This is a genomic window from Flavobacterium melibiosi (assembly GCF_048158545.1).
Taxonomy (GTDB): domain Bacteria; phylum Bacteroidota; class Bacteroidia; order Flavobacteriales; family Flavobacteriaceae; genus Flavobacterium; species Flavobacterium melibiosi.
The window spans coordinates 1-57,671 of record NZ_JBLNKU010000018.1 but is presented as its reverse complement, the minus strand read 5'-3'; the positions used below and the strand labels follow the sequence as shown (position 1 = coordinate 57,671).

Sequence of the window (57,671 nt, the reverse complement as noted above, 5' to 3'; positions counted from 1 at the left end):
AGTCGTTGGGCAAATGCCCCTAATGCTTTCAAATTATCTGCATTTTCACAATTCGATTTAGGGATGGGTTATGATTTAAGCAAAAAATTATCATTAAGCTTAAATGTTAATAATTTAGCAAATACATTTGGAGTAATGAATTGGGGAGCACCAGGTGGATTTCCAGCTGCTTTCAACTTGTCAGAGTTTTCAGAAGCCAAAAAAATTGCTCAAAAGGATGCACTGTTTCCCGTGGGAGGAACGCAACCACGTTCTTATTTCTTAACTGCAACGTATAAGTTTTAATTTTTCAATAGTAAAAAGGAAGGACTCAGATGAGTTTTTCCTTTTTGCTGTTCTTTTCCTGTTTAACCAAATTATTTATAAAAATGAAAAACAATTTAAACGTTCGAAAAGCTGGCTCATGGCAAGGATGGGTTGTGATTTTAATTAATCAAATGCCTATGTTGGCTATCGTGGCGTTGATGCCTGTTTTACCTACTTTAATAGAACATTTTAAAGGGGTTCCTAATGGAGATTTGCTGGTACCTATGATACTAACGGCTCCTGGCTTATGTATTGCTCTTATTGCTCCTTTTGCAGGGCATCTCGTTGATAAATATGGTCGTAGGAAACTTTTGGTTGTATTTTTGTTTTTATATGGCTTTGGCGGAATTTTACCATTTTTTATAGATGGTTTTAATACGGTTATCACTGGTCGTTTACTTTTAGGTATTGGAGAAGCTTTTGTTTTGGTGTTAGGAAATTCGTTATTAGGAGATTATTTTGACCAGAAAGAGAGAACCAAATGGATTACTATTCAGGGGGTCTTTGGTTCAATAGCTGTAGTTGGGCTGTTGGCATTAAGTGGCCATTTGGCGACCATAGGATGGAATTATCCTTTTTTAGTTTATGGAATTGCTATAATTTTAGCTTTATTATCGTGGGTTTTTATATATGAACCCTCTTTGAAAAATACAGTTGTTCAAGAATCTATAGTCGAAAAAGCTATGGCATATCCTGTAAAGACAATGCTTACTATCTTTTTAATCACCTTTACTTTTGCTGTTTTGTACTTTGTTTATACTATCCATTTTTCTTTGGCATTGGACCAAATGGGGATTAAAGACAAAATAAAATTAGGGAATATGAGTGCTATTGCCAGTACTGCCGTTCCACTAGGTGCTATAATTTTTAGATATGTTGCAAAACGACCTTTTTGGCAACAAATGGCACTCATTTTCTTCTTTTTTACTATTGGTTTAACCGGTATCGGCTTAGCAAAGGATGAAACGACGGTTCTGATTATGGGATGGATTCAACAATTAGGTTGTGGTATGACAATCCCCGTTTTAACTTCTTGGGCACTTACTATTTTGCCACCACAATACCGAGGGAGAGGTATGGGAATATGGACAAGTGGTTTTTTCTTAGGTCAATTTCTTAATCCTGTCTTTGTTTCCTTGATTCGAAATGTTTCCGGAGGAGTACTTCAAACCTTTGCTTTGGTAGGGGGAATCTGTTTCGTTGTAATGGTGTCGCTTTTGGTTTATAATTTACTGTTGAAAAATAAAACCGGTAAACTGGCTTTTTAAGAAAATTAGAGTTTGTATAAAAAAAAAATATTGAATAGTTTTTCTTTTTAGATAAGTTCAAAGCGAAAAATGATGAAAAATAATGATTATGAGAATTGTTAATATAAAAAGATTTTTTGCAACCGGAATAATGGTATTGTTTTTACAATCGACAATGTATGGTCAAGTGGCATATCAAAATCCTGTTCTTCCTGGATTTTATCCTGATCCCAGTATCTGTAGAGTGAATAATGACTATTATATGGTGAACAGCACTTTTGGATATTTCCCTGGTGTTCCAATATTTCACAGTACGAATTTGGTAAACTGGGAACAAATTGGCTATGTCTTGGACAGAAAAGAACAATTGCCATTGGCAACAGCCAATATTACCGGTGGAGTTTTTGCTCCCACTATCCGATATCATGAGGGGGTGTTTTATATGATAACAACCAATTTTTCTGCTAAAGGGAATTTTTATGTAACAGCCAAAAATCCTGCCGGCCCTTGGTCAAATCCTATATGGATAGAGACTCCGGGAATTGACCCTAGTTTGTTTTTTGATGACAATGGTAAAGCTTATGTAATCTCTACTCAAAATTGGGGCGCCATAAAAAATGGTATTGTGATGTCTGAAATTGATATAGCAACAGGAATACTGTTGACACCTCCAACTACTGTATGGAAAGGGACAGGCGGAAGGTATCCTGAAGGCCCTCATACGTATAAAAAAGACGGTTTTTATTATTTATTAATCGCCGAGGGCGGAACAGAGTATGGGCATAAAGTTACGATTGCCAGAAGCAAAAATATTTGGGGACCTTATGAATCGAATCCTGCCAATCCTATTTTAACTCATATTAATTCGAATGCAGAATCAAATCCGATTCAAGGTGTGGGTCATGCTGATGTCGTTCAGACTACTGATGGATCATGGTTTATGGTCTCATTAGGATTTAGACCTTTAGACAGTCATCAGTTTTTGGGGCGTGAAACTTTTTTAGCTCCGATGGTTTGGAACCAAAACGAATGGCCTACTGTAAATGGTGACGGGACTCTTTATTTGGATATGAAAGCCGATAAACTTCCTGGAGAAGTTAAGGTTACCAACTATAATCAGAATGAAGATTTTTCTGTTGACAAATTGGGATTTGAATGGAATTACATCAACAATCCGATAGCTCAAAACTACTCCCTTTCGGAACGCAAGGGCTATTTAAGATTGTATGGAAGTGAAAAGGTATTGAGTGAAAATCCGGGAGTAACCTTTGTTGGAAGAAGGTTGCAGCATTTCAATTTTTCAGCATCAACAGTGATTGATTTTAATCCAACTGCCGAAAATGAAGAAGCAGGGATTGCCATGTATCGGGACGCTTTACATCATTACAAATTATACATTCAAACTGTTGGGAAGCAACGCGAATTGGTTTTATCCTATACTATTGGAAAAATCAAGGCTACCGCAAAGCGAATTCCTCTCAAAGAAGGAGCTGTAAAGTTGAATGTTTCCGGAACACAGGAATTTTTTGAATTCGGCTTTTCACAAGGAAATGAGCCGCTTACCACTTTTGAAAAAGTCAATACCCGCTATTTAAGTTTTGAAACGGCAGGAGGGATGACAGGAGTTTACATCGGATTGTTTGCTTCTGGAAATGGAACCAAAGCTACAGTACCTGCAGATTTTGAGAATTTTAGCTATAAAGTTGTCAAATAATTTGAGGTTTTCTGACTGATGTACACTTGTAGTATCTTATTAAATCGGGCAAAAAAATAATTTAGGAAGGTATAGTTAGTCAATTTGAATAATTTTACACCTAATGGATTGATTATGTCAGTCAAAAGCGGAATATTGATACTATTTCAGGCTATTTTGTGTCTTATTTTTGTTTTTTTTTAATAACAAAAAATTAAGTAAGGTAACCTCTTGGGGGTAGTTAATAAGAAGAGATTATAGAATTAATTTTCATTAACAAATTAAAGAAATAAAACCACATAGATGACATATTTTTTATAAATAGTCTACAGAAAACATATTGTCTTATAAATAGTTAATGGTCTTTTCTAAAAAGTATAACGACTCTGTTTTCTTGAAAAATAAAATATGTTTCTATGTGGTAAAAATAAATTTTTAATAACGTCCTACGTGTTAAAAAAAAATCAAAATATCATGAACAGAAGACAAGCTATTTATCGAACATTAATGCTGGGTGCAGCTTTGGCAACACCATCATGGGCAATGAATCTTTTGGCAACCAATCATTATGCTGCAACAGCACCATTTTTTCTTTCTTCTTCCGAAAATGAGCTTATGACAGCATTAGTTGATACCATTCTTCCTAAAACAGCTACTCCAAGTGCAAGTGAAGCGAGAGTACCTGAATTTATTCAAATGATGTTGAAAGATTGTTACAAACAAACAGAACAGGATCTTTTTAAGAAAGGATTGAGTGAAATTGATCCAGGATTTGTTGCGATGGATAAAGAAGGGAGAAATAAAGTTTTGGCCAAAATGGAAGGAGATTCTATAGCTGCATTGAAAGCAAATCCAAGAAGTGTCACTTTTTGGAAACTCTTGAAAGAGCTCACTTTGTTAGGGTATTTCACTTCAGAAATTGGGATGACGCAAGCAATGGAATACGCACCGGTACCTGGAAAATTGGAACTGATTAAGTTGGACAAACAACAAAAAACGTATTCGGAGTATTTGGCAAGATAAATTTTTGATAAACTTCAAAAAAGAGAACAATGGTAAACTTAAATATAAATGCCGTAAAAAGCCACACTTTTGATGCGATTGTTGTAGGTTCAGGTATTACTGGAGGTTGGGCTGCAAAAGAACTTACAGAAAAAGGATTAAATGTTTTAATGCTCGAAAGAGGCCGCGATGTAAAACACATTGAAGATTATAAAACAGCCATGACTGATATTTGGGATTTTCAGCATCGCAACAAACTTTCACGGGAAACCTTAGAAAAATATACTACAGCAGCTAGAGGAAATGCTTATGCAGTGCAAGAACCCAGCAGTTATCTGTTTGAAAGTGATACTGACCAACCGTATATCGAGAAAAAACCTTTTGATTGGGTTAGAGGTTACCAAACTGGCGGAAAATCGTTGATGTGGGGACGACACAGTTACAGATGGAATAAAGAAGATTTTGAAGCAAATGCTAAGGATGGTCATGGTGTTGACTGGCCCATCCGATATGAAGATTTGGATTCTTGGTATACCTATGTCGAGAAATTTGTTGGGATTAGTGGTCTCAAAGAAGGTTATGATGCTTTGCCTGATGGAGATTTTTTAAAACCCATGCCTTTTCTACAGCCCGAACAGTATTTTAGGGAACAAGTCAAATCGAAATTTGGCCGACTTGTAACTATTGGTAGAACCGCAAATCTTACGGAAGCAAAAGAGTGTCATACAGCCGTTGGTCGTACCGCTTGTCAATACCGAAGTTTATGTATTCGCGGTTGTCCTTTTGGGGGCTATTTTAGTACCCAGTCGGCAACATTGCCTGCGGCAATGCAAACCAAACGGTTGACTTTGGTTAACGATGCTATTGTGACCGAAATCATTTATGATGAGAAATTCAATAAGGCAAAGGGCGTACGAGTAATGAATCAGCATACGAATGAAGTCACAGAATATTTTGCCAAGATCATTTTTATGAACGCAGGAACTATTCCTACGGCTTCTATATTGTTAAATTCCAAATCTAATCGATTTCAAAATGGATTTGGGAATGATAGCGACCAGGTAGGACGCAATCTGATGGATCACAATGGGGGTGCGGGAGCCATGGCAACAATTGAAGGATTTGAAGATGATTATTATTATGGTCGTCGCCCAACAGGTTTGTATGTTCCTCGATTTAGAAATTGGGGTAATGATAAACAAGAATACCTGAGAGGTTTTGGTTATCAAGGAGGGGCAAGTCGTGGAAACTGGAACCGTGGTATAAATAAAGATGGATTTGGAGCAGATTTTAAAGATAGTTTGGGAACTCCAGGAGATTGGGGAATGATGCTGATTGGGATAGGGGAAATGCTACCCAATGAGAAAAACCGAATGTATCATGATAATGATAAAAAAGACAAATGGGGCATGCCATTGGTAACCTTTGATGTAGAGAGAGGTGAAAATGAGCAGCTGATGCGGAAAGCGATGTCGCAAGATATGGCCGAAATGTATGAAGCGGTAGGTTTTAAAAATATTCGTCCTTTTGATTTCCCTTCTAATCCGGGAATGGGAATACATGAAATGGGAACCGCCCGTATGGGTAAAGACCCTAAAACATCGGTGTTGAATAAAAACAATCAAGTGCATGACTGTAAAAATGTCTTTATCACGGATGGTTCAGCAATGGCTTCGTCATCCTGTGTAAATCCTTCGCTTACATACATGGCACTGACGGCCAGAGCAGCTGATTTTGCAGTTAATGAATTAAAAAAGAAAAATTTGTAATGCAAAACAATATCAGACAACAGTTAAAACGATTTAATAGTAAAAACATAAAAAATAATTTATAATGGGTCCTTTAGACAATTTTATATTATCGGAAGATGCGCTTAAAGCAACCCAATCGGGTTTTGAGTTGCAATTTCGTTCCCATTGGTACCGCTCTTTACCAATGTCTTGTATGAATATCAAGGCAAAAATAAATGGAAAAGCGATACTTGAAAATGAGATTACCGTAGAAGTAAATGGAAATAAATTTCCGTTTTCAGAGGTGCCCAATTTGGAGAAAGAATGGCTTTTTATAACTGACGCAGCTACATTACATGTAAAGAACGGTGAAACTTTAATTAAAGGAAAAACGTATGAAGTTGAATTTGATTTGGGGATTTTTATACCCTATGTTTTAGTAGGAGCAGAAGGGAATCCGTTGTTGGCTTCCAGTACAGTAACAAAAACACTTATTTGCCAATAAATATGAACACTTCACCTATAAAATTATCCACTTCTTTATTTTCATTGGCTCTCGAATGGCAATCCAGAAACTATACTTTGGAACAACTGTTAGCTAAACTTAAAGAACTTCATTTGGGACCTGGACTTGAAATAGTTGGTTTTCAGAGTTTGAAAAACTTTCCTTTTTTAGCCGATGATCAGATTACCGATTTGAAAAGAATAATAGAAAAGTATGAATTTGAACCTTCTTGTTTAGATGCCAATGTAGATATTGGTATCCGCAGGGGCAGTAAACTTTCTATAGACGAAACAGTAGAATATCTGATTCCCCAGATATGGGCTGCTAGTACCTTAGGTTTTCCAGTGGTACGTATCCAAATGATGGCAAAACCGGAAGTAATGCAAAGATTAGTACCCATAGCTGAAAAAGCCAATGTAAAACTAGGAATGGAATTGCATACACCTTATGCCATTAATCATCCCGCAGTGATGGAATTGAGAGAATTATACACTAAGATAGATTCTCCTTATTTGGGTTTTATTCCTGATTTTGGAACCTCCATGAGAGCAATTCCTGAAGCCTTATTATATAGTTTTAGATCGGTTGGTGTTACCGATGAACTGATAGCTGTTACCAAAGAAATTTGGGCTAAAGATGTTCCAATGCCTCAAAAATTCGGAGAGTTACAAGAACGTGCCTCAGCATTAGGGGCAACTCCAGCCCAAATAGGAAGATTGAACATGGCCTTTAGTATGAATGGCCGTCAGCCTGTTGAGATGTGGAAAGAAATTGTTCCGCAAACCGTTCATATTCATGGTAAATTCTATGGTTTTGACGAAAATGGAGACGAACCTTCAATAGATTATGCTTCTCTCTTAAAAGTATTTCATGACGGAGGTTACCAAGGGTATATTTCCAGTGAGTATGAGGGAACCGCATTTACCGATGAATTTTCTGGTTTTGAAATGGTCGAGAAACATCAGGCACTTTGTAAAAGAATATTAAATACGTTGTAATTTTATATGGGAGTTGTATTATAAAATCAAAAAAATGAAAACAACAGTAGCTGATGTATTAATAGTAGGAAGTGGACCAATTGGTGCCACTTTCGCTCGTTTACTTTCAGACCAAGTTCCGGAAGCCAAAATCATAATGGTCGATTTAGGACCAAGGTTATCTAATAAATCTGGGCAGCATTTCAAAAATATGCCAAATGATTCAGCTCGAGAAGAAGCACAAATTAAATCACAAGGTCCTCATCAGGAAGCCTATCCATTAATCACTGTGGCAGAAAGAGCCAATGCAGCACAAAAAGGGCATTTGAGTTTAGAAATGTTGGCTCGTCCGGGAACACATTTGGTAACGGACAATCTGGAGGATTTAGCAACAAACCAAATGCCTGCCGCATCGCTTTCAAGTAATTTGGGCGGTATGGGAGCACATTGGACCTGTGCTTGTCCGCGTCCGGGAAATGCCGAACGTATTGCGTTTATTCCTGAAGAAGAATATGATAGAGCCTTTGCTAAAGCAGAGGAGTTGCTTTGTGTTTCGCAAAGTACTTTTGTAGATTCACCTGAAGGATTGGCGATCATGAAAATTCTAGGAGGTGTTTTTAACGAAAAATTAGCTGCTGACCGTCAAGTGCAGCGTATGCCATTGGCTTGCAAGACTGATAAAAATGGAGGGCAATATTGGGTAGGGTCGGATGTGATTTTGGGGGAATTGGCAGAACCTCATCAGCAAAGTAATTTTGAAATTCGTTCGGAAACACTTTGTCGTAAACTGATTCATGAAAAAAGTACCGTTTCGGGAGCTATTCTGGAACATTTGCCAACAGGGGAACAGGAAGAAATTAAGGCTAAAATTGTGATTGTGGCCGCAGATGCCATACGCACTCCTCAGCTTTTGTGGGCATCAGGCATTCGCCCGAGAGCCTTAGGGCATTATCTGAATGAACATCCTTTCATTTTTACTTTTGTGGAACTAAAAGAGGATTTAGTAGATAAATCCCTGGCCAAATCATACAATAAAAACAAACGTACTGAACCCACAATTGGAGTATTCTGGGTTCCTTTTGACGCGCCGAATCACCCTTTTCACGGTCAGATTATGCACATGGATGTTTCTCCTTTGAAAATTGAAACCCATGGTAACCCAAAGCATATCGTAGGATTAGGTTGGGGATGTTTGAAAGAAGTGCGTTACGAAGATCAGATTGTTTTTTCAGAAGATAAAAATGATTATCTTGGGATGCCTAAAATGAATTTCAAGTTTACTTTGACATCTAAAGATAAAGAATCAATTGCTCAAGCCATGGAAATTCAATCCCAGGCAGCAGCAGCTTTTGGAAAAGTAATCAAAGAAGGAGAGCAAACGTTAATGCCTCCGGGAACCTCCTTACATTATGAAGGAACCACCCGTATGGGGGAAAAGAATGACGGTACTTCGGTTTGTGATCCTTTTTCACAAGTCTGGGAATTTGATAATTTATTTGTTGGGGGCAATGGGGTGATTCCTATGGCAACCACTTCCAATCCTACTTTAACCAGCGTAGCAATGGCAGTAAGAGCCTGTGAAAAAATTGTAAACAAGTTGAAAAATTAATACTTTTTAAAAACTCACTGTCCTATGGAGAAAGATAAAGTTATACCTACATTTAATCCTTATGAATTGGAGTCTGATTTATATGAGTCAGCTGTGCCTATGTCTTCTTTTACGACTACAGCTCATCATATTTTCCATATTAATCGCATTGAGGATTATCTAAAAATAATTCAGTTCCCTCTGAAATCGGATTTACAGCCACGCCGGATTACGGTATTTAATTTTTTCTTTTTAACCAAAGGGACGAGTACCAGGAGTAAAGGCTTAGATACGTTCACCTTTGGAGAGAATACATTCTTTTTTGTACCCGCGCACCAGATTACTACACACGAATTCATAAGTGAAGATGTAGAAGGCTTTTATTGTCATTTTAATTTAGAATTGTTGACTTCAGATTACCGATTGAAAGAATTATTGAATGATTTTCCTTTTTTAGATTTTAATAGCTATCCTTTATTAGTAATAAATGATGAGATCAAGTCATATGTTTTACCTTTGCTTGAGAGGTTACTTAAAGAATATCAATCAGACACGAAATGTCGTAACAGTATCTTGAGAACCTATCTTATTGCATTGTTTACAGAGCTAAAACCATTTGTAGAACAGTCAAAAACAGTTTCATCAAATGCCGCTACAGCAATAACAGAGCAATATAAAAAAGCGCTTTCGGAACATATTTATCAAAAACAAAAAATTACGGATTATGCCGAATTATTGTCAATTTCTCCGAATCATTTGAATAAATGCGTAAAGAAAGCCATGGGAAAATCAGCTCATGATGTCTTGAACGACATGTTATTACTGGAAGCCAAAGTTTTATTAAAACAAACCAATTTGACGGTTTCTGAAATTGCATATAAAATAGGCAAAAATGAAATCAGCGATTTTGCCCGTTTTTTTAAATCCCTGACTAATATGAAACCAAGTGAGTATAGAAATATGGGGTGATGATTATCATTTTTTAAAGATAAATTTCGGATACTACTTTTTGAGAACCCGTTGGTTGTAATTTATACCAACGGGTTTTAATTATAAACTAATACCATTTAGGCCTTAAATTTACTGTGATAAATCAATTTAACAGTGCGTCAGTTCGATTTTTATTAAAAAATGTGATAGCTTTTTTAAATAAATTGTATCGAGAACCCTAACATTGTAAGCTTCTCGATACAATTTTAAATAGTAAAGCTGTCGCATTCCTATTTAAAATCACTCAAAGAGACGTAGTATTTTTTTATTCCAGTAAAAATAAAAAGTAAAATGGTATTAAAAGCGAGTTGCGTTATCTGTTTTGAGACCAATAAAGAAAACCCTTTTACTTGAATTTCAGTAAAAGGGTTTTTTAAATAAACTAAACGCAACTAAACTACTTTATTTCTAAGGGTTCCAATTCCTTCAATTTCCAGTTCAACCACATCTCCAGGGATTAGCGGACGGTGAACTGAAAAGTTATTTTCTATCAAACTTCCCCAACCAACGGTTCCCGAACCTAAAATATCTCCGGGCATCAGCGTTACATTGTTTTCTGACGCTCGTTCCATCATTTGGGGAAAAGTCCAATGAACGGTTTTATAATTCCCTTCGCAGATGGTTTCTCCATTGATTCTTGATGTCATTTTGATATCGAAACGATCGCCTGTGCTTTCCGGCATGGCCAAATGTTCCGGATGTGATTCTCTTGAAATACTACAACGGTATTTTTCAAATTCATCTTTGGTAACGATACAAGGTCCAATGGCATTAGCAAAATCCTTTCCTTTGTGAGGGCCAAGCGGTACTGTCATTTCGTGTTTTTGAATGGCACGGGCTGTCCAATCATTAAAAACGGTATAGCCAAAAATATAATCATCGGCATTTCCGGCTTTAATGTCTTTTCCTTTCTTGCCAATTATGACAGCTATTTCCAGTTCGATATCTAATTTTTCTTCTCCTGCAGGACGTATAATATCGTCATCTGGCCCAAAGACACCTTGATGGTTTGTAAAATAAAAAATAGGTATTTCATACCAAGCAGCTCCAACGGTATGACCGAATGATTTGGAAGCATTCAACATATGTTGTTCAAAACCAATATAGTCCCTAAAACTGCGTGGATTTGGCAAAGGAGCCAAAAGTTTTACTTCCTCTAAAGAATAGTGTGGTTTTACAACACCAAGCTCATCGATAATCTTAAAATTAGCTTCGTGATTATCTATAAAAGTAAGCATGTCTAAAGGCAATCTTGAATCGGCTAGATTCATGTCTACCACGGCGTTCTCTTGCAACCAACCTGTACGGCTTTCTCCTGCTTTATTTTCGAATGTGATTAATTTCATAACTTATTTTATATTAAATAGGTTGGGTGAGTGCCATTAGCGTTTTTCCCATAACGGCACCAGCGTTGGCTTCTTCTGGTAAAGGTTTACCTTCATATTCTAATAATTCCCATTCTCCGAGTTTTTCTGAAGCTTCTACAACCATTTTACATCTTTCTAACCTTCGATTCATGAAGCGTGTAAATATGGCTTCATTGCCGTCTTGTTTTGCAATTTCTTCAGCAAGTACTACAGCATCTTCAATAGCCAAAGCAGCTCCTGAACCTAGATGAGGGATGGTAGCATGTGCACCATCTCCAATGATTAAAACACTGCCTTTGTGCCATGGTTCCGGTAAATGTAAGGTTTCTAAAGGTCTGTAATTGACTAATTTTGGTTCCGTAATTTGATCAATTAAATCATGTACCATTGGAACAGGATATTCTTCCAAATAGGATTTCAGTTTCGGAATCATTTCGTCTTCAGGAATGAATGGATTATCAGCTCCTTCTGCAGAAACAACAAACATATACATGGTTTCTTTTGTCATTGGAATGAGTCCAACTTTACTGTGTTTTCCAAAATACATATAGCCTGTTTCTAAATCTTTGGGTCTGTCAAAAGCATAACGCCAAACGGATAATCCTACATATTTTGGGAAGTAATCCCCGAAAATTAATTTCCTTACTTTTGAGTTGACTCCATCGGCGCCAATTAACAAATCATAACTTCCTGTGGTTCCGTCAGAAAAAACAACATCTACGCCGTTTTCTTTATTAGTAATCTGATCCACCGTAAGCCCCATTCGAAATTGTACTCCTACCGTTTCACATCTTTCATGCAATACTTCATGAAGAATTCTTCTGGAAATACCATTATGCGAAGGAAAACGACCCATAGGAGGGGTGCCGGTTTCGTTAAATTGATATCCAGTTGGGGTACACATTTTAACTTTTGCGTATGGACAACCTCTTTTTAGAGCTTCGTCTGCTACACCTAATGCATCTAAGGCTCTTAAAGCATTGGCTTGTTGAATTATACCAACGCCGTATACATCATACTGAGGTAGAATTTCAACAATTTCTACATCTATTCCTATTTGTTTTAAAGCAATAGCTGCAGATTGCCCGCCTATACCACCACCTACTATGAGTACTTTTTTCATACCTCTATTTTTTTATTTTGAATTGATTCTAAAAAACGAATGCTATTTTTTCATTTCTCTAGCCACCCAATCAAACATATTATATGTTTTTGTAAAATTATCTATCTGACAATGTGCTGAACCACTACTTTCTTTAGGAATAATTTCAACTGTTTTTTCACAAGTTAATGCATCTTTTAATTTATATGCATTTTCTACAAAATTTTGTCTGTCATCTTCTCCATGCAAAATATAAGTTGGCATAGAAATTTTATCAGCCACACCATCTAAAGTAAATTCCTTTAGTAATTCTAATGTGTCAGGCATGTTATCAGCTCCAACAATATGCATTACAATTTCTGACAAAGGGTGATTCGTAGGACGGTTTTTCCAAATGTCATAATACGACCAAACCGCACCCCAAATACAACAAATTTTAAAGCGAGATTCGAATGCTGCTGAACGTGCCGCCATATAACCTCCCATAGAAACTGCCATGATACCAATACGTGACGTATCAACATCCTCTTTTAGATTTTCTAAAACCCAATCAAAAGCTACTGTTGCAGGTACATTATAATCATGACGCGTATGTACGTGATTTACTCTTAAAGTTGCCCCTTGTCCAGGTCCGTCTAAAACTAATAACGCAATACCTCTTTCATTTAATATTTGGCTTGGGCCAAAATATAATTCTTCAGCCAAACTATCTAAACCGCCAAACATAATCATTACTGGTGCATCTTTTACTCCGGCAGGTGTAAATAAATACCCTGGCATAAAAGAACCTTCAAATGGAATTTCAACTTGTTTTGGTTTGTGATCAAACAAAGCAATTGCTTTATGAAAAGCTTCAATAGCCTTTAAATAGGCAGGTAATTTTCTTTCGTCTTTTGGTTTTAAGAAAAACTCACAAGTTCTCAAGTAATTAAAAGCTCTTAAATACGCTCTTCTTGCCGTAGCAGGGTTGTTGTTTTTTGATGCGTTTTCACCCTCTTCAAAAATGGTATTTCCAATTTTTGCCCACGCATTGTGAAAGCTTTCATTGTCACCGGGTGTAATTTCGCTTGCTGCTTCTAAAATTTCAGCAAATTCTCCCCCACCGTAATGTGCTTGAGTTAACGCACGATTCACTTGGTAAGAAGGCATGTATTGATTTGGAAAATAGTGCCACATAAGTTTTTATTTTATAATTTAAATTGTTTTATGAATATAATACTGTTGAATTTTCGAACGAACGATTATATGTCAACAGGTTTTGTTTCTAATCCTCCTATTTTTCCTTTGGCCATTTCTTCAAATGGGTTGGTATTTCCCCAAGCATCATTTGGATTGTCTCTTAAATAATGTATGTCTGGCCCATGATCTGGTGCAAATATTAATCGAGCACAAGCGTATACTTCTAATAAAATACCAGTATGTGGCTCCATTATGTAAAAGAAAAAACCTTCGTCTGCTTTGTGGCGAGTGGGAGCTCCCCAAACACTTTTATATCCTTTTTCGGTAAAATAATCTAAAGCCAAAAGCACTTCCTCACGGCTGTCTAAATTATAACAAATGTGATTTGCAATTCCTTGTCCGGGCTCTAGGTTAGGATCTGAAAATATAGCAATATCATGCGATAAATTTGCTGTAGTCCAAAGCCCACCAATAGGAGGGATGTGGTCTTCTAATCGTACTTCATCAGGATTTTTAAGCCCTAATGCTGTCCAGAATTCTTTTTCTTTAGCATATTGATGTTTAGCAACCAGATACGTAAAGTGGTCTATACGACGTACATTTGCACCTATTCTTCTATTACTCGAATACCTGTCGACATAGATACTTGCTTTTTCTCCGGTTTCTCTTAACCAGTTTACGTCCCAGAATACTTCGTGTTTATGCCCGTCTGGAGATTGAAATTTAAACGCTTTTCCACGACCTAAATCGGCATCTATCCATCCTTTACCTGCTCCAATTTCTTCTAGGTAGTTAACACATTCATCAAGAGCTTCTTTACTATCGGCTCTCCAGCCAACTGCTCCTAATCCTTTCGTATCGGATTGTGTGATTTTTAAAGTGTGAAAAAAATAATCACCCCAAGCTCTTAGATAAACCGAATTATCATCTTTACCGGTTTGATCCATTCCTACGATATCGGTATAAAACCGTACTGTTTCGTCGAGATTTGTACTCAATAATTCAACATATGCTAATTGTGAAAAATAGTGTGGATTTTTTGCCATTTGTATTTTTATTTTTTTTTACATTATATCTTGAAACAAAAGTAAAACGATTCATATTTATAAGTGAATCAATTATATTCTATTGCTATTCAAAATCAATTCTTTTTAATTTTTTACGCGCTTATTGTGCTATTTTTGTATTCTTTTTATGCAAATGCACCACCATCCACTGCCATGGCGTGGCCTGTAATAAAAGTCGATTGATCAGAACACATCCATAAAGCCACATCTGCTACTTCCTGGGGTTGTCCCATACGTTTCATTCGTTGTAAGTTTATCGCCATTTGCAATGCTTCCGGATTATGTGCCAATTTTCTTCGGCCTTCCATAATCATTGGCGTTTCAATGGCTGTTGGACAAATAGCATTGATACGAATGTTTTTGGTAGCGTTTTCTATAGCAGCACTTTTTACAATTCCAATAACACCATGCTTAGATGCTGAATACGGGACATTATCGGGTTGCCCCACTAATCCGGCTGCCGATGCAATACATACAATATTTCCACCCCCTTGTTTTAGCATTTCAATCAACTGGTATTTTACACAATACCAAGTTCCAGTTAAGTTAATATTGATTTGCTGCAACCAAGCCTCTTCAGGATATTCATGGGTTGGTAAAGAAAGCGTTCCTGCAATTCCCGCTGAATTTACCGCACAATCCAATCGTCCAAATCTAGCAACGGTTTGCTGTATCAGGTTTTCTACTTCTTCTCTTTTAGAAATATCACATTTTACAAATAGTGCTTCATGTCCTAAATCAGTAATTTCTTGTACTACCAGTAATCCCGCTTGTTCATTTACATCCGAAACAACTACTTTGGCTCCTTCTTTGGCGAAAGAAATAGCGGTTGCTTTGCCTATTCCTGATGAAGCACCAATTACCAGACATACTTTGTTTTCAAATCTTTTCATATTCTTATGTTCTAAAATGTTTTTTTAAATTAATTACCATCACTAATAGTTGTTCCACCATCAATGATAATATTTTGACCGCTGATAAATCCACCTGCTTTAGATGCCAATAAAAGAGCCATTCCGGCTACTTCTTCTACTTTTCCAATTCTTCGTAACGGAGTCAGCAAAATTCTTTTTTCCATGACTTCGGGATTTTGTGTCAAAGGCTTCGCAAATTCCGTGTCAATAACGCCAGGCGAAATAGCATTTACCCGAATATTATCAGGTCCAAACTCTACTGCAAGATTGCGTGCTAATTGTGCCAATCCCGCTTTTGAAATACCATACAATCCCAAATTCTTATTGCCTCTTACACTGGATAAACTCGCGAGATAAATAATGACACCGTCTTTTTGAACTTGCATGTTTGGGATTACTTTTTGGGTTAAGTAAATGGCATTTTCTAAATTAATTTGCATTGTTTTTTCAAAATTTTCAGAGTCGATATCCAAAAATGAACCCGGAATCGCTATTCCAACACAATTAATTAAAATGGCTATGGTACCTGCTTTTTCTTCACCTTGAAAAACTAGCGCATCTATTTCCTCTTTTTTAGAAACATCACAAGGAATGGCAAATGCTTTGATTCCTTTATTTTGAAACGCTGTTTGAGTTGCAATACATTCTTTTTCATCATTACTGGAAATGATAACTGTAGCGCCGTGTAGGCCTATTATTTCAGCAATTGCTTTTCCCATACCACTTGAAGCACCCGTTATTAAAGCTACTTTTCCTGTTAAATCGAATAAGTTTTTCATATTGTTTTTTGTTTTAAAACGTATTGCATCATAAAACTAATACCACTTAATACTATCATCGTTATGACCATAGGAATTGCGCTGCCATTTTGAAAATAGCTTAGTATAGCTGTGACTAATGCGCTCAATGCCATTTGTGTCACACCCATAATTGCATTGGCACTACCTATATTTTCTGTAAAAGGACGAATGGTAATCGCCATAGTATTGGGCGAAATCAACGATAAAAACAACATAAAAAAACACATTCCTACCAGAAGATGTACAACCGTCAAGGAGTAAATGGCGGTATATAATAAGTAGCAACAAACTAATAGTTGTATTCCTACTGCCCAAAAGGCAATGTCATAACTACTAAATCTCCGCAGCAATATCCTATTGAACTGACTGCCTATTATCATACAAGATGCGGTACTGGCAAATATCCATCCAAATTGTTGCTTGCTGATTCCTAAAATCCCAATAAATAATAAAGAAGAACTTGAAATCCAACTAAACAATACCGCTGATGCCAAAGCAGTAATGATAGCGTATCCCATATATCCTTTGGTCAGGATTACTTTTTTATAATTTCCTAGTATTGCTTTTGGTTTTAAAGAATAGTTAGCGTCAGCTTCTTTGACATGAGGAAGAAAAAAATGCAGTGCAACTAATAATAGTAGCGCCATTACTGCCAAAAAGATAAAAATACCCCTCCAATCAGAAAATAACAGAATAAAACCGCCCAAAGTTGGCGCGATAATAGGGGCAATTCCCATAATTAGGGAAAGTGTAGAAAACATGGAAGCTATTTTTTCGACAGGAAATACATCTCGCACCATCGCTCTACTTCCTACTGAACATACGCTGATACTAATGGCTTGAAAAAAACGAAAAACACATAAAAGAATTATATTTCCGGCTACAGCACATCCTAAAGAAGTCAAGAAAAAAAACGCTAATGCAATTAACATTGGGTTTTTACGTCCAAAACGATCTAAAAGCGGTCCATTAAAAAACTGTCCCACGCAAGCTCCCGCAAAAAAAGTACTCATCGAAAGGGTAATCATTCCCACATTTGTACCTAAATTTTGCGCCATTGCTGGAAATGCTGGCAAATATAAATCGGTTGAAAAAGGCATTAACCCATTCAAACAACCTAATACAATAATTAGGGTTCTTATATTAATTTCTTTCGTTTTTGTCATTTGAATTTGTTTCCAATGAATCATTTTTGTTTCGTTTCAGTACACAAAAAGTACTTGGATTGACGATTTAATAATTACACACAGCGGCTTATAGTAATGAATTTTAATGTTGCATATATTCAGGAAGTGGCAGACCGTTAATCTCGTATGGTTTTGCCTCAATGAGTACAAAAACAATTCTGCAAACTTCAGTTTCACTTGGATTTTTCCATTTGTGTAAAGTACCGCGTTGAATTATAATTTCTCCGGCACCAATTCTCTTCGAAACTTTATTTTCTAATTCAAGTTCGATTTCACCGCTAATTATAATTCCATAATCGATGCTGTCCGTTCGGTGAAGTGGGGAAGAAGCTCCTGGTAACATATCTACAATACGAATCACCGACCCTCCTTTCAGCGTTGTACCAGCATCTCTTTTGGCACCATCAGTTTCGTCATTGCAATCTGCAGGAACGGTAGCTGTTGTCCACAATGTAGACATCGCCGCATCGCCAGTTGGGATGATAACGGTTTCAAATTCTTTGTCGGAAGTAAATACTGCAGTACCTTCGGGAGTATGACCGGTTACAATTCTTCTAATTGGTACATTCATTTTGCTTTTAATTTTAATTTTTTTTGTCTTCGATTTGAGTTGGAGTTGACTTTAGCTTTTTCATAAATTCACTAAAAGCGGGTCTAAACTCAGAAAAAAGTTCGTTTTCTCTGTTTTTTAACATCACTTCACTAAACATTTTCAATCCAATAGCAAATTCAGTTGCTTGGTCTTGAGTTTTAAAAATGTTCCTGTTTTTCATTCTTTCGATTATCGTAAAAATGTTATCGTGATTATCAAATTCTAATTCAATAGGAGTATAGATGGTATCATCAACTTTAGCAGTTGCTAACAGTTCCAGTTTTAATTTGTATTTGTTTGTTCTTTTTTCCATTTTTTCTAATAAAAATTATTTTTTATTTGTGTTCATTAGGATATCCTTTTTTAGACTGAACTCTTTTGTTTGTTTTATATCCAATGATGAGGCTCCTATTCGGATTGTATATTTTCCCGCTTCGGCTATCCAAGAAGAAAGAGCTGGATCATAAGAAGCCAATTCGCTTAGAGTAAGGGTAAAGCTGATGGTTTGTGATTCGTTTGGCTGTAATAGTTTTGTTTTTGCAAATCCTTTCAGCTCTTGGGATGGTTTTTTTAATTTTTCAGAAGGGGCACTAAGGTATAATTGCACGATTTCTTTTCCCGCTACTTTTCCTGTGTTTTTGATGGTAATCGTTGCCGTAATTTTATCTTTAAAATCAGCTGAACTGAGTTTAATATCACCATAATAAAATTGGGTATAGCTTAAACCAAAACCAAATTCATAAGCTGTTTTTACCTTTTTAGTATTGAAATAGCGATACCCCACATAGATATCATCATCGTATGTTATCTCAGCAGGATAAGTAGGCATTACAGGATCGAGTGTTTCTCCTTCCTTAAGCGGAAGTTGTTTTCCTGGAAAATTTTGTGATGAGGGTACGTCGGTATAGGAAATAGGAAATGTAGCCGTTAATTTTCCTGATGGGTTTACTTTACCTGATACTATATCGGCGATGGCATTACCACCTTCCATACCCGGTTGCCAAGCCATCAAAATAGCATCTACCCAAGGACTCCAACTCGCCATTTCAATAACACCACCAGCGTTGATAACCACAATGACTTTTTTGTTTTTAGCATGGAAAGATTCAGAAAGTGTTTTAAGTGTTTGCTTTTCAGCATCGGTTAAATTGAAATCATTTTCTACTTTGCGGTCTTTAGATTCGCCGGAGATTCTGCCAATTGTGATGATAGCAACATCAGAATTAGCTGCTGATTCTATGATCATCTCGTTTTTAACCTCCATTTCTTTAATAGAAAAAGGGTTAAAAACGTCCATAAATGAAGGAGCTGGCTTTTTTTCATTTTCTGATTTTATGTAATCTTCATAAATAGATTTGCTGTTTTGTTGCAGTTTGAATCCAGAATTTACTAAGCCCTCGTCAAGAGAAATCGTATATTTCTTTACCACATCTCCACTGCCAGTTCCTCCAGCAATAATGTCATAAGAAGCATTGCCAAATAAGGCAATCGTACTGGATTTTGGCAATGGTAAAGCATTATTGTTTTTCAACAAAACCATTCCTTCAGCTGCTACCATTCTAGAAATAGCTGCGTTTGCAGTTAAATCAGGGTTGTTTGAATAGTTGTATTTATTGAAAGTAATGGTTTTTACAACAAGATTTAAAACGCGTTCTACACCCAAATCTAAATCACTCATAGCTAGCAACCCGTCCTTAACAGCGTTAATGATTGTATGTGCTTGATCTGGCCTTCCCGGCATTTGCAAGTCATTTCCAGCTCCTAATGAGACAGCTGCATTTTGTCCTGAAAACCAATCACTCACCACTAGTCCTTTAAACCCCCATTCTTTACGTAAAATTTTGCTTATCAAATCTTTGCTTTCGGAGGTGTAGGTGCCATTGATAAGATTGTACGAAGTCATCAACGTCCAAGGATTTGATTTTTTGACTGCTATTTCAAAACCTTTCAGGTAGATTTCCCTTAAGGCACGCTCGCTAACAATCGTGTTCAATTTCATTCTGTTGGTTTCGGTATTATTAGCTGCAAAATGTTTTACAGAAACACCAATACCATTTTTTTGAATACCATTGGTAACCGCTGCAGCAATAGTCCCTGAAAGGAAAGGATCTTCAGAATAGTACTCGAAATTTCTACCACCCAAAGGATTTCTTTGGATATTAAAAGCAGGAGTCAGCATAATATCGATTCCATAATCCTTGGCTTCACGACCTAATATTTCGCCTATTTTTTTTGTCATTATGGTATCCCAGGTACTGGCTAATAAAGTACCTATCGGAATTGCTGTGGCGTATTTGGGTTTGGCATTGGTTAAATCCATAAAATGAATTCCAGCAGGTCCATCCGAAAGGGTAATACTAGGGATTCCTAAACGGTTTATAGCGTGTGTTCTACCTGATGTACCTGGGACTTTTGGTGCTATTTTATCATCTTCGGGATCATTAGGAGGTAATAAACCTGCTGGAGCTCCCGGAATATACATACCCATACCCACAACTAACTTGACTTTTTCTTCAAGAGTCAAAGCTTTGATAACTTGTTTTATGTTGTTCTTGTTTAATTGGGGTAATTGTTTTTTTTGTGCCGAAACCATCAAGTTGAGGCAAGTAATACAAATTAGAAGAAGGATTTTTTTCATGATGTGTTTTTTAATTTTTTAAAATAAAATATACTTGTTCGTAATGTGATACTGTTTAGAAATTAAAACAGTCCAACTTAAATGACCTTATTTGCCTTATATGGTTAAAACCATCAAAATAGTTAAGCTAATTATTAGGTATAAATGCTATTACTAGCGGCTAAAAAATAGGCACACAGATTATACCGATTTAACGGATTGGCACAGATTTTATACTTTTGAATCTGCGTAAATCTGAAAAATATGCGTGAAAATATTGGCACGCAGATCTTCTAGATTTGGTAGATTTTTTAAATAAACTAATTTTTGTAAATTAGAATAGAACCCTTCTGCTTATACTTTAAGTATTTTGTTTAGATAATTATAACTTGAAGTAATACTTTCTAGTGAGTCCTTAGGTAAATCATGTTCTACAAAAAAATGTTTATTGCCTGCAATTTTTGCGGCATCAAATATTCTTTTAAAATCAATAGTTCCACTACCAACAGCTAAGACTGCTTCATGGTTTTTATCGATATCTTTAACGTGCCATAATGGGAAACGACCAGGGTTTTGTTTGAATAATTCCACTGGGTCTATTCCTCCTTTAACTGCCCAAGCGAGGTCAAGTTCCATTTTAACAGTATTGGCATTAGTTCCTTTCAAAATCAAATCATAAGGGATTTGCCCTTCAACTGGCCTGAATTCAGCATCATGATTATGATAGGCAAATGTAATTCCTACTGCTTTACAGGTTTCTCCCGTTTTATTCAATACTTCAATAGAAGCTTTTATTTCATCTAAAGTTGTTAATGGTGTATTGGCACAAACAAGGTATTTTACACCTGCTTCGCCAGCTTCATCAATCAACTGCTGACCATTGTCTCGTAAGTTATTCATAGGTGGAAGACTAAAAGGTTTTCCGTTTTCATCTAATGGAGGTTTTGTTCCTGGTGCTAGTTTATATGGAGCTCCTATAACTTGGTGCGAAATCCATGATAATCCCATGTCTTTAATTAATGCGGCAAATTCTTTAGGCTTCATTCCGTAAAAATCACCTTTCCTGCTAAATGATGATTCTATTTCTTTATAGCCAACATTAGCTATTTTTTGCAAAGTTCCTGTAACATCATTATCAATGGAATTGATAAAAGTAAACAACTGAACTCCTATAGGATGAATAGCAGGAGCGTTAAAGCAATTTGCTAATGCAGTATTCGAAATTAATATTCCGCCTAAAGCTGCAGTCCCAGTTTGTTTTAGAAAATCTCTTCTATTAAGCATAAATTTATATTAAAGTAAATATTGATTTTTTCTTTCTCCCAAAGGCATTTTCATAACGGTTGAGTGAAATGTTAGCTATTACAACTTGATATTCTCTTGAATTATTTTTTGATATTCAAAATAACTTTGTTTAGGGATTCGTTCTTGTGTGTCAAAATCCACATATATCAAACCGAAACGTTTGGTATATCCAAATACCCATTCAAAATTATCCCAACCACTCCAAACCGTATATCCAATCAAGTTGGCACCTTCTTTTTTTGCTTGCAAGGCGGCAGATATGTGACGCTTAATATAATCAGCCCTCAAAGGGTCACTTACTTTATTGCCAATTCTACGATCTTCTGTTTTATAGCCTGTTCCATTTTCAGTGATTAAGGTTATAGGATTACCATATTCGTTTTTCAAACGCATCAATGTTTTATAGAGGTATTCTGGGCGTACTGGACCTGTATTTGCTTTTATAGTATCAGGATTATTTTCTACCCATTTAGTTGTCATTTGACTGTCTTCATGTTTTACTATAGCAGGCTGATAGTAGTTTATCCCTAAAAAGTCAGGTTTTTGAGAGGCAATCAATGCCATGTCTTTAGCAGATGGTTTGAAGGTAGGGTCATATTTATGTAAAGAATCAATCGCTTCTTTTGGATATTTTCCTTTAAACAATGGATCTAAAAAAAGCCTGTTCAATAATAAGTCTTGGAATTTAGCTGCTTTTACGTCTTTAGGATTATTGGCATTCCATGGAACGCCAGGAGCTAAATTTAGTGTGATTCCAATAAGTCCACCCAATTTTAATTTGTGATATAATTTAGTCACAGTTGCATTCGCTACTAATTGATTATGGGCTTTGTGCATTTGTTGTGCATATCGTACACTTTCGGAAGCTTTACTTTGATCAAAATTCAGTAAGGTTTCAACCAGAAAAAATTCAATATAGGGTTCATTAAATGTAATGAACTTTTTAACTTTTTTTCCATAACGGTTTAGTACTATGGAAGCATATTTAGTATACCATTTTATCATATCTGGATTTCCCCACCCTCCTTTTTGCATGAGTACAAATGGATAATCAAAATGATATAAAGTTACAATTGGTTCTAGTCCAGCCGCTTTCACATCATCAATCAGTTGGTCATAATGCGCTAAAGCTTTTTCATTTACCGCTCCAGTTCCATCAGGTATAATTCGACTCCAGTCCAATGAAAAACGATAAGAGTTTACCCCTAATTTTTTCATCAGTTCAATATCTTTTAGGTATTGTGTCCTATCATACATATTGATAGCTACATTGGCTGTTTGTTTCTCACCTATTAGAAATTGGGTTACCCCGACTTTATTAGTCAAGTAATCCCATTTTGATTCTCCTTTCCCATCAGTTTGATAGCCTCCTTCCACTTGATATGCGGCCGTAGCTACGCCCCATAAAAATGGTTTTTTATTTTGTGCTTTTACAGCAATTCCCGAAAGAATGATTAGGCTTAAGGTTACAATGATTTTTTTCATGATAGTTGTTATAATAGTTCAATAATTTCAATTAAATTTCCTGTGTCATCTCTGATGAATCCCATCAAGGCATCTTTGGGAGGGCTCAATAAGGGGCCCATGACAATATCAACTCCCGTGTTTTTAAAGCGTTCGAATAATTCTGTTAAACCCGATTCTACTTCATAACAAATATGTTTCGTTCCTTGTTGACGCATATCTGTCAGCGGATGTTTTCGTGCTTCCGGCATAGCCTCAGTCTCATAATGCTCAAATAATTCGAGTTTAAAATCACCATGTTGCAGAAATGCAATTTTGGTTTTTATCTCTGGAAAATCCTTCTCCCAACAAAACTCAAAATCTAAATTTTGTTGGTACCAAGCAATCGCTTCTTGCATGTTTGCAATGCTGATTCCTACATGGTGTGCTTTTAAATAGATTGTACTCATTTTATTCGAACTCATTTTTGTTTACTGCCAAATAAGAATGGAATAATCCTTTTGGATCTCTTTCAGCTCTTAGTATATTAGTTTGTAATTGTATTGATTTTTACTTTTGTTTCAATCAACATAAAAGAGGCAATTCCTGCTACTAAAGCGGCAAAACCAGCGATATAAAAAGGAATAGAAATGCCATATTTATCGGCTAATATTCCTGCAACTAATGGCGCAATCATTCCACCAACAATTTCCCCTGCTCCACCTAACATTCCTATGGCTTTACCAGTGGAATGCATCGGAATTATTTCGGAAGGGATAGCAGACAAAACAATTGGAAAAGTACCAAAGAAGAAATAAGCAATAAACATACTTGGAATTTGGAGACCGGAATTTTGCATAAAAAGGATTGCCATTGGATAAAAAACGCCAATAAAAGCAAACATCATTACAAAGGGTTTACGACCATATTTATCAGATAACGTTGGAACAACAATTCCAGAGATAAGCGAAGACAATCCCATGAGTCCCATAATAGCTCCAATTTGCCCTTCGGTAAGGTGTTGTATTTCAGTAAAAAATTTTGGTAAAAAGGCAATACTGCAATTAAGCCAAGTCATCATACAACAGCTTATCAGGACACCTACTCGAATGTTTTTATAGCCCCATAATTCTTTAAAGCTTAAACTTTTATCTTCTGATTTTTGTTCGTTTTCAACGGTATTTTTTCGTAAAAATTTCCAATTGACAAAGGCTATAATCAAACCCGGAATCCCAGCAATTAAAAAGGTAGAACGCCAACCAAATTTTTCGGCTAATAGCACTAATACGACAGGGGCAATCATAAAACCAAATAATGTTGAACCAAAACTTTGTAGAAAACCCATGTTAAATCCCAAACGATTTTTAGAAGATTCTTTGGCAATAAAGGATTGAATTAAAGGCAAAGTTGGCCCTTCTGAAAGTCCCATAAGTAAACGAGTCACGAGCAATACCGTAAAAGTAGTTGCCAGCGCAGAACTAATGGAGGAAAGTGAAAATAAAATAACAGCTCCAACAAAAACAACTTTTTTCTTATTGTGTTTTTCTGCCCATGAAGTTGACAAGTATCCCGAAATCGCCCAAGTAAGTGATAACCCAGAAACCAACATTCCGAGTTGCGCATTGTTTAATCCCAAGTCTTTTATTAGAAATGGCGAAAGATAGGTCAATGCCATTCTATCAACGAACACCAATCCAAAGGTGATGCTCATTAATACTAAAAGTTTATTTTCGTAGGTAAAAAGTTTGTTTTTCATAAGTCTGAATGAGTCTTCAACAAGAAACAAGGGTTAGTTAATTATATTTTTAGTTTAAATATTCATTTTTTAATGGAGAGTAATTTTAAAATTCAGTTTTTTATTACGTATTTGTATTTGCTGAAATTATGAACTACCTATTATATTTGTATTTTTTTTACAGGATATTCTTTTTTATTTTCAATAAAATAAATATAATATAAATTCCAAAGTACAAATATGGTTATGAATTAAGCTTATTTGTGAATCAAAAAACAACTACTGCTATTCAAAATCAATACTTTTTGAAGAATTTAATATTATTTGTTGAAATTTAAGTTTAGATTTTTGATATAATAGATTGTGGTTTTTAAATAAAAAAAGCCTTCCTAACGGAAGGCTTTTAATAACTAAATTCAAAATGTTTTAAAATTTATAACTCAACGTCAAAAAATAAGCTCTTGGCATAATTGGTAATGTAGCATAAACTGCTTGTGGATTTGCATCTAGCATGGCTTTTGTAAAACCTTGGGTGTCCAAAGATGCAGGAAAACCACCTGGTGCCGCCCAACCCATGACTCCGTAAGTGTTCAAAATATTATTTATTGAAAGATTCACTTGAATTTTCTCTGATATTTTATAGGAAGTATTTAAATCAAATGAATGAAATGATGGCAGTCGGAAGGCATTGCCTACGTTTGCCCAACGCTTACCCATATATTGCCAGTTGATAGATGCCGAAAATTTGTCAGTGTTATAAGTTGGCGTTATTGTAAACATATTGCCGATATTATCATTATTATTGCCATCAAAAGATATTTTTTCGTCATCGGCAGGACCATTTGTTTTTGCCAAATAAACACTAAATTCTTTGGCTATTGACGACTGTATTGTAGCCACAGCACGAAGGCTGAAATTTTTATTAAAAGCATAGTTTCCTTCTAATTCTAAACCTTTTGTTTCAAATTTTTGATACACTCGAGGCGGTGCGTAGTAAGTCCCGTCGGCATTTTGGAAAATCTGGAAGTTCGGAATATTGCTTGCTAAAGTATAGAATGGCGTTGCGAATAAACTTAGGTTTTCAGTACGGTATTTTAATCCAAATTCGGCCATTTTAATATCTTGTGCTTCGATAGAAACATTTGAGGTAAGCTGCTGATTGGCAATATCCATGAAATAACTCAAATCGGGTGATTTACGTCCTTGTGAGTAACGACCGTACATAGCAAAACTATTACTGACCTTATAATTTGCTCCAAATGAATAAGAAACTATATCGCTAAACGAAAGACTCTTATCAAAACTCTGTGTAGGGTTTCTTGTAAAAATACGACCGTCATAAAGCGTTGCTGTGTTTCCATCAACACCAGTTGGACTGTCAGGCATAACTCTTTTTGGTGTTGAAAAATTAGATTTGATATTGAAGTTTTCCATACGGATACCCCAATCAAAGTTTAATTTATCGGTAATGTCCCAAGTATGACCAAAAAACAAGGCAGTTTGCTTGATTGTACCATCATTGTCATACAAACCACCACCACCTAAGCTAGTAATTCCGTTAGGATTTGTCAAGTCAAATGTTGAACCAGACAAATTTGTATAACGGATGCCTACGATCTGAGGTTTGTCTTCGATAGTTGCAAAACTTTGTGCCGCAGGTGTAATAGCCAAACGTGTAGCTTTAGTTTGAGAAAAATAAAGCCCGCCTGTGAAGGTCATGTTTTTTAGCTTTTTTGTGATGGTCGCTTGGTCTATCACATCATTCATACTAATCTTAGTATACGGATTTGGATTATAAAAAACGGCATTTGGTAATACATCGCCACCCGGCAGACTAAATGTGCCACCTACAATTCTTGGAGGACCAGGCGTCAAAGGAGGCAATTGCTGGGCTGTTCCGTAAATTGCACCAGTAGTAGGATTATAAAACTCATAAGTTCCCATACGCCCAAAATTGCCACTAACTGCATAAAAAGTTAGTTGGTCAACACGAAATGGAAAAACAACGGCAGTGGTTTGAGAAACATTGTCTTTGTTAGATATTCTCAAATTATTATTAAAAGTCCAACCTTCACCTATATTTTGTTTCCAGTTCAAACCAGCAGCTATCTCATTGTATGATGCTACTTTTTTAGTATCATAATTGATATCTTCGGAATAGCCTGTTATTGATTTAGGAATAGTAAATTGTAGCGACTGAATTAAAGTAGAACTCGTATTATTGAAACTTCCAGCAGGTTTTGGATTAGTGAAATTAACCGTTGGTGTAAATTCAAATGGTGCGGTATTGTCGTCCAAAACCTTGGCATAAACCTTAATTGAGCCTGATTTGTAATTTTTTACGATATTTACCTTTACCTGTCCGCCTTTACTAAGGGTGTAGCCTGGGTATTTTGGTCCATCGGCATTACGATAAAACCCTCCCATATTATATGTCAGCGTTTTGTCTTTTGAAAGTGGCCCACCTACATTAAAATCTGCACGATAGTAAGGGTTTTTACCATTACCTTCTAAACCAAATCTGGCTCTTACTTCTCCTTTAAAAGATTTACCGCCTTCTTTCGATACATAATTGAATATACCTCCGGGAGCATTTGCACCCAATATTGATGCCGTACCACCTCGCACTGCCTCAATACGTTGAAGTGTAGCATCAGCTCTGAGATAAGCATCTGGTTGAACCAATCCTGAAATTCCCATCACCGGTAAGCCATCTTCTTGCATCGAAACATAGAAAAAGCCACCATTATAGTTCAATCCTCTTGTGTAAATAGAGTTACCAACCTCTCCTTTTGAAGTATTTACATATATCCCCGGTAGGTTTTTGAGCAAATCAGCCGCACTATTCGGCACAAGAGCTTCGATTTGTTTGGCATTTAATGTCGAAATTGCAACCGAGGCGTTCATCTTTGTACGCTTATCAAAAACACCCGTTACTACCACTTCGTCCAAAGCGGCTTGATCATCTTGTAATGCAATGCTTAATTTGCTTGTTTGTGGGACTTTTACAGTCACTTTACGAGTTGCAAATCCAATATAAGAAACAACGATTTGATAGCTTCCGTTTGCTACATTGTCTATAGTAAAACCCCCGTTGGCATCTGTGCTGCTGCTTTTGTTATTTTCCACTATAACGATTGAGGAACCTGCTAAAACTAAGCCTTTAGAATCGGTCACAGTTCCCTGAATTTTCCCTTCCTGGGCTAACGAAGTAGCAGAGAAACTAAATCCGACAACAAGGATTAAAATCCTAATAAATTGCGTTGTTTTCATAATTTTGATCTTTTTTAAATTAGATTGATTTTTTTTGGTTTGATAAAATGAATATTTGATAAATATTATTTTACAAATTTGGCGTTCAAAAATCAATTATGTGAATCAAAAAAAGGCTACTACTATTCAAAATCAACACATTTGTAGATATTCCATTGGTGTTTGACCTGTTTGTTTTTTGAAAAAACGGGCGAAGTTGCTCGGATTTTGATCGCAGAGTTTTATAGCGATTTCGGAGATATGGAGATCGGAATATTTAAGGAGGGTTTTTGCTTCTAGGATTAACATTTCTTTTAGCAAATCTTGGGCAGTTTTATCGGTACATGTTTTTACACATTTATTCAGATAATTAGGAGTAATGTTCAGTATTTTAGCGTAATCTGAAATGTTTTGGTATTTATAAATATGTTGTCCTAAAGCATGTTTGTACCGTTCGGTAATTTCAAAAAAGGAGTTTTTTGTTTTCTTAGTTTGAAAAGGAATTTCCTTTTTTATCTCTTCAAAAATCACTAATAAATTATAGGCTATTAGGTTTTTATTCTCATTATTTTCGCCTTTATACAATTCTAGTAACCTATTCAATATACATTCTATATTGTTTAAGGTGCTTTCGGACATTTGAATTACAGGATTGGATTGAAACTGAAAGAACGAAAATTGTTCGCTAAGGTAATTTTTTGGAAGAAATTCGAATATTTTCTCATCAAAATGGAAATAAAAACCTTCGGCATCCGAGCTCATCATTTCATGTTGGGTAATTTGATACGCCGGTAAAAAAAACATAGAAGAAGGACCAAACTCATATTTGCTTAGTCCTTTACTTCTTTTAGAAATTCCTTTTTTTAAAAATATAAAATCATGAACCGTTTTGCGGTGTGGCAATACTTGAAAACTCGATTTATTAGAGATTTCTTCTAATCTATTAATGTGGTATTCCTGATGACTAGGGTTAGATATAACTGGAGTCCAACTGGTAGTATGGGAATGGAACCCATGTATTTCAGAGGGAACAAGCGTTGGGATATATTCTTTATTAGACATCTTGATTTGTTTATTATATTTTTATAAAGTTACAAAAAATTGTTACTCTATTATAGCGACTGCTCTAGTCCATCCTGCACTTGCTCCTTTTATTTTTGCAGGAAAACAAGCTACTTTAAAACCAAATGGTGGTAAAGCTTCTAAATTGGCCAATTTTTCAATTTGGCAATATTCTTTTTCAATTCCAACATAGTGGGCTTGCCAGATAATTCCCGGACGTGGATTGTTTCTGAAATCTTCTGCTTGAATATGCAATGGAATATCCCAACCCCAACCGTCAGTTCCCATTACTTTAATCCCTTGGTCAATCAACCAGTGCGTCGCTTTTGCGGAAGCGCCCACATGAATGCGTACAAAATCAGCATCATGAATGCGTTTGTCAGCATCACAACGAATCAAGACAATATCAAATGGTTTCAAGGTATAGTTTATAGCGGCTAATTTCTCTATCAAATCTTCCGGCTCGAACATGTAGCCGTCTGGCTTATCGGTAAAATCCAAAACCACTCCATCATGAAAAAACCAGTCCAATGGCATTTCGTCAATGGTACGAGAAGGTTTTCCTTCGCAAGTTGGGTAATAATGATACGGTGCGTCAACATGGGTTCCACAGTGACTCGTTACCGAAAGAAATTCTCCTGCAGGACCATTGCCTTCGATGAAGACATCAGTTAATCCTTCAAAAAGTTTTCCCCCCATTTTTTTTGCTCCTTCTTTGTGGTCTTCATATACTATTTTGGTTGGTAGCGGCTCCTTAATTTCTTCAGAAATCGTAACGGAAAGATCTATTATTTTCATGTTGTATGTGTTTTTAAAATTTTAAAATAAATTGAGTAATAATCGCAATTTTTATTCTTTGTGTTTTAACCGATAATTAAAAAACCACCGTTGTGAAAAAGTTATACCATATAAGACATGTAAGGTCATTTGAGCTAGGAACTAAAATGAGTAAAACTTATTTTTGATATGTCTTATATAGTTAAAATTTAAATGATTTTTATTTCAAAAGTCTTCCGCCGTCTACGGTTATGATATTTCCTGTAGAAAACGTCAATTGGGTGGCTACCGAAAAGACAGCATTGGCAACATCTTCGCCCAAGGCAAATCTTCCCAAAGGTGTATTGTCTTTTTGAATTTTCAAAAAAGCAGGATCCATTGTAGTGGTGTATTCTCCTTCAACGAATCCAGGAGATACGGATACGACTCTTATTTTTGGTGCCAAAGCTCTTGCTAAAGAACGCGTCATAGAATCCAAAGCCGCTTTCGAAGCGCAATACGCAACATTGCTTCCTGTGCCAAAAATCCCTGCGATAGAGGAGATGTTTACGATTAGTCCGGTGGCTTCTGTTGATTTTTGTAACAAATCTTTAAACGCTCTTGCCATGGCAAAAGAACCTCTAAAATTAGTTTGCATAATTCGGTCAATCCATTCGTCTGTTAATCCGTCAAGATCATCGTGTGGAACTGGAATGGTAATACCTGCATTATTCACAAGAACATCTAGTTTACCATATTTATCCTCAACGAATACTTTAAAGTTTTTTAGTTTTTCCGAATCTGTTGTTGGAGCATGAAAAAAAGCATGATTCCCTTCCGGTAGGGTTGCTATGAATGCTTCGGCTCTTTGTGAATTAGAGTTGTAACTAATGATGACATCAAATCCGTTTTCGGCAAATTTTCGGCAAATTGCTGAACCTATTTCACCAGAACCACCTGTAACTAGAACCGTTTTTCGCATTCTGTTTTATTTAATTGTTTGTAACTACTCAAGTTTGTTGTACTGCTAAAAAATAAAATTGCCACAAAGGCACAAAGGCACAAAGAAAAAGTGAGCAGAAAAGACTCAAAGTAATAATTTCAGTAAATTTGTGGCTTAATAAATACACTGTAATTATTACTTTGTGCCTTTGTGTTTTTGCGGCAGAAATCAATACGCTGTTTATGAACCTGTTTTATTCACTGTTTTTGTATCGTCTTACTCGAATATCAGCTTGTTCTTTGTGTCCCCAGAAATTTTCTATGGCACACAAACGAGAACAATATTCACCAATCATGGCACTTGCTTCGGGCGTTCTAATTTCTTGATACGAACAAGTTTTCATGAATTTCCCAACCCATAATCCGCCTGTGTATTTTGCTCCGTGTTTCGTTGGTAAAGTATGATTGGTTCCAATTACTTTATCACCATAAGCTACATTAGTATATTTCCCTAAAAATAAGGCACCAAAATTAGTCATGTGTTTCAAGAAGTATCTTGGGTCAGCGGTCATTACCTGAACGTGTTCACTTGCAATTCTGTCCGCTTCGGCTACCATTTCATCAATAGTGTCAACTAAGATAATTTGGCCATAATCTCTCCAAGAAATGCTGGCTACATCTGCAGTCGGTAACGTTTGTAGTTGTCTTTCTACTTCTGCCAAAGTTTCATACGCTAATTTCTCTGAATTCGTCAATAATATAGAAGGGGATGTTGGTCCATGTTCAGCTTGTCCCAATAAATCTACAGCACAAATCTCTGCATCAGAAGTTTCGTCTGCTATAACCAAAGTTTCCGTTGGACCTGCCAGTAAATCGATTCCTATTTTTCCAAATAATTGTCTTTTGGCTTCTGCAACATAAGAGTTTCCGGGACCTACAATCATATCTACGGATTCAATGGTTTCGGTTCCTATTCCCATGGCAGCAATGGCTTGAATGCCTCCCAATAAATAGATTTCATCGGCGCCAGCCATATACATTGCGGCAACCGTAGCGGCAGGAATCTGTCCATTGATAGGTGGTGTGCAAGCAATAACGCGTTTTACTCCGGCTACTTTTGCAGTAAGCACACTCATGTGAGCTGAAGCTACCATTGGGTAACGACCACCGGGAATGTAACAACCTACACTATTTACAGGAACATTTCTATGTCCTAGAAAAACACCGGGAAGTGTTTCTACTTCAATATCATGCATAGAATTTTTTTGATGTTGCGCAAAATTTCTAACCTGTGTTTGCGCAAATCGAATGTCTTCTAAAACTTGTTCCGGAACACCACTGATAATTTCTTCAATTGTTTCTTTTGAAAGCAGAAAACTTTCCGGTGACCATTTGTCAAATTTTTCAGATAAAGATCGAACAGCGGCATCACCACCATTTTTAACTTCTTCTAATACGTTTTCAACGATTTCTCTAACTTTTTTGTCGTTAGATTCTGCTTCAAATAATGCGATTCCTTCTTTAATTATTCGTTTCATTGGTGGATTATATTTTATTGATGGTTTGAAAATGTTCTGCAATAGGTGGATTTTGAAAATGGGGAGACAAAATAGCTCTCCATTGGGTAAATAAAGGAGATTCCCGGAAACCAATGGTGTGGTCTTCCAGTGTTTCCCATTGTATTAATACCACAAATTTGGTAGGTATTTCGATGCAATGTTGGAATTCTAATCCAAGGAAACCTTTGGATTTTGACACTACTAATTTAGCTTCCTGAAAGGCGGCTGTAAAAGCAGTTTGTGATTGCTCTTTTATGTCAAAAGTTGCTATTTCTAAAATCATATCGCTAGTAATGGAGTTAAAATAAATCTATTAGTTAATTTAAACACTTGATTTTTTATACAATCAATATTTAATCAAAGTAATTTTTACAAAATTCTTAAAAATTACTATAGAAAGAGAATCATTTAAACGCTAGAAATAATCAAAATCAATCATTTTTGTCGATTTGTTTTAATTTTAAATCGATTGAGTATTCAATTTTAATAAATTGAGGTAAGAAATAGGCTAATTACGATTCTTTTTGGCTGTTGTTGCTTCTAAAAGCATTGGGGGAAAGACCCGTTTGTTTTTTGAACAATCGAGAGAAATAAGCAGGATCTTTAAAGTGTAATTTATAGGAGATTTCAGAGATGGAGTAGGAGGTGTACAGCAAGTGTTTTTTTGCTTCCGTAATGCAGTATTCATGAACGACCTGTAAAGCAGTTTTTTGTACCAAAGTCTGGCAAACACGGTTTAAATGAACGGGAGTGATTCGCAGTTCACTGGCATACTCTTTTATGAGTTTCGATTCGGGTAATGTTTTTTTAATCAGTTTTTGAAAGGCATGAAAATAACCTAGTGTTCTGTTGTTAGAAGACTCTTTTTGATCTTCAAATGCAGTGTTTAAATGATGAAGTCCTATGAAGAATAATTGGAATAGTGATTGAAGACTAATTTTTTTATACCGATTGTCTTCAGAAATGGCTCGGATTATCTTATTTTTGAGATAGATAAAATCATTTAAATCCGGACTGTCTGCATTAAAACTATACTGTTTTACTTTATTTAATTCTAATAAAATAAGGGGAATGTTTTTGAAAATACTTTCGATGAATTGTTCCGAAATGGTGAATACTTCTCCAGATATATTTGACTGAAATTCAAAGCCATGAAAGGTATTTGTCGGGATTATAAGAATGCAGGGCGCTTCCAGTTTTATCCTTGTATTATCTTGAATTAATACTCCTTCACCTGTATCAATAATAAAAATTTGAAACAGATCCGTGTGTAAGTGAACGTTGATTTCCCAATCGTATAATTTGCTTCGGGTTGCCAATAATTCATGATGCACAAAATCTTCAAAATCACGTTGATTGTTGTCACCGTAGAGTCCTTTATAGTTGAGCAGATTTTTTTTCATGATTCTTTTTTGGATTACAATACTAATATTTTTTTTCGAATTAAAAACACAAAATGTTTCTTTTGTACAAGAATATAAATAGATAATCCAAATCATAAGTGCTTACTTCACATAAATTTGTCCTTCTAGTTTTTCTTGAATTATTAAAAAATAACTTTATGAGTGATTTTGAAGACAGCTCCTTTGATTTAGAAGTTCAACCTTCTCGTTTGTATCCTGAGTATACCTCTACCGTTTTACGTGCGCCCAGTAAGTCTTTAATTGTTTTAAAGAAATCCTTGACCGAAAGGACAGGGCCGATTTTTAAGGATTTTAATTTGGGTACTTTCGACCATGATTTGACTAAAAATGCCATTAAAAATGGAGAACCGTTGGGGGAACGTATTGTGGTTCATGGTAAAGTATTGAACGAAAAAGGGCAGCCGATGCCTCACACACTTATTGAAATTTGGCAAGCCAATGCCGCGGGTCGTTATGTGCATAAAGTAGACCAGCATGATGCGCCTTTGGATCCTAATTTTTTAGGAACGGGACGTTGTATGACCGATTCGGAAGGAAATTATAGATTTTATACCATCAAACCGGGAGCCTATCCTTGGGGAAATCATCTTAATGCGTGGCGTCCGAATCATATTCATTTTTCGTTGTTCGGGAATCAAATTTCCAGCCGATTAATTACGCAAATGTATTTTCCGGGCGACCCTTTATTAGAATATGATCCCATTTATCAGGCGGTGAAAGCTAAAGGACGTGAACTGTTGATATCTAAATTTGATTTAGATATCACCGAGCCCAACTTCGCCTTAGGCTATCGTTTTGATATTGTGTTGAGAGGCCATCAGGCAACCCCATTTGAAAACAGATAAGAATATTATGGAAATAAAGAACACCAATAGAATACAAACACCATCACAAACCGTTGGCCCTTATTTTGCCTACGGACTGACTCCGGGGCAATACGGCTACGATTTTAAAAGTTTGGTTGGAAATAAAATAGAGGATGCAGCTCCATTAGCAGAGCGAATAACCATTAAGGGGAAAGTTTTTGACGGAGAAGGCAATTTGATTCCCGATGCCATGATAGAACTGTGGCAAAATGACGGAGTGAATCAATTTTTTGGTAGATTTGGTACAGGAACTGAAAAAGAAAACCAGTTTGTGTTCGAAACGATAAAACCAAAATCGGTTGAAGGTAAGGCACCTTATGTTACCTTGATTCTATTTATGCGCGGACAATTAATTCATTCGTATACGCGGGTTTATTTTTCGGATGAAGTAGCCTTAAACACTATTGACGCCATATTAAATAGCGTTCCAGCCGAAAGAAGAAATACCGTTATTGCGCAAAAAAAGGAAAATTTTTATGAGTTTAACATTTATATGCAAGGCGAGAATGAAACGGTTTTCTTTGAGGTTTAAAAATCCTATGCACTACTAATTATAATACTATTTTTATGAGCTTATACATTCAATTATTTTATTCAGATGAAGTAAACGCACTATTCTCGGATTCGAGTGCGGTAGCGCAAATGCTACGTGTAGAAGCTGCATTGGCACAGGCTCAAGCCAATAAAGGATTGTTTCCGGCAGCTATTGCCGAAACCATAAAAGCCAATTGTACCGTTGCTGACATTGATATAGAAAAACTAAAGTCGGATATATCGCTTGGCGGAAACGCAGCCATTCCTTTGGTAAAACAATTGACTCAAATCGTAAAAAATAAAGATGCCGAAGCGGCCAAATATATTCATTTAGGAGCCACGAGTCAGGATATTGTCGATACGGCAACGGTGTTGCAAATTCAGGAATATATCGTCTGGCTGGATCAAAAAATCAAGGTTTTAGAAAAACAGTTAGTGACACTAACCCAAAAGCATCGTCAAACCATTATGATAGGACGCACGCTTTTGCAACAGGCTAAACCTACGACTTTCGGATTCAAAACCGTGGGATGGTTAGAAGCAGTATCAAGAAGCAAACAACGTTTGGAACAAGCCAAACAACGGGTTTTAGTCTTACAATTGGGCGGAGCAGTTGGGAATGGAAATACCAATATTTCGATAGAAATTCAAGAGGAATGTGCCCGTTTGTTAGATTTAAAATCTTCTTTTACATGGCATTCACACCGAGATAATGTAGCCGAAATAGCAAGTGTTTTTGGGGTTTTAGGAGGCAGTTTAGGAAAAATAGCCAAAGACATTTCGCTATTGATGCAAACCGAAGTTGGAGAAGTTTTTGAAGGTGCAGCTGATGGAAAAGGCGGTTCAAGCACGATGCCTCACAAACGTAATCCAGTGACCTGTGCAGCGATATTGGCGAATACGAATCGGTTGCCACATTTGGTTGCCACGATGCTTTCGACAATACCACAGGAACACGAACGTTCGGCTGGTTTATGGCATTCCGAATGGGAAGTCTTGACGGAAATTATGCAATTGACGGCTGGTGCTGTAGCAAAAAGCATCGCCTTAATCGAAGGATTGGAAGTGGATGAAATTAGAATGTTAGCCAATCTTGAATTGACCAACGGTTTAATTTATGCTGAAAATTTAGCTTTGGCATTAGCCCAAAAAATAGGCAAGTCCGCTGCGCATGAATGGATAGAAAATGCTTGTAAAAAAGCGATTCAGGAAAGGAAACATTTAAAAGAAGTGGTTCTCGAAATGAATATCGATTTAACTGATTTGGATGCTTTATTCGATCCTAAAAATGCTATTGGATTAAGTTTGGAATTAATCGACCAAGTTGTAAAGAAATACCAATAAACCGTACATGAAAACAAATTATAAAATAACAGGAACACCCAATAGCCCAGTGTTGGTTTTCTCCAATTCTTTGGGTGCCGATATGGGAATGTGGGATGAACTGGTTCCTTTCTTATTACCTTATTTTCGAGTGTTGCAATACGATACCCGCGGGCATGGCGGAAGTGAAGTTGCTGAAAATCCTTATACAATTGATATATTGGGAAATGACGTTGTTAACTTATTCAATGAGTTGAAGATAGAAAAGGCTTATTTCTGTGGTCTTTCGATGGGTGGATTAATTGGACAATGGCTCGGAATTCATCATCCCAATAGAATTATAAAACTGATTATAAGCAATACCGATGCTAAAATTGGAACAACGGAAAACTGGAACGACCGAATCAATACCATCACCAAGGATGGAATGCAAGCTATTGTTGACGGGACTATGGAACGCTGGTTTACCGAGGATTTCAGAGAAAAAAATCCAAAAAGAATTGCCGAAATTAAAGCTATTTTTCTTAAAAATAATGCGCTTGGATACACCAATAGTTGTGCTGCGGTAAGAGATGCTGATTTTAGAGACCATCTACATAAAATTACCGCTGAAACGTTAGTTATTACTGGGGATGAAGATGTAGTTACCAATGTAGTACAAGCCGAAGAATTGGTAAAAAACATTCCGAATGCAAAGCTGAAAATAGTGCATGCCTGTCATTTATCAAGCACGGAACTTCCAAAAGAATATGCGGAAATACTTATCGATTTTATTGTGGGGGAAAGCACTTTCGAAAAAGGAATGCACGTAAGACGCACCGTTTTAGGAGATGCCCATGTCGATAAAGCGAATGAAAATAGCAATGAATTTAATGGGGAGTTCCAAAATTTCATCTCCAATTATGCTTGGGGCGAAATTTGGACACGACCGGGATTATCAAAACACAATCGCAGCCTGATAACCATTGCCATACTAATCGCCTTAAACCGAAAAGCAGAATTGCAAATGCACATTAAAGCTGCTTTTAATAATGGGGTTTCCAAGGAGGAGATAAAGGAAGTGATTATGCAATCGGCATTGTATTGTGGCCTGCCCGCAGCCAATGAAGCCATTCATACTGCTGAAGAAATTTTTAAAGTAATAAAAAAATAAAATTACCACAAAGAGATAGAAAAATGAAGAATATTAAAACACAGGTTGGGATTATTGGTGCGGGACCTGCGGGATTAACACTCGCCAATTGGTTAAGAAAACAAGGGATTTCATCCGTTATTATAGAACATCGCAGTAGAGTGTATAGCGAATCACGTGTGCGAGCGGGATTGTTGGAGCAAAACACGGTAGATATTTTAGAACATTTAGGTCTGGCAGACAGGCTAAAAAAAGAAGGAAAAGAACATCATGGAGTTCATTTGAGTTTTGATGGCGAGCGTATTCGCGTGCCTTTTGGGGAACTTACCGGTGGTCGCAATATTACGATTTATGGACAACAGGAAGTAGTCAAAGATCTTACGGATGCTTGGTTAGCTGGAGGCGGTCAGTTGTTTTTTGAAGCACCGGCAACCAAAATTGAAAATTTTGATACCGATCATCCTACGATTCATTTTGAATATGAAGGAGAAGCGGCTACCTTAGAATGTGATTTCGTCGCAGCCTGCGATGGTTTTCATGGCTTGGGTCGTAAGACGATGCCAAAAGGGTCTTACAATGAATTTACAGTGACTTATCCTTTTAGTTGGTTAGGTATTTTGGCAAATGTGGCTCCTTCATCCGAGGAATTAATTTATGCGTATCACGAACGCGGATTTGCTTTAAGCAGTTCTCGTTCCGAAAAAGTGAGTCGTTTGTATGTGCAATGTGATAATGATGATACGGTTGACAATTGGTCTGATGACAGGATTTGGGATGAATTATCGATTCGTTTGGGAACAGCGGATTGGGAATTAAAACGGGGTTCGATTTTCGAAAAAAGCATCACGCCGATGCGAAGTTATTTCATTGATAATATGCAAAGTGGCCGTTTGTTTTTGGCGGGTGATGCTGCGCATATTGTACCTCCAACGGGAGGGAAGGGATTGAATTTGGCCGTTGCCGATGTAAAACATTTGGTAGATGGATTGACTGAATTTTACCAAAACGGCACGACTACGGGTTTGGATTCATATTCCGAAACGGCTTTAAAACGCATTTGGCGTGCGCAGGATTTCTCGAATTTCATGACGACCTTATTTCACAAGCAAGCTGAACACGGATCGTTTACGTATCAGTTACAAAAAGCGAAATTCGATTACATTAAACGCTCAAAGGCGTATGCTACAACTATTGCGGAGAATTATGTGGGATTGCCTTTTGAAGCTTTTGAATAGAAAAGGAAATTATAACACTAAGGAATTAAATACTATGCCGCAAAGACACAAAGTCTCAAAGTAATCAGTCGGATACATAAAAGATATATCAAATTACCTTAAAATCAATTCTTTGATTTGAAATTTGCGTCTTTGTGTCTTTGCAGCAGAAACAAACTTAGCATTTGTGGTGTGGAATGGTTACAGGAAACCCAATATTTAAAATTATTTAGAAAAACAGCAATGAAACAAGTCCCTATTATAGATTTACATACCGCAGCCAAAATGGTGAATGAAGGCGATACTTTGCTTCAAGGCGGTTTTGGAATGACAGGAAACCCTGTTCACCTAATGCATGCACTTGCCGAAATTGGCACAAAAAACTTAACTTTTATTGGTAATAATACTGGTGAAGCCGGTCTTGGAGGTGGGCGTTTGTTGAGAAATGGACAACTTAAAAAGATGATTGGTTCTTTTTTTACGTCCAATCCAGATGCTGTAAAAGCAGCGCAAACGGGACAAGTGGAATATGAACTTTTGCCTCAAGGAACGCTTGCCGAAGCGATTCGGGCGGGTGGAGCAGGAATAGGCGGTTTTTACACACCAACATCCGCAGGAACATTAATTGCCGAAGGTAGAGAAACCAAAATAATTGATGATGTGGAACAGGTTTTCATCAAAGGAATTCGCGGAAACGTAGCTTTTATTAGAGCTTGGAGAGCTGATACCGCAGGGAATTTACAATACCGAATGACCGAAAATAACTTTAATAAAGCCATGGCAACAGCTGCTGATTTGGTTATTGCCGAAGTCGAAGAAATTGTTCCCGTAGGTGAAATTGCACCAGAATTTGTACATACACAAGGTTGTTTTGTGGATTATTTGGTCGAAGCTAAAATTACGCTGGAAGACTTAGGAAGTTCTGCTTCGGTTTCGACTTCCAAAAAAGTAGATGAAAGCCGAATGAATATGGCGAAACGGGCTTTGGCAGAATTGAAAAAAGGAGATGTGGTGAATTTAGGCATCGGAATCCCAACATTAGTTGCTGATTTGATAACTGATGCACATGGCATTATCCTGCATACCGAAAACGGAATGTTAGGCGTAGGCCCGGTTCCAACTGACGGTGGCGGGGCAATGGATTATCCTGTAAATGCAGGTAAAATTCCCGTTACGGCACTCAAAGGAAGCAGTTATTTTGATAGTACCGATTCCTTTGCTATGATTCGTGGAGGACATGTGGATACTGCGATTATGGGCGGTTTAGAAGTGGATGAATTTGCAAATCTGGCTAATTGGGCTGTTCCTGGAAAACCTTTGTTGGGAGTTGGTGGCGCCATGGATTTGGCCAAAGGAGCCAAACGATTAATCATCACCATGACGCATTCGAATCCTGACGGTTCTTCTAAGATTGTTCCAAAATGTGTTTTACCGCTTACTGCATCGGATGTTGTGGATTTAGTGATAACTGATTTGGCTGTTTTTTCTTTTGACGAAGGAAAACTGACCTTAATCGAAATTATGCCGGGAAGTTCTTTGGCAGAAGTACGAGCCAAAACGAGTGCGAAATTTATAGAAAAACTAAAATATTGAGGATATCAATAATTTTAAATTGACTCCAGCTTTAGCTGGAGGAAAAGGAATCAATTTGAATTGGCTTTAGCCAAAAAGTATGCTATTTTGGCTAAAGCCATTAAAAATCTGCCTAATTTTATTCCTTCAGCTAAAGCTGAAGGCAATTAATATTTTTAAAATCGAATATGCTTAATAGTTACGAAAAACTAAACTAGAAATTATGAATCAATCGTATATCATAGATGCAATCCGAACACCGATAGGAAGTTTTGGAGGTAGTTTGTCCACTGTAAGAGCGGATGATTTAGCGGCATTAACAATCCAAGAATTAGTAAAAAGAAACCCGAATATACCTGTTGAAATGATTGACGAAGTGATTTTGGGAAACCATAATCAGGCAGGTGAAGACAATAGAAATGTGGCTCGAATGGCTACTTTATTGGCAGGTTTACCTTATACAGTTCCGGCTCAAACGGTCAATCGCCTTTGTGCTTCGGGTATGTCAGCGGTTATAGATGCCTCTCGCAGCATTCAGGTGGGTGATGCCGATATTATGATTGCAGGCGGAATGGAGCACATGACGCGTAGCCCATGGGTGATTTCCAAGACTTCGAAGCCTTTTGGGAATGATGCAAAGATGTTTGATTCCAGTTTTGGATGGCGTTTTGTAAATCCCAAGATGGAAGCGATGTATGGCACGGATGCGATGGGAATTACGGCGGAGAATTTAGTCGAAATATATAACATAAGTCGGGAAGACCAAGATTTATTTGCTTATAATTCACAACAAAAAGCATTTGCAGCACAACAAAGCGGACGATTTGATGAAGAAATAATTCCAGTAGAGCTGATAGATAAAAAAGGAATAGTTACTTCGTTTTCTAAAGATGAATTCATAAAAGGAAACACTTCTATCGAAAAACTGGCGACTTTAAGAGCGGCTTTCAAGAAGGATGCAGGAAGCGTAACGGCTGGTAATGCAGCGGGTCTTAATGATGGTTCAGCCGCATTATTTTTAGCTTCTGAAAAAGCCATAAAACAATACAATCTGAAACCATTAGCCAGAATAGTTTCTTCGGCAATAGTAGGTGTAGAACCCAGAATAATGGGGATTGGTCCCGTAGGCGCTACCCAGAAAGCACTTCAAAAAGCAGGATTAACATTAGAAGATATAGATATTATAGAATTGAATGAGGCTTTTGCCGCACAAGCTTTGGCCTGTATCAGAATATTAGGACTTGACGATAATGATGTAAGAGTCAATCCAAATGGAGGTGCCATTGCACTCGGACACCCGTTAGGAATGTCAGGAACTCGGTTGATTCAAACTGCCGCAATCGAACTTCAAAAACAAAATAAAAGATATGCCCTTTGTACCATGTGTATTGGTGTGGGAATGGGGTATGCCGTGATTATCGAAAATGTGAATGTAAAATAGCGATTAAAAAAATCAGTCTATTTAATTTTAAAGAATGCACTACTAAATAATACCAATTATGAGTAACGAAAAATTAAGAAGTGAAGCTTTGGCTTACCATGCCAAACCACAACCCGGAAAGATAAAAATCGTACCAACAAAACCGTATGCAACCCAACGTGATTTGGGATTAGCATATTCCCCAGGAGTGGCTGAACCTTGCTTAGAGATACATAAAAATAAGGATGATGTTTATAAATATACTGCAAAAGGAAATCTTGTTGCGGTAATTACCAATGGTACAGCCGTTTTGGGATTAGGGGATATTGGACCTGAAGCTTCAAAGCCGGTAATGGAAGGTAAATGCTTGTTGTTTAAGATTTTTGCTGATATTGATAGCATTGATATTGAATTGGATACTAAAGATATCGACAAGTTTATTGAAACGGTAAAAATTATGGCTCCTACTTTTGGAGGAATCAATTTGGAAGACATCAAAGCACCGGAAGCTTTTGAAATCGAAAGAAGATTAAAAGAAGAATTGGATATTCCCGTAATGCACGATGACCAACACGGAACGGCTATTATATCGGCTGCAGCCTTGTTGAATGCATTGGAAATAACCAAGAAAAAAATAGAAGAAGTACGGATCGTTATTAGTGGTGCCGGAGCTGCTGCAGTTTCTTGTACCAAATTATACAAAGCTTTTGGAGCTAGTGCCAAGAATATCGTAATGCTTGATAGCAAAGGAGTTATTCGAAGTGACAGAGAAAATTTATCTGCCGAAAAACTGGAATTTGCAACGGACAGAAAGATAGATACGCTGGAAGAAGCGATGGTGGATGCCGATGTTTTTATAGGACTTTCGGTTGCTGATGTGGTAAATCCAGCGATGTTACTTGCTATGGCAAAAGATCCTATTGTTTTTGCAATGGCGAATCCAGATCCGGAAATTGCGTATGATTTGGCGGTAAGCACCCGAAAAGATATTATTATGGCAACCGGTCGTTCAGATCATCCGAATCAGGTGAATAATGTTTTGGGATTTCCATTTATTTTTAGAGGCGCGCTGGATGTAAGGGCAACTAAAATAAATGAAGAAATGAAAATGGCAGCTGTTAAAGCTTTGGCCGATTTGACTAGAGAAGCTGTTCCGGAGCAAGTGAATATTGCTTATGGCGAAACTCGCCTTACTTTTGGGAGAGATTATATTATTCCAAAACCATTTGACCCTAGATTGATTTCGTCAATTCCTCCGGCTGTCGCCAAAGCGGCTATGGAAAGTGGTGTTGCCAAAATGCCTATCGAGGATTGGGACAAGTATAGAGAAGAATTGTTGCAGCGTTCCGGGAATGATAATAAGGTGGTGCGTATGCTGCACAGCCGAGCCAGAATGAATGCTAAGAAAATAGTTTTTGCCGAAGCAGACCATTTGGATGTGTTGAAAGCAGCCCAAATTGTTTCTGATGAAGGAATTGCAGAGCCGATATTGTTGGGGAATAGAGAAACGATACTAGAATTAAAAAAGGAAATCGAATTTGATGCCGATGTGCTAATAATTGATACAAATACTGAAGAATCCTATGAAATGAGAAATCAATATGCCACTAAATTCTGGAACAACCGAAAAAGAAGTGGTGTGACGCTTTACGGTGCCCAAATAAAAATGAGGTCCCGCAATTATTTTGGGGCGATGATGGTACTTGAAGGAGATGCTGACGGAATGATATCAGGCTATTCCAGAGCGTATCCTACGGTGGTTAAACCAATATTTGAAGTTATAGGAAAGGCTTCGAATGTGAAAAAAGTGGCAACCGTAAACATTCTGACAACCGAAAGAGGTCCTATGTTTTTAGCAGATACCGCAATAAATATTGATCCTACTGCAGAAGAATTGGCAGATATTGCTCAAATGACAGCTAATGTAGCGACCACTTTTGGTTTTGATCCTGTTATGGCGATGTTGTCGTATTCTAATTTTGGATCTTCCGTCCATCCACATGCCACTAAAGTGAGAGAAGCCGTTGGAATTTTACATGCTAAAAAGCCGGACTTGGTTGTGGATGGAGACATACAATCTGATTTTGCTTTGAATACTGACTTGTTGCAAAGTAAGTTTCCGTTTTCTAAATTGGCTGGTAAAAAAGTAAATACCTTAATTTTTCCTAATTTAGAATCGGCAAATATTACATATAAATTAATGAAAGAACTCAATAAGTCGGATTCTATTGGTCCAATAATTATGGGGCTTAGTAAATCAGTTCATATCCTTCAATTAGGAGCAAGCGTAAATGAAATCGTTAATATGACTGCTGTGGCAGTGATTGATGTACAGGAAAGAGAGAAAAGAAAGAAAGCAAAATTGAATGTTTAGAGAATATAATTTTTTGAAGACGGTTCATTATTTTGATAAAATGAATGCAATAACTTTACCGGATGCCCTTTTTACGCACAGCAGGCAAAGTAATTGTCTTTCACTTTTTGCAATGCTGCTTTCGAACGTCCTTTATCATTTATCGCCCGACGCAGAATATCACCATCAGCAGCGGGCAGTCCTTCATAATGTAAAGCGATTTTAATGATTTGCACCCTATGTAAAAAATCAACTGACAAATTTATTTTGTGGACAATGGGGGTAAAATTTAACCAAAGTATAGCCAACTTCCAAAGGTTTAAGTAAATAAAAAAATCACTATATATTTGAATATATAGTGATTTAATATTTATTTTGATATGTTGTTTTGTTCTGCTACTTTCCGATGCAATAAGTAATATTTCTTATATTTAAAGGGGTGAGAAGGGTAGAGGTGTACAAAAGATGGATAGATGTTATCGAATTAATACTATTTATTGCTATTAAAAAACAATACATAGTCTAAAAGCTTGTTTTTTTCTTAAAGGACATAATTATCACAAAATCAGTTTTAGGTTACATGTCCATTCCCTCCATTGGGTCGGTTCCTTTTCGGAATTTGTATTCACTGTTTATAGCATAAGCACCAGTAATAACCACTTTTTTGCTTGGATCCATTTCCGATTTAATTTCAACCATGCCATTCATTTCCATTCCTGTTTCTACCATAATGTTTTCAAATACACCGTGTCTTTTTTCAATCCATATATAAGAGGCATTTTCTTCTCTTATAACAGCATCCGTTGGAATAAATAATCCTTTCACATTAGGTTGGGTTAATTTAGCTATTGCCTGCATACCCGGTTTTAAGAATAAGTTTGGATTTGGAACTTCCATCCTAATTAAGAGTAGTCTGGTGTCTGGATTTATTTCCGGGTTAATAAATGAAACTTTGGCATTTATTGTTTTATCAGGATAATCTGTAAATGAAATTTTTGCATTTTGTCCAATTTTTAAGCTTTTTGCATAGTTTACATTCACTTGTGATTCAAGCCAAAGACTATTTAAATCCGCTAATTTAAGTATTCCTAAACCTTCCATGATATAGCTACCTTCTGTGGCTACTATTTCTGTAACATATCCACTGGATGTACTGTAGAATATAGTGTAAGGAGAAACTTCATTACTCGTTTTTATACTTTCAATTTGGGTGTTGGACAAACCAAAGAACAATAGTTTCTGTTTGGCTGCATTTAGCATGGTTTTAGCATTTTTTCCAAAATCACCGGGCATTGTAAGTTGTTTATAGGCGGTGAAATAATCTTGTTTGGCTATCGCAATATCTTCGCTGTATAATTGATAAACCGCTTCGTTTTTACTAATATAGTCCCCTGTAGTTTTGAAATATAGCTTTTCGATTCGTCCCATTGCTCTTGCGGATATGGTTTTAACTTTTTCCTGATTGATCGTTAAAACACCCATATAGGTTTCTTCTAAACTATTTCCTGTTTCGGCTATAGTTTGCATTGTGATGTTACCCAATTTTATTTGCTGATCGCTCAAGGCTATTTCGTTAGCGGCTGATTCGTCATTTCGTATTGGCGTTAAGGCCATGTGGCAAATAGGGCATTTCCCCGGTTTACTTTCCTTTATCTGCGGATCCATAGCGCAAGTATAGTAAACACTTTCTTTTGTAGCATGTTTGCTATGATCTTCCTTGTTTTTAGTATTACAAGCCATTAATGCTGTAAATAGTATAAATAGGATACTGATTTTTTTTATCAATTTCATGTGTTAATTTTTATTGTTTTTTATTTGTCGCATTTAATGCCCAAAAAACATTTACAGTTTGTCTCAATTTAATTATTAATGGGCATTTCATGGCTATTTTGTTTTAATAAAGCTTTCGCTATCAATTAAATATTGTGCGTTTTTTGCAATTGTATCTTCAACCGAAATACCGTCTATTATCTGGATAAAATCATTAATCTCCATTCCTGTTTTTATCTCTTTCGTTTTAAAACCATCCTTCATTTTCATAAAAACTATTTTTTTATACCCAATGGTCACCAAAGCTTCTTTTTCCAGCCAAGTTGCTTTTGTCGAATTTGTTTTCACAACACCCTGTAATCGCAAACCAATGGGTAATTTTAGCGAACCGTTATTTAAATAAACCCTGATCCTATTGGTTCTGTCCGTCTGGTTGAATTGTGTTTCAATAAAATTTACCTTGGCAATTATAGGTTCGTTTTCGATAAATTCGGATGAAATATCGATAGGCTGGTTTATTTTAATTAAGCTATTATATCCTGGCAAGACATTAAAAACACCCCAAACTTTATCAGTATTGACTAATTTAAAAACGACTTCATTTTTTTTAATGTAATCTCCTTCTTTAATGGTTAAAGCTTCTGTAGTTATATTAGAATTTTGCATGCTGCCTTCTGTACTTTGGGTCATGCTTTCCGTTCCCTGAATGATTCCGTAAGCAGGACTATAAATGGAAATTACCGGATTTGCTCTTTTGGTGGAAGCCAATGCATTTATTTGATTAATAGTCATTCCGTAGAGCAGTAATTTTTGTTTTGATGCTTTTATGATGGAATGGTTTTCCGCATCATTGGAGATTAAATAGATGAAATTTTGCTGTTCGGTGAGTAATTCCGGACTGTATAAATCAAAAAGCTTTTGTCTTTTAGTTACTTTTTGGTATTTATAATTGACATACATTTTTTCTATCCTGCCACTCATTCTTGCCGCAATATTTACGGAGGAATTGGGGTCGTATACTACAATTCCGGGCAAATTTATTTCGCTGTTTATAATGGTGTCTTTTGGAGTGGTAGTTTTATAATTACCTAATATAAAATTATCGGTACGCTTTAAAAAATTCTCGATTGAAGTGCTTTTTATAGCATGACCGGCGTTTTCCTTTTTTACTAAAGTCATTCCACAAATAGGACAGTTACACGGTTTGTCCCGAATGATTTCCGGGTGCATCGAACAGGTGTACACTTCTTTTTGATGCTGCGTGTGTATTGGTTCATCAGACCTTATTGCGAAGTAATAGATTGCAAATCCGATAATGGAAATGATTATAACTATTAAACTATATTTTAAGTATCGGTTCATAATTATTTGGTTTCCAGTTGTTTTTCAATTTCTACCTGGGTGTTCAGTATGGATTGTAATTTGTCTAAAACATCCATTTGTGCCATATTTAATGCTTCCCAAGCGTCAAGTACCACAAACAAATCCCCGGTGTTGTTTTGCCAGGCTATAATAGCGGTATCATAATTTCTTCGTAAGGCTGGAATAATATTTTTTTCCGAAATATCATATTGTTTTTTTAAGTTTGTCAACTCTATGTTCATCCCTGAAATCATTCCTGCAGCTTCATTCAGAATCATCTGTTTTTGAAAGTTCAGGCTTTCGTTTTTTATTTGAAAACTATTGATGTTGGCTTTGTTCATTTTTGATGACCATGGTGCAAAAGGAATATTAACCATAAGCATTAAAGAGAATTGTTGCGGTTGCTCCCCAAAGGCAAACATGTGGTCGTACCTGACACCAAATTCGGGTAATAATTTTGCTTTTTCGGCAGCTATTTTCAATTGGTTTAAAGAAATTGTTTTTTCAATAGCTTTCACATCACTTCGTTTTTGAGAAAGTGCTGTGGAGTCTGATTTTATGAAATCAAAATCATTTAATTTATAGGTAGGATCTATTTCAAAAGCGATGTTCTTATCTCTTGCCATCAACGTGTTGAGCATAATTCGTTTTTGAGAGATGTCATTTTGTAACATTACTATCATATTCTCTAATATGCTGTATTGCGATTTTGCTTTATAATACGTTGGCAGTTTATCCATATTGTACTGATATCGTATCTCCATACTTTTAATCATATATTCCAAAAGCAATAAATTATCATTAGCAATTTTCACTTTTTTATTTAATATCAGCCATTGATAATAATTCGTTTTTGCAATAGCTTTTAATTGATTACTGGTGTAATTTTTGTTTTCGGCTTCGACAGAAGACATCGTGTTCATATAATTAAAATCGGCTTTTAGTTTGGAAGCATTTGGAATCATTTGTGTAACACCTAACATGAAATTGCCCATTCCGGGGTTCATTTCATCTGCCTTCCACATTTTGATATTGTAAGGTGTCATAAAAAATCCCGAACTCACTTGTGGTGCCATCCAACTTTTGGCTCCTTTTGCCGCAGCATCCATACTTTGTATATCGGCATCATACATTTTTAGTTGTGGATTATTTGTTTTGATATTGGTCAAAACTTCAGCCAACGAAAGTGTTTGCGCCTTAATAGTAATACAGCTTAAAGTCAAAACTAAAACGAAATAATATTTACTCTTTATCATTTAAAATATCTTTTTACCTAGTGTTTCTACTTCCAGAAATTCCCTATTGGTGAATATTAATCCTCAAACTCCTTTACTATTAGTTTACCGTGTTTTTTTAATTCGTATTCCCTGACCAAGGCATACAATACAGGCAATACAATCAGTACAAATAGAGTGGAGGTCATTAACCCAAAAACAAATGGAATTGTAATTGGTTTCATTACATCACTACCCGTTCCTGTGGCTAATAAAACAGGCATTAAGCCAATAATATCAACCAGAACGGTCATCAGCTTTGGTCTTAACCTTAAAGCAGCACCATCATAAATGGCATCTTCGATATCCTGTTTTGTCATTGATTTATTCTCGGCAGTAATCGTACTTACCTTTTTATGTATTGAATTATTCATGTAAACCAGCATTAACACACCCGTTTCTACTGCAACTCCGAATAAGGCAATAAAACCAACGGCAACGGCAACCGAAAAATTGACATCGAAGAAATACAGCGAGTAAGCTCCACCAACCAAGGCAACGGGAATTGCTGAAAGAACTATCAGGACTTCCCTGAAAGTATGGAATGTAAAATAAAGGATAGCCATAATAATGAGTAACACAAAGGGAATAATCATTTTCAATCGCTCCTGCGCTCTTACTTGGTTTTCGTATTGTCCGCTCCAACTTAAAAAATAGCCTTTTGGCAATTTTTTAATCGCTCCTTCGAGTTTCTTTTTGGCATCATTTACAGTACTTCCTAAATCCCTTTCCCGAACGTTAAAAAGCAGTGTTCCTCTTAGCATCGCATTTTCTGAACTTATCATGGGAGGCCCTTCAGTAATGCTGATATCAGCAACGGCAGAAAGCGGTATGGAACCATAATCCATGGTTTGTAATGGTAAAATTTTAAGCTTATGGATTTCATCACGAGCATCCTGAGCAAATCGCACATTGACAGAAAACCGTTGCCGGCCTTCGATGGTAGTGGTAACATTCATTCCTCCAACGGCTGTTTCAATAAACATGTTTACATCGTCTACAGAAAGACCATATCTGCCAATCTCTTCTTTATTTATTTTTATGTCAATGTACTTTCCGCCTACGATGGGATCCACATACAAATCTTTGACACCCTCTAATCCTTCCAATTCTTTTTTAAACTGTTGTGCTAACTTATTGATCGTGTCAAGATTTTGACCATATAATTTAATTCCCACATCGGTTCTAATTCCGGTTGACAACATGTTGATTCGATTGATAATGGGTTGTGTCCACCCGTTTATAACTCCCGGAATTTGTAGTTTAGCGTTTAACTCTTTAATAATATCATCCTTAGAGAAATCCGCTCTCCATTCCGATTGTGGCTTCAATAGTATAATACTTTCAATCATATTCATGGGCGCGTTATCTGTGGCTGTATTTGCACGCCCGGCTTTTCCGAGGACATTTTGCACTTCAGGTACAGTCATGATTAATTTATCCTGTACTTGCATGATTCGTTTTATTTCGGAATTGGAAACATCAGGTAAAGTTACAGGCATGAAAAGCAGCGATCCTTCATCTAACGGCGGCATAAATTCAGTTCCAAGACTGAGCACCAGCGGAACGCTTCCCAATACTAATGCGATACTTAACGCAAGAGTTGTTCTTTTCCATTTCAAACACCAACGGATTATCGGGTTATACATCCAAAGGAAAAAACGTGAAATGGGATGTTTACTTTCAGGGCGCACGTTTCCCTTTAGAAACAGTGTCATAAGCACCGGAACAAGAAATACAACTACAAAGGCAGAGCCAATCATAGCAAAGGTTTTAGTCCATACTAAAGGCGAAAACAGCTTATTTTCCTGTCCCGTAAGGAATAGTATCGGACTGAATGATACCAGTGTAATCAGTATGGAATTAAACACGGCTTTCCCAATCAGTTTAGATGACGCTTCAATTTTCTTTTCTCTTTCTTCGTTTGATATCATTTGTTCTAACTTTAAAAAAAAATTAATCTTCTTCTCCACTTATTGATTTCATTGCATTTTCCACCATTACAATTCCGGCATCTACTAAATCACCCACGGCAAGAGCAACTCCTGCAAGCGACATTATGTTTGAGGTGATGTCAAACCAGCTCATCATAATGAATGAAATAAGAACAGATATTGGAATTGTAATGACAACTATCAGTGCACTTCTTACATGCAGCAGGAAGATGAATAGGACGATGGCTACCACTATAATTTCTCCTACTACCGCTTCCTTCAACGTAGCTATAGTAGCATCAACGAGGTCAGAACGGTCATAAGCCGCTTTAAATTTTACTCCCGGAGGCAGGCCTTTTTCAATATCCGGTAATTTTTCCTTAATCCTTTCTATGACATCTTTTGCATTTTCTCCGTACCGCATCACTACAATTCCACCTACTTTTTCTCCTTCACCATTCTCATCAATAATCCCTAATCTTAATTCTCCACCCATTTGAACAGTAGCAATGTCTTTTATTCTAACAGGAACTGAGTTAATGGTTTTAAGCGGAATATTTTCAATTTCTTTTATGTTTTTGATATATCCCGATCCTTTAATGATATATCCAATATCCGATTGCTCAAATTTTCTGCCACCTACATCACTATTATTTGCTTTAATTTTTTCAGCAACCTCCATTAACGGAATGTTATGATAACGCAGTTTATTAGGGTCAACTACCACTTGGTATTGTCGTTGAAATCCTCCAAAGGAAGCTACTTCACTAACCCCATCAATGGTCTGTAAAGCAAAACGCACGTACCAATCCTGTAACGCACGAAGTTCTCCTAAATCATAGCCAGGGGCATCTAACGTGTACCAATAGACATGTCCTAATCCTGTTCCATCTGGACCAAGTGTAGGTATGATTCCTTCGGGCAAAAGACGTTGCGCATAATTCAATCGTTCTAAAACTCTTGTTCTTGCCCAATAAATATCTGTATCATCATCAAAAATCACGAAAACAAAACTCATCCCGAACATGCTATTGGCGCGTATATTTTTTACTTTAGGAATCCCCTGTAAATTGCTAACCAAAGGATAGGTAATCTGATCTTCGATGATTTGTGGATTGCGGCCCATCCATTCGGTAAAAATGATGACTTGATTCTCTGACAAATCGGGAATAGCATCAACGGGCGTATTTTTTACTGCATAAATACCGTAAGCCGTAACTGCTGCTGCAATGAGCAAAACAATAATGCGGTTTTTAAGTGCCCAGGTTATGAAATAATTTATCATTATTATTTTCTTTTAGTCTAAATTTTACACTTGAAACAAGTTTTATTATTCATATTGATCACTAAAGATTTTTCAAAATAAAATCTACCCGCTCTTCTGCCGGAAGTACAGGAACATGTACAACAGGAAAAGGTAAGGATTCATACACTGCTGTTATCAGTTCATGGATTTTCTTTTGTGCTGCCGCATTTTCATTCCTTGCATAATCATTTTTTAAGGGAAGGGAATCCATTATAAAAATTTTTTTATAGGAAATATTTCTTAATGCATCCCTTAGTTTGTCATCTACGGAAAGGTTTAAAAAACGATAATAGGCAAGTGCATCAGGAATTGCCCGGTCAAGAAAAACCTGGACGTGTGGTGCAATTTCTTTTTCTTGCTCAATCTGCATATCTAAAACACCCAACTGAAACTCCCGTTGGTTTTTTCTAACCTCTTCAATAGTTTTCCCTTTTAGCCGTTGTGTATCAAGAAAATGTCGGGCATGCTCCATAGTTGTAATATAACCCCGTTCTCGAAGTATATTAACCGTGGTTGTCTTCCCAGAACTTGGTCCTCCGGTTATGACATACCAATTGGTTTGCCTTGAAGGATTATTGATGATTATTTTTTCCATTTAAATACTGTAATTATTGATCCTATTACTATTTAATGTTGTTTTCTTTATTTCTCTTTAACTCAATCCATGTCCAAATTCCACCTAATCCATCTACAATTCCAAAAGATAAAAAATGCCAATCCGCTTTGCCAGTTACTATCAAGAAAGCGACAACCAGTGGGGCGAATAATCTTGTATGTATAGTGTATCGAGCAAAATCAATATTTCCCTTTAAGGCAGATTGCAAATAATAGTATGAACATATCAATACAAAACCAAGTAAGTGAAGCCACGGTTCTTTAGAGACAGGTAAACCCACCATGGGCAACACAAGATTTGATAAAAACAACAGAACAATTCCCATTAACAAGGAATACAAACCAAAAACGAAAATGCTTTTATTTACGCTGTTCATTGTTGTGCCATTTTTAATTTTTTACCGATCTGAATTACTATTAATGAAACCACACTAGCTCCAATTGAAATGAGCCAATCGTTAATAGACATCTCATAAAGCGATAACACTTTTCTCATTGTTTCAATCATATACATACTAATTAAAATGATTACCGAAATAGCAATCGCACCCCAAACATATTTGCTTCTGATTACTTCTGATTTGAAAAAGGAAGAACTGCTACTCATATTCAGTACATGAAGAAGCTGTGAAAAGATTAGCGTAAAAAATAAAATATTATTACAAAGTTCCGGGTTCCATGTTTCCGTTTTGTGAACTGTATAATGACTAAAAAAAACTGCGCCTACACTACTAGCTCCAATAACAATTGAATAAAAGAAAATAGTAACCCATCTTTTTCTATCAATAATAGGTGCGTCAATGCTCCTTGGTGGTCTTTGCATTATATCAGGGCTGCCTTCCGTTACTCCCAAAGCAAGGGCAGGCAAAACATCTGTAATAAGATTTATAAAAAGAATCTGAATTGGGAATAATTGAAAATGAAGGCTAAATACTGATGCACTTGCAATCACTAATAACTCACTTAAGTTACAGGAGAGCAGAAAAATCACAAACTTTCGTATGTTCTCAAAAATAACACGCCCTTGTCTAATGGCTATTACAATAGATGAAAAAGAATCGTCTTTTAGCACCATGTCTGCCACCTCTTGAGAGACCTGTGTACCTCTTAACCCCATTGCAATACCAATATCAGCTTTTTTCAACGCAGGAGCATCGTTGACTCCATCACCGGTCATCCCTACAATGTTTTTTCTTTCTTGTAAAACAGCAACAAGATCCAGTTTTTGTTTAGGGCTTACTCTTGCAAAAATTTTTGTATTTAACCAATTTGATTTTTCCTGTACCGTCAAATGTTCGTAATCGGTCATTTCTTTTCCTACCATTGCCTTAAAGTTATCCTTGCTTGCAATGCCAAGTTCAAGAGCAATATTTTTAGCCGTGGCTGGATGATCCCCAGTTATCATTATTACATTGATTCCCGCTGTTTTACATTCCTCGATCGCATCAAATACTTCTTCTCTTGGTGGGTCAATCATTCCAAACAATCCCACAAACACAAGATTTACAGCCATCTCACCGTCAGAAGACGTAGGATTATATGCGCCTGCAATTACCTTTAATCCTGAATTAGCCAGGTCTTCGGCTTTTTTCATCCAAAGCTCTTTTATATCATCATTCAGTTCTATGATACCTTCCGCTTCTAAAATACGATTACAACGCATTAGCAATTCTTCTGTAGCTCCTTTAGCATAAGAAGTAAGCTCCTTTTTAGACTGATGAAGTGTTGCCATTATTCTGGTTTCGGAAGAGAAAGGTTCTTCTTTTATTTTAGGAAATTGGCTTCGATAATCCTGAATATTAAAATTATTTTTCAAAGCAAATTTGAGCAATCCAATTTCAAGAGGGTCACCAATTTCTTTAACAGCACCATTGTTGTTTTGCAACTCTGCTGTATTACATAAAATGGCTATTCGATTAATAACTTCTAAAGCTTCTGGATTATTAGCAGATGTTATAATGGTATTGACTTCTATTTTATTTTGCGTAAGTGTACCTGTTTTATCAGTACATATTACATTGGTTCCACCAAGTGTTTCAACAGCCGAAAGTTTTTTTACAATCACGTTGTATTTTGCCATTTTCATCATTCCCTGTGCCAATGCCATTGTAGCCACTATAGGCAATCCTTCGGGTATAGCTGCAACAGCAAGCGCAATGGAAGTTTGGAGCATTTCAAGTAGCTTTTGCCCGTTCAGAAGCCCTGTAATAAAGATTAGGATTACCAATGCTACAGTTATCCAAATCAACTTTTTACTAAAATCTTCCAGTTTCTTTTCTAAAGGTGTAGCAGCTTGTTCTGCTGTTTGCACCATTTGTGCTATTTCTCCAAGTTCGGTATCCATTCCGGTTTCCGTAACTACCATATAGCCGTTACCTTTTGTAGCATAAGTTCCCTTATAGAGCGTGTTGTTTCGTTCAGCTAGAGTAGTGTCTGTTTCCAACTTTTCTATTTGTTTTTCTACAGGAACAGATTCGCCTGTTAATGCCGATTCGTCAACCTGCATTTGTGAGGCATTAAAAATTCTGCCATCCGCAGGAATCATATCTCCAGCTTCAACATAAGCCACATCACCGGGAACAATACCTTCCGCATTTATTTCTTCCAATTTTTTATTCCTCAGCACTTTGGCGGGTACAGCAGATAATTTTTTAAGTGTATTCATGGAACGCACTGCCTGGAACTCCATATAAAATCCAATAAGCGCATTAATCAGTATCACGGAAAGAATGGCAATACCATCCACCCATTCTTCAAAATAAAAAGATAAGCCAGCGGCGAAAACAAGTAACCATACAATTGGACTTTTAAATTGATCTAGAAAAATAAGCCAAAGTCTTTTGTTCTTTTTCTCTTCAATTTTATTGGGTCCATGTTCTTTCAAGCGTTTCTCCACTTCAGATGAAGATAATCCGCTTTCACCATCAGACTGCAAAGCAGCAATCACCGCTTCGGGTTCTATTGAATGTGGGTCACTATTTAGTTTTATGCTTCCCATTGTCTATTAATTGATTACAAAGCTGACTGCCTTCTTCAAGTATTGATTTAATCCGGGAAGATTCTATTCCAATAATGCTCAAATGATTTTCGTTATTGCAGATTTCTTTGCACAACACAATATCATTTTCTAATAATTGTTGCTTTTCAATTTTTGTAAGTGTAGTGAGACAGGTAACCGGATATAGTCCCAACGTATCAATCTGCTCTTTTAAACTGTCTTTTGCAGGAAAGTCCCATCCCAGCACGTGAAGACCGGCACAAGTTCCGTACTGGATTGCATCACTTGTAAAGTGTGTATTTGTTACTACCCATCCCTGATGAAATTTAGTACCATGACCCGGAAGCTGTATCCATGCCTCTTCCACATCTTTAAAGCGTGCCTGTATATAAAGAGGAATTTTTACATCACTCTTTGTTCCTGGCTGATTATGGTATTTGCATTCAATCATAAAATGATGGTTGTCTTTTTCAGCTATTACATCAATTTCATGATTCACACATTTACCTTTTACAATTTCATTCACTATTACAGTGTATCCCTGTTGTTTAAGAATTTCACCTATAAACCTCTCAAATGGATAACCTGATGGTCCCAATTCCATAATACCTCTTTTAAGATGATACTTTGCAGCAAGGGGACTTGAGATATCCTTAAGCCGATTAAATGCGATACGATAGATTTTTTTAGTTGAAATACCCGGATATAGTTTTGGCTGGATTTCATCAACAATTGATTCCGCCAAATCTTCTGAAGCTCCTACATTCAATAAAGAACGTTTGAGCTTTTCAGGAGAAAAGGGAGCCTGCTGACCACTTGCTTTAGTTATAACTATTTGATTTATGTTCATTTAGCTGATGTTACAATTATGTTCTATAATTTTTTTACACTTGTTGCTATATAACAAACAAAAGAAGTTCATCGTTTATAAAGCAATATGAACCAGAATCTTTTTCCTCTGTTAAAGGATTAGAAGTTTATTTAGTTGTTTGCGGAACTGGTTCTGTTAATTTCATACCGCACTTTGGACATTTGTCATTCATTTTGCCTTGCACTTCCGGGTGCATTGGACAAGCATACATTTTTTCGTGATTTTCCATTGTTTTAGTTTTGTCTTTCATCATTGTGTTGTCATTATCCATCATTGTACTGTCATTGCTCATCTCGTGGGAATCATCTGTTGTTTCTTTGGCTTTTTGATTACAGGAAACCAATACAAAAGCCATTACTACTGCTGAAAGAATTATATTTTTCATTTTTTTTTATTTTAAATTGTTAAACATGGTAATGTTAATATTTGGCAATTACCCTTTTATTTTGGGACATCATTATTCTTTTAATTATAATTAAAGCGCATCGTCAATAATTGTTACGATGCGCATTGGATTAAATAAATAAGATTTTAAAATTTATGCGACGGAATTATTTTTTGTCGCCTTCTTTTTTAATCATTTCCATACCACATTTAGGGCATTTTCCTGGTTTGTCAGAAGTTGTACTATCCATTTTACAAACGTATTTAGTGACAATTTCGACTCCAGCCTGACTTCCCTTTACAGCATGTTTATATTTTTTTTCGGTAGTTTTTATCATTTCCATGCCACATTTAGCACATTTTCCAGGGTCAGAGCTGACCTCATTAGGATGCATAGGGCAA

At 36.5% G+C, this 57,671-nt stretch carries 50 protein-coding genes (1 of these 50 running past the window's edge); 17 read left to right on the top strand and 33 right to left on the bottom strand.

Going from position 1 to position 57,671, the window contains the following annotated elements:
- The 9 genes from ACM55F_RS17715 to ACM55F_RS17675 all read left to right on the top strand — a co-directional run.
- Positions 1–285, top strand: partial view of a TonB-dependent receptor gene (locus ACM55F_RS17715; protein ID WP_416855150.1) — the 3' end only. It extends 2,559 nt beyond the left edge of the window; 285 of the gene's 2,844 nt are visible here — the last part of the coding sequence; its start codon lies beyond the left edge, outside the window; it ends in the stop codon at positions 283–285.
- Positions 286–368: 83 nt separating this feature from the next.
- The gene (locus ACM55F_RS17710) at positions 369–1,574 is read left to right on the top strand and encodes an MFS transporter (RefSeq protein ID WP_416855149.1); all 1,206 of its coding nucleotides are present in this window, start codon (positions 369–371) and stop codon (positions 1,572–1,574) included.
- 88 nt (positions 1,575–1,662) lie between these two features.
- Complete coding sequence (locus tag ACM55F_RS17705) at positions 1,663–3,267, top strand: glycoside hydrolase family 43 protein (protein ID WP_416855148.1); 1,605 nt, start codon at positions 1,663–1,665, stop codon at positions 3,265–3,267.
- A gap of 453 nt (positions 3,268–3,720) precedes the next feature.
- Complete coding sequence (locus ACM55F_RS17700; RefSeq protein ID WP_416855147.1) at positions 3,721–4,269, top strand: gluconate 2-dehydrogenase subunit 3 family protein; 549 nt, start codon at positions 3,721–3,723, stop codon at positions 4,267–4,269.
- Positions 4,270–4,298: 29 nt separating this feature from the next.
- Entirely contained in the window at positions 4,299–6,017 is a 1,719-nt protein-coding gene (locus ACM55F_RS17695) for a GMC oxidoreductase (protein ID WP_416855146.1), read from the top strand.
- Between the two features lie 64 nt (positions 6,018–6,081).
- Entirely contained in the window at positions 6,082–6,483 is a 402-nt protein-coding gene (locus ACM55F_RS17690; protein ID WP_416855145.1) for a C-glycoside deglycosidase beta subunit domain-containing protein, read from the top strand.
- Positions 6,484–6,485: 2 nt separating this feature from the next.
- Entirely contained in the window at positions 6,486–7,481 is a 996-nt protein-coding gene (locus ACM55F_RS17685) for a sugar phosphate isomerase/epimerase family protein (protein ID WP_416855144.1), read from the top strand.
- Between the two features lie 34 nt (positions 7,482–7,515).
- Positions 7,516–9,069: a GMC oxidoreductase gene (locus tag ACM55F_RS17680; protein WP_416855143.1), complete on the top strand. Its 1,554-nt coding sequence runs from the start codon at positions 7,516–7,518 to the stop codon at positions 9,067–9,069.
- A 24-nt stretch (positions 9,070–9,093) separates the two neighbouring features.
- Positions 9,094–10,017 (top strand): helix-turn-helix transcriptional regulator, encoded by a 924-nt coding sequence (locus ACM55F_RS17675; protein WP_416855142.1) that lies wholly within the window; start codon positions 9,094–9,096, stop codon positions 10,015–10,017.
- A 413-nt stretch (positions 10,018–10,430) separates the two neighbouring features.
- Here the strand turns inward: ACM55F_RS17675 and ACM55F_RS17670 are convergent, their stop codons facing one another.
- The 21 genes from ACM55F_RS17670 to ACM55F_RS17570 all read right to left on the bottom strand — a co-directional run bounded on the left by ACM55F_RS17670 (position 10,431) and on the right by ACM55F_RS17570 (position 34,320).
- A complete protein-coding gene (locus tag ACM55F_RS17670; protein ID WP_416855141.1) occupies positions 10,431–11,384 on the bottom strand; it encodes a fumarylacetoacetate hydrolase family protein in 954 nt (317 codons plus the stop codon).
- 13 nt (positions 11,385–11,397) lie between these two features.
- Positions 11,398–12,528 (bottom strand): FAD-dependent oxidoreductase, encoded by a 1,131-nt coding sequence (locus ACM55F_RS17665; protein WP_416855140.1) that lies wholly within the window; start codon positions 12,526–12,528, stop codon positions 11,398–11,400.
- Positions 12,529–12,570: 42 nt separating this feature from the next.
- Positions 12,571–13,683 (bottom strand): alpha/beta hydrolase family protein, encoded by a 1,113-nt coding sequence (locus tag ACM55F_RS17660; RefSeq protein WP_416855139.1) that lies wholly within the window; start codon positions 13,681–13,683, stop codon positions 12,571–12,573.
- Positions 13,684–13,748: 65 nt separating this feature from the next.
- On the bottom strand, positions 13,749–14,732 hold the full coding sequence (locus ACM55F_RS17655) for a VOC family protein (RefSeq protein WP_416855138.1): 984 nt from the start codon (positions 14,730–14,732) through the stop codon (positions 13,749–13,751).
- A 146-nt stretch (positions 14,733–14,878) separates the two neighbouring features.
- Complete coding sequence (locus ACM55F_RS17650) at positions 14,879–15,646, bottom strand: SDR family oxidoreductase (RefSeq protein ID WP_416855137.1); 768 nt, start codon at positions 15,644–15,646, stop codon at positions 14,879–14,881.
- Between the two features lie 29 nt (positions 15,647–15,675).
- Positions 15,676–16,446: an SDR family NAD(P)-dependent oxidoreductase gene (locus ACM55F_RS17645; protein WP_416855136.1), complete on the bottom strand. Its 771-nt coding sequence runs from the start codon at positions 16,444–16,446 to the stop codon at positions 15,676–15,678.
- Positions 16,443–17,633, bottom strand: a complete 1,191-nt coding sequence (locus tag ACM55F_RS17640) for a multidrug effflux MFS transporter (protein ID WP_416855135.1) — start codon at positions 17,631–17,633, stop codon at positions 16,443–16,445. Before ACM55F_RS17640 ends, ACM55F_RS17645 begins: the two co-directional genes overlap by 4 nt.
- A 103-nt stretch (positions 17,634–17,736) precedes the next feature.
- Positions 17,737–18,225 (bottom strand): cupin domain-containing protein, encoded by a 489-nt coding sequence (locus ACM55F_RS17635; RefSeq protein WP_416855134.1) that lies wholly within the window; start codon positions 18,223–18,225, stop codon positions 17,737–17,739.
- Between the two features lie 13 nt (positions 18,226–18,238).
- A complete protein-coding gene (locus ACM55F_RS17630) occupies positions 18,239–18,559 on the bottom strand; it encodes a DUF3861 domain-containing protein (protein ID WP_416855133.1) in 321 nt (106 codons plus the stop codon).
- 15 nt (positions 18,560–18,574) lie between these two features.
- Positions 18,575–20,884: a glycoside hydrolase family 3 C-terminal domain-containing protein gene (locus ACM55F_RS17625; protein WP_416855132.1), complete on the bottom strand. Its 2,310-nt coding sequence runs from the start codon at positions 20,882–20,884 to the stop codon at positions 18,575–18,577.
- 333 nt (positions 20,885–21,217) lie between these two features.
- Positions 21,218–22,147 (bottom strand): sugar phosphate isomerase/epimerase family protein, encoded by a 930-nt coding sequence (locus ACM55F_RS17620; protein ID WP_416855131.1) that lies wholly within the window; start codon positions 22,145–22,147, stop codon positions 21,218–21,220.
- Between the two features lie 78 nt (positions 22,148–22,225).
- Entirely contained in the window at positions 22,226–23,653 is a 1,428-nt protein-coding gene (locus tag ACM55F_RS17615) for a glycoside hydrolase family 1 protein (RefSeq protein WP_416855130.1), read from the bottom strand.
- Positions 23,654–23,661: 8 nt separating this feature from the next.
- The gene (locus ACM55F_RS17610; protein WP_416855129.1) at positions 23,662–24,096 is read right to left on the bottom strand and encodes a VOC family protein; all 435 of its coding nucleotides are present in this window, start codon (positions 24,094–24,096) and stop codon (positions 23,662–23,664) included.
- 62 nt (positions 24,097–24,158) lie between these two features.
- Complete coding sequence (locus ACM55F_RS17605; RefSeq protein ID WP_416855128.1) at positions 24,159–25,367, bottom strand: MFS transporter; 1,209 nt, start codon at positions 25,365–25,367, stop codon at positions 24,159–24,161.
- Between the two features lie 405 nt (positions 25,368–25,772).
- Positions 25,773–28,619, bottom strand: coding sequence for a TonB-dependent receptor (locus ACM55F_RS17600; protein ID WP_416855127.1), 2,847 nt, complete (start codon positions 28,617–28,619; stop codon positions 25,773–25,775).
- 132 nt (positions 28,620–28,751) lie between these two features.
- On the bottom strand, positions 28,752–29,660 hold the full coding sequence (locus tag ACM55F_RS17595; RefSeq protein ID WP_416855126.1) for a helix-turn-helix domain-containing protein: 909 nt from the start codon (positions 29,658–29,660) through the stop codon (positions 28,752–28,754).
- A 42-nt stretch (positions 29,661–29,702) separates the two neighbouring features.
- Positions 29,703–30,458 carry a cyclase family protein gene (locus ACM55F_RS17590; protein WP_291247396.1) on the bottom strand — a complete coding sequence of 252 codons (756 nt, stop codon included), beginning with the start codon at positions 30,456–30,458 and terminating at the stop codon, positions 29,703–29,705.
- A gap of 199 nt (positions 30,459–30,657) precedes the next feature.
- Positions 30,658–31,398, bottom strand: a complete 741-nt coding sequence (locus ACM55F_RS17585) for an SDR family NAD(P)-dependent oxidoreductase (RefSeq protein ID WP_416855125.1) — start codon at positions 31,396–31,398, stop codon at positions 30,658–30,660.
- A gap of 214 nt (positions 31,399–31,612) precedes the next feature.
- Positions 31,613–32,896: a histidinol dehydrogenase gene (gene hisD, locus ACM55F_RS17580; RefSeq protein ID WP_416855124.1), complete on the bottom strand. Its 1,284-nt coding sequence runs from the start codon at positions 32,894–32,896 to the stop codon at positions 31,613–31,615.
- Between the two features lie 7 nt (positions 32,897–32,903).
- Positions 32,904–33,200, bottom strand: coding sequence for an antibiotic biosynthesis monooxygenase family protein (locus tag ACM55F_RS17575; protein WP_416855123.1), 297 nt, complete (start codon positions 33,198–33,200; stop codon positions 32,904–32,906).
- 229 nt (positions 33,201–33,429) lie between these two features.
- The gene (locus ACM55F_RS17570) at positions 33,430–34,320 is read right to left on the bottom strand and encodes a helix-turn-helix domain-containing protein (protein ID WP_416855122.1); all 891 of its coding nucleotides are present in this window, start codon (positions 34,318–34,320) and stop codon (positions 33,430–33,432) included.
- 158 nt (positions 34,321–34,478) lie between these two features.
- Between ACM55F_RS17570 and pcaH the strand changes: the two genes are divergently transcribed.
- The 8 genes from pcaH (at position 34,479) to ACM55F_RS17525 (ending at position 44,776) form a co-directional block, all read left to right on the top strand.
- Positions 34,479–35,186: a protocatechuate 3,4-dioxygenase subunit beta gene (pcaH, locus tag ACM55F_RS17565; RefSeq protein WP_416855121.1), complete on the top strand. Its 708-nt coding sequence runs from the start codon at positions 34,479–34,481 to the stop codon at positions 35,184–35,186.
- Positions 35,187–35,193: 7 nt separating this feature from the next.
- The gene (gene pcaG, locus ACM55F_RS17560; protein WP_416855120.1) at positions 35,194–35,739 is read left to right on the top strand and encodes a protocatechuate 3,4-dioxygenase subunit alpha; all 546 of its coding nucleotides are present in this window, start codon (positions 35,194–35,196) and stop codon (positions 35,737–35,739) included.
- Positions 35,740–35,774: 35 nt separating this feature from the next.
- Positions 35,775–37,085, top strand: a complete 1,311-nt coding sequence (gene pcaB / locus ACM55F_RS17555) for a 3-carboxy-cis,cis-muconate cycloisomerase (RefSeq protein ID WP_416855119.1) — start codon at positions 35,775–35,777, stop codon at positions 37,083–37,085.
- A 7-nt stretch (positions 37,086–37,092) separates the two neighbouring features.
- Positions 37,093–38,217, top strand: a complete 1,125-nt coding sequence (gene pcaDC / locus ACM55F_RS17550) for a bifunctional 3-oxoadipate enol-lactonase/4-carboxymuconolactone decarboxylase PcaDC (protein WP_465245397.1) — start codon at positions 37,093–37,095, stop codon at positions 38,215–38,217.
- A gap of 23 nt (positions 38,218–38,240) precedes the next feature.
- Positions 38,241–39,431, top strand: coding sequence for a 4-hydroxybenzoate 3-monooxygenase (locus ACM55F_RS17540; protein ID WP_416855118.1), 1,191 nt, complete (start codon positions 38,241–38,243; stop codon positions 39,429–39,431).
- Between the two features lie 222 nt (positions 39,432–39,653).
- Positions 39,654–41,003, top strand: coding sequence for a 3-oxoacid CoA-transferase (locus ACM55F_RS17535; protein ID WP_416855117.1), 1,350 nt, complete (start codon positions 39,654–39,656; stop codon positions 41,001–41,003).
- Positions 41,004–41,205: 202 nt separating this feature from the next.
- Positions 41,206–42,423, top strand: coding sequence for a 3-oxoadipyl-CoA thiolase (gene pcaF / locus ACM55F_RS17530; RefSeq protein WP_416855116.1), 1,218 nt, complete (start codon positions 41,206–41,208; stop codon positions 42,421–42,423).
- Between the two features lie 58 nt (positions 42,424–42,481).
- The gene (locus ACM55F_RS17525) at positions 42,482–44,776 is read left to right on the top strand and encodes an NADP-dependent malic enzyme (RefSeq protein ID WP_416855115.1); all 2,295 of its coding nucleotides are present in this window, start codon (positions 42,482–42,484) and stop codon (positions 44,774–44,776) included.
- Positions 44,777–44,847: 71 nt separating this feature from the next.
- Here the strand turns inward: ACM55F_RS17525 and ACM55F_RS17520 are convergent, their stop codons facing one another.
- The 12 genes from ACM55F_RS17520 to ACM55F_RS17465 all read right to left on the bottom strand — a co-directional run.
- Complete coding sequence (locus ACM55F_RS17520) at positions 44,848–45,063, bottom strand: hypothetical protein (protein ID WP_416855114.1); 216 nt, start codon at positions 45,061–45,063, stop codon at positions 44,848–44,850.
- Between the two features lie 268 nt (positions 45,064–45,331).
- Positions 45,332–46,546, bottom strand: coding sequence for an efflux RND transporter periplasmic adaptor subunit (locus tag ACM55F_RS17515; protein WP_416855113.1), 1,215 nt, complete (start codon positions 46,544–46,546; stop codon positions 45,332–45,334).
- Positions 46,547–46,639: 93 nt separating this feature from the next.
- Positions 46,640–47,887 (bottom strand): heavy metal-binding domain-containing protein, encoded by a 1,248-nt coding sequence (locus tag ACM55F_RS17510; RefSeq protein ID WP_416855112.1) that lies wholly within the window; start codon positions 47,885–47,887, stop codon positions 46,640–46,642.
- A 2-nt stretch (positions 47,888–47,889) separates the two neighbouring features.
- Complete coding sequence (locus ACM55F_RS17505; RefSeq protein WP_416855111.1) at positions 47,890–49,143, bottom strand: TolC family protein; 1,254 nt, start codon at positions 49,141–49,143, stop codon at positions 47,890–47,892.
- A 56-nt stretch (positions 49,144–49,199) separates the two neighbouring features.
- A complete protein-coding gene (locus ACM55F_RS17500) occupies positions 49,200–51,095 on the bottom strand; it encodes an efflux RND transporter permease subunit (RefSeq protein WP_416855110.1) in 1,896 nt (631 codons plus the stop codon).
- A 22-nt stretch (positions 51,096–51,117) separates the two neighbouring features.
- Positions 51,118–52,380, bottom strand: coding sequence for an efflux RND transporter permease subunit (locus ACM55F_RS17495; protein ID WP_416855109.1), 1,263 nt, complete (start codon positions 52,378–52,380; stop codon positions 51,118–51,120).
- A 61-nt stretch (positions 52,381–52,441) separates the two neighbouring features.
- On the bottom strand, positions 52,442–52,996 hold the full coding sequence (locus ACM55F_RS17490; protein WP_416855108.1) for an AAA family ATPase: 555 nt from the start codon (positions 52,994–52,996) through the stop codon (positions 52,442–52,444).
- A 28-nt stretch (positions 52,997–53,024) separates the two neighbouring features.
- Positions 53,025–53,393 (bottom strand): hypothetical protein, encoded by a 369-nt coding sequence (locus ACM55F_RS17485; protein ID WP_416855107.1) that lies wholly within the window; start codon positions 53,391–53,393, stop codon positions 53,025–53,027.
- Entirely contained in the window at positions 53,390–56,014 is a 2,625-nt protein-coding gene (locus ACM55F_RS17480) for a cation-translocating P-type ATPase (protein WP_416855106.1), read from the bottom strand. Before ACM55F_RS17480 ends, ACM55F_RS17485 begins: the two co-directional genes overlap by 4 nt.
- Positions 55,992–56,864, bottom strand: a complete 873-nt coding sequence (locus tag ACM55F_RS17475; protein WP_416855105.1) for a restriction endonuclease — start codon at positions 56,862–56,864, stop codon at positions 55,992–55,994. The genes ACM55F_RS17480 and ACM55F_RS17475 overlap by 23 nt, the downstream gene beginning before the upstream one ends.
- Positions 56,865–56,991: 127 nt before the next feature.
- Positions 56,992–57,270: a heavy metal-binding domain-containing protein gene (locus tag ACM55F_RS17470; RefSeq protein WP_416855104.1), complete on the bottom strand. Its 279-nt coding sequence runs from the start codon at positions 57,268–57,270 to the stop codon at positions 56,992–56,994.
- 166 nt (positions 57,271–57,436) lie between these two features.
- Positions 57,437–57,671: heavy metal-binding domain-containing protein (locus tag ACM55F_RS17465; protein ID WP_416855103.1), on the bottom strand; the 235-nt coding region annotated here is incomplete at its 5' end.

What these genes read in the sequence shown, in the direction of transcription:
- ACM55F_RS17710 (WP_416855149.1), top strand. Translation starts at nt 369, where the DNA reads ATGAAAAACAATTTAAACGTTCGAAAAGCTGGCTCATGGCAAGGATGG.
- ACM55F_RS17705 (WP_416855148.1), top strand. Translation starts at nt 1,663, where the DNA reads ATGAGAATTGTTAATATAAAAAGATTTTTTGCAACCGGAATAATGGTA.
- ACM55F_RS17700 (WP_416855147.1), top strand. Translation starts at nt 3,721, where the DNA reads ATGAACAGAAGACAAGCTATTTATCGAACATTAATGCTGGGTGCAGCT.
- ACM55F_RS17695 (WP_416855146.1), top strand. Translation starts at nt 4,299, where the DNA reads ATGGTAAACTTAAATATAAATGCCGTAAAAAGCCACACTTTTGATGCG.
- ACM55F_RS17690 (WP_416855145.1), top strand. Translation starts at nt 6,082, where the DNA reads ATGGGTCCTTTAGACAATTTTATATTATCGGAAGATGCGCTTAAAGCA.
- ACM55F_RS17685 (WP_416855144.1), top strand. Translation starts at nt 6,486, where the DNA reads ATGAACACTTCACCTATAAAATTATCCACTTCTTTATTTTCATTGGCT.
- ACM55F_RS17680 (WP_416855143.1), top strand. Translation starts at nt 7,516, where the DNA reads ATGAAAACAACAGTAGCTGATGTATTAATAGTAGGAAGTGGACCAATT.
- ACM55F_RS17675 (WP_416855142.1), top strand. Translation starts at nt 9,094, where the DNA reads ATGGAGAAAGATAAAGTTATACCTACATTTAATCCTTATGAATTGGAG.
- ACM55F_RS17670 (WP_416855141.1), bottom strand. Translation starts at nt 11,384, where the DNA reads ATGAAATTAATCACATTCGAAAATAAAGCAGGAGAAAGCCGTACAGGT.
- ACM55F_RS17665 (WP_416855140.1), bottom strand. Translation starts at nt 12,528, where the DNA reads ATGAAAAAAGTACTCATAGTAGGTGGTGGTATAGGCGGGCAATCTGCA.
- ACM55F_RS17660 (WP_416855139.1), bottom strand. Translation starts at nt 13,683, where the DNA reads ATGTGGCACTATTTTCCAAATCAATACATGCCTTCTTACCAAGTGAAT.
- ACM55F_RS17655 (WP_416855138.1), bottom strand. Translation starts at nt 14,732, where the DNA reads ATGGCAAAAAATCCACACTATTTTTCACAATTAGCATATGTTGAATTA.
- ACM55F_RS17650 (WP_416855137.1), bottom strand. Translation starts at nt 15,646, where the DNA reads ATGAAAAGATTTGAAAACAAAGTATGTCTGGTAATTGGTGCTTCATCA.
- ACM55F_RS17645 (WP_416855136.1), bottom strand. Translation starts at nt 16,446, where the DNA reads ATGAAAAACTTATTCGATTTAACAGGAAAAGTAGCTTTAATAACGGGT.
- ACM55F_RS17640 (WP_416855135.1), bottom strand. Translation starts at nt 17,633, where the DNA reads ATGACAAAAACGAAAGAAATTAATATAAGAACCCTAATTATTGTATTA.
- ACM55F_RS17635 (WP_416855134.1), bottom strand. Translation starts at nt 18,225, where the DNA reads ATGAATGTACCAATTAGAAGAATTGTAACCGGTCATACTCCCGAAGGT.
- ACM55F_RS17630 (WP_416855133.1), bottom strand. Translation starts at nt 18,559, where the DNA reads ATGGAAAAAAGAACAAACAAATACAAATTAAAACTGGAACTGTTAGCA.
- ACM55F_RS17625 (WP_416855132.1), bottom strand. Translation starts at nt 20,884, where the DNA reads ATGAAAAAAATCCTTCTTCTAATTTGTATTACTTGCCTCAACTTGATG.
- ACM55F_RS17620 (WP_416855131.1), bottom strand. Translation starts at nt 22,147, where the DNA reads ATGCTTAATAGAAGAGATTTTCTAAAACAAACTGGGACTGCAGCTTTA.
- ACM55F_RS17615 (WP_416855130.1), bottom strand. Translation starts at nt 23,653, where the DNA reads ATGAAAAAAATCATTGTAACCTTAAGCCTAATCATTCTTTCGGGAATT.
- ACM55F_RS17610 (WP_416855129.1), bottom strand. Translation starts at nt 24,096, where the DNA reads ATGAGTTCGAATAAAATGAGTACAATCTATTTAAAAGCACACCATGTA.
- ACM55F_RS17605 (WP_416855128.1), bottom strand. Translation starts at nt 25,367, where the DNA reads ATGAAAAACAAACTTTTTACCTACGAAAATAAACTTTTAGTATTAATG.
- ACM55F_RS17600 (WP_416855127.1), bottom strand. Translation starts at nt 28,619, where the DNA reads ATGAAAACAACGCAATTTATTAGGATTTTAATCCTTGTTGTCGGATTT.
- ACM55F_RS17595 (WP_416855126.1), bottom strand. Translation starts at nt 29,660, where the DNA reads ATGTCTAATAAAGAATATATCCCAACGCTTGTTCCCTCTGAAATACAT.
- ACM55F_RS17590 (WP_291247396.1), bottom strand. Translation starts at nt 30,458, where the DNA reads ATGAAAATAATAGATCTTTCCGTTACGATTTCTGAAGAAATTAAGGAG.
- ACM55F_RS17585 (WP_416855125.1), bottom strand. Translation starts at nt 31,398, where the DNA reads ATGCGAAAAACGGTTCTAGTTACAGGTGGTTCTGGTGAAATAGGTTCA.
- hisD (WP_416855124.1), bottom strand. Translation starts at nt 32,896, where the DNA reads ATGAAACGAATAATTAAAGAAGGAATCGCATTATTTGAAGCAGAATCT.
- ACM55F_RS17575 (WP_416855123.1), bottom strand. Translation starts at nt 33,200, where the DNA reads ATGATTTTAGAAATAGCAACTTTTGACATAAAAGAGCAATCACAAACT.
- ACM55F_RS17570 (WP_416855122.1), bottom strand. Translation starts at nt 34,320, where the DNA reads ATGAAAAAAAATCTGCTCAACTATAAAGGACTCTACGGTGACAACAAT.
- pcaH (WP_416855121.1), top strand. Translation starts at nt 34,479, where the DNA reads ATGAGTGATTTTGAAGACAGCTCCTTTGATTTAGAAGTTCAACCTTCT.
- pcaG (WP_416855120.1), top strand. Translation starts at nt 35,194, where the DNA reads ATGGAAATAAAGAACACCAATAGAATACAAACACCATCACAAACCGTT.
- pcaB (WP_416855119.1), top strand. Translation starts at nt 35,775, where the DNA reads ATGAGCTTATACATTCAATTATTTTATTCAGATGAAGTAAACGCACTA.
- pcaDC (WP_465245397.1), top strand. Translation starts at nt 37,093, where the DNA reads ATGAAAACAAATTATAAAATAACAGGAACACCCAATAGCCCAGTGTTG.
- ACM55F_RS17540 (WP_416855118.1), top strand. Translation starts at nt 38,241, where the DNA reads ATGAAGAATATTAAAACACAGGTTGGGATTATTGGTGCGGGACCTGCG.
- ACM55F_RS17535 (WP_416855117.1), top strand. Translation starts at nt 39,654, where the DNA reads ATGAAACAAGTCCCTATTATAGATTTACATACCGCAGCCAAAATGGTG.
- pcaF (WP_416855116.1), top strand. Translation starts at nt 41,206, where the DNA reads ATGAATCAATCGTATATCATAGATGCAATCCGAACACCGATAGGAAGT.
- ACM55F_RS17525 (WP_416855115.1), top strand. Translation starts at nt 42,482, where the DNA reads ATGAGTAACGAAAAATTAAGAAGTGAAGCTTTGGCTTACCATGCCAAA.
- ACM55F_RS17515 (WP_416855113.1), bottom strand. Translation starts at nt 46,546, where the DNA reads ATGAAATTGATAAAAAAAATCAGTATCCTATTTATACTATTTACAGCA.
- ACM55F_RS17510 (WP_416855112.1), bottom strand. Translation starts at nt 47,887, where the DNA reads ATGAACCGATACTTAAAATATAGTTTAATAGTTATAATCATTTCCATT.
- ACM55F_RS17505 (WP_416855111.1), bottom strand. Translation starts at nt 49,143, where the DNA reads ATGATAAAGAGTAAATATTATTTCGTTTTAGTTTTGACTTTAAGCTGT.
- ACM55F_RS17500 (WP_416855110.1), bottom strand. Translation starts at nt 51,095, where the DNA reads ATGATATCAAACGAAGAAAGAGAAAAGAAAATTGAAGCGTCATCTAAA.
- ACM55F_RS17495 (WP_416855109.1), bottom strand. Translation starts at nt 52,380, where the DNA reads ATGATAAATTATTTCATAACCTGGGCACTTAAAAACCGCATTATTGTT.
- ACM55F_RS17490 (WP_416855108.1), bottom strand. Translation starts at nt 52,996, where the DNA reads ATGGAAAAAATAATCATCAATAATCCTTCAAGGCAAACCAATTGGTAT.
- ACM55F_RS17485 (WP_416855107.1), bottom strand. Translation starts at nt 53,393, where the DNA reads ATGAACAGCGTAAATAAAAGCATTTTCGTTTTTGGTTTGTATTCCTTG.
- ACM55F_RS17480 (WP_416855106.1), bottom strand. Translation starts at nt 56,014, where the DNA reads ATGGGAAGCATAAAACTAAATAGTGACCCACATTCAATAGAACCCGAA.
- ACM55F_RS17475 (WP_416855105.1), bottom strand. Translation starts at nt 56,864, where the DNA reads ATGAACATAAATCAAATAGTTATAACTAAAGCAAGTGGTCAGCAGGCT.
- ACM55F_RS17470 (WP_416855104.1), bottom strand. Translation starts at nt 57,270, where the DNA reads ATGAAAAATATAATTCTTTCAGCAGTAGTAATGGCTTTTGTATTGGTT.